Source organism: Sphingobacterium thermophilum (assembly GCF_039541675.1).
In the GTDB taxonomy this organism is placed as follows: domain Bacteria; phylum Bacteroidota; class Bacteroidia; order Sphingobacteriales; family Sphingobacteriaceae; genus Sphingobacterium; species Sphingobacterium thermophilum.
Map to the genome: position 1 here is coordinate 57,672 of NZ_BAABGR010000003.1, position 57,671 is coordinate 115,342.

The window sequence follows — 57,671 nt, forward strand, 5'->3', positions numbered from 1 at the left end:
GATAGGATTAGCCAATACAGCTCTCAATTCCGAATTTGACTTGATTACTTTGGCAACCTCCTCCATTTCGGATTTCACCTGCTCTAATATCCCTTTCTCCTGCGCCAAATCCAAAATAGATTTAGCATATCGTGAAGCAACTTTGAATACTGACATATCTGTGCGTTAAATTTGAGTAACCAATTATTAGTTAAGTTTTACATCTTTCAACAAGTCCGCTACATAAGCTTCTTGTTTTGCTTGGTCTTCAAATTCTTTTGTCAAAACTTTACGAGCGATTTCCAAGGACAAGGTAGAAACTTGATTTTTTACCTCTGCCAACGCTTTCAACTTTTGATCTTCGATTTCACGTTTAGCAGCCTCGATCAATTTTGCACCTTCAGCTTGTGCAGTTTCTTTTGCTTCAGCAACGATCTTGTCTTTAAGTACTTTTGCTTCTTTCAAGATAGCGTCACGCTCTTCACGGGCTTCTTTCAATAATTGCTCATTTTCGTTTGTCAAACGTGCCATTTCTAACTTAGCTTTCTCAGCAGAAGCTAAAGCGTCAGAAATACCTTTCTCACGTTCTTCCAAAGCATTCACGATCGGCTTCCAAGCAAATTTTCCTAAGATGAAGATAACAATCAATAAAATGATTAGTTGCCAAAAGAACAAACCGTATGAGAACTGATTAAGTAATGCTTCCATTATATCTACTTATAAAATATGTTTCTATTTTCCTTCTAAATTTTTTGTCGTTTAAAACATGACTTACAACCAACCGTTGCAAGTCATGTTTAGTTCTTCTGATCAATTGGATTATTTACCTAAGATTAGGGCACCGAATGCTAAACCTTCTACCAAGGCACCAATGATGATCATTGCAGTTTGAATTTTACCTGCAGCTTCAGGTTGACGTGCGATAGCTTCCATAGCTGATCCACCGATTTTACCTAAACCTAAACCTGCACCGATTACGATTAAACCTGCTCCAATTAAATTGTACATAGTGATTTATTTATAGAATTTAACAAAAAATTTCCAATTAATGATGATCGTGGGAATGCTCTTCTACCGCCATACCGATAAATAATGATGACAGCATGGTGAAGATGAAAGCTTGCAAAAATGCAACCAACAGCTCCAAGAAGAACAACACCAATGTCAACAACATCGAAACACCGATACTTCCAGGGATTGTCAATTCTCGCTGGAATAAATATACGATAGCGATCAATCCCATAACTACGGAGTGACCTGCCGTAATGTTAGCAAAAAGACGCAACATCAACGAGAATGGTTTAGTAAACATACCTAACACCTCGATAGGCGCCAACACAAATTTGAAAGGCACAGGAACACCCGGCATCCAGAAAATGTGCTTCCAATAATCTTTGTTTGCTTTAATATTAGTGATGATGAAGGTGAATAAAGCCAAACATAGAGTCACTGAAATATTACCTGTAACGTTAAAACCTATAGGAGTCAAGCCCAATAAGTTCAACGTGAAAATCAAGAAAAATACAGATAATAGATAAGGCATAAACTCCTTGTAACGGTGACCGATATTTGGAATAGCCATTTCATCACGCACATATAATACGAGAGGTTCCAACACACGACCTACCCCTTTAGGCAGGTTGTTCGAACCTTTTTTGTAAGTCTTCGCCAATGATGTGAATCCCCAGAACAACAATAATGTTGCTACCATCAATCCTACTACGTTTTTAGTAATAGAGAAGTCCCAAGGTTTGGCATTAGTCGGATGGTGATGTTCATCAAAAGTCAATGAACCATTAGCATCAGTTTTATAAATTTTGCCGTGATAGTTAACATAATATTGTCCATCTACCTCAGCTACACCATTTCCTTCGTGAAATTTACCTGAAGAGAATACTTTAAGACCGTTATCAATCAGAATTACAGGTAATGGGAAACCAACGTATTCTTTTCCTTTTTTGAATAGAGTAAAATAGTGATCGTCTTGTAAGTGGTGTTGAATGTGCTCGTTAACTTTTTCAGCTTCAGTCTTCGGAGCATCGCCATGTCCGTGCGCCTCTTCCGCTCTTGTAGTGAAAGGATTGACAGCAAATAATAATACTGCTAGAATTAAAAGTGCTCTTCTAAGATTCACCATTTTAGATTACTATTGATAATGAAAAATTTTGTGCAAAAATACAACTTTATTTGGCATATAATATGTTTTGTGAAAACTTTTTTTGTGAAAAGTTTAAGCTTCCATATTTCCCTCATTAAGAGCACTCAGCGCCACATAAACCTCGAAAAACAGAAAAACAAAAAAGGTTGCTAAGAAATTATATTCAATAAAGTCATTTTCAAATTTATTTAAGCCATCCTTGATATAAATATAGCTGGCTATGGCCTGTATCACCACTAGCCCTAAGAATATAAATCCTAGATTTTTGGGCATGGACCACTGCGCCAGCAAGGTCAGCACCACCACAGCCACACTGCTCACAAAGCAAAAGCTATACATCTGAGACAATGTGTAGCCTGTCTGACTCCACAATCCATCAGCATCTATACCTTTAAGAATTAACATATGTGCCAAAAAAGCAGCTATAGCCACCACGGCAAGGCGAAGTAAATACTTGATATAATTATTCATCTTTTCCAATACGGTTAGCTTGTCTTACAAATTGATAAAGTGAAACGACAATTCCTAACATGGTTAGTCCTTTGGTCCACCACCCTCCTTCCACAGCATACTTCACATCCAGCCAATCCCCCAAACGGTAAAACAAATAGATTGTAACCCCCATCTGAAAAGGCATAGAAGTAAATACAATCCATTTGTTGAGCTTGGACTTTTGCTTTCTGTTTTCCAAAGTATCAAAATTTTGTTACAAAGATATTACTATGAAGCTTATTCCGAAAAAAATCTAGGGCTTTATTTCTAAAACTTTCTGACCAATCCGGATTTCGGGATATGAGTACTCTTCCCCTAGCATAAGTTTTATCTCCGAAGCGGATTTACCTGAGTTGCGTTTTAATACATCTACTATTTTTTTTAGCTTTTCTGGCTCTATCAATTCCTCCGCATCGATATCCGTACCAACAAAATGGATTAGATGACCATAGACCGTGCCTTCTACCAATCCTCTCCTTTTGGCTATTTCAGCGATATCCATGCCATCTTGATACATGTCCAACGTGATACGTTTGGTATCCCTCTCTCCTTCCTCTTCCTTGTCGTCCATCTGCACGGATTCATCTTTTACCGTTCCTACATACAAGGGGATATCCTGAAGGACTTGATCTTTAGTAAGGGCCTCCACTATGGTAAGGCAATGTTTAAGAATCTCATACTTCCTTTTGAAATCCAGCAGTAAAGCCTTCAGTTCTTGGATATATTTTTTTGTACGCTTACGCACTTTCCACTCATCGATGTGTTTTTCGGTAGCTTCCAAAAGTTCAGTCTCCATTTTCGGAAGAAACCACTGCACGGCAGCCGTAGTACGCTCACATATTTTCGTATAGTCTAATGCCTCTTTGTCGGCCAGCAGAGCGTGTAGCTGATGCATAAATTTATGGGCGACGCGTTCCTGCTCTGCTAAAGACTGCCGTAAACAATGAAAAAAGGCTAATATTCCCTCTTTATGATCTATATTTCTATCGGGTAAGGTTTGGAAAAGCTCGTCAACCGCTTCTGTAAGAGCTGTCCAGCGGAAGCTTTGTAACAATATCTGTCCCAGATATGCTCTCTGACTTTCTTTCAATACGCCATCCATCTCTTCCTCGCGCATCAACTGCTTCATAAAGTCCACCACTTGATAATCCGTACGGATGACATGCGGCGCAATCTTAGAACGCAACACCAGTCCTTCCAATCCCGTAAGCCTACTTAAGGCTACATAAACCTGTCCGGCAGCAAAAGAAGTTCCTGCATCAATAATAGCTTTGTCAAAGGTCAACCCCTGACTTTTATGGATGGTGATGGCCCAGGCCAACCGTAATGGGTATTGTGAAAATGTACCCAACACCTCTTCTTCAATCTTATCTTCTCCTTTATTATACTTATATTTTATATTCTCCCACGTTTCGCGGCGCACCACTACATCTTCCGACCCATCGGCAAAGCCTACCGTAATCTGATGCTTATCTATATTGATTTCTTTTACCGTACCTATCTTGCCGTTAAAATATTTGCGTTCGTCGCCAGTATCGTTTTTTATGAACATGACCTGCGCTCCAACCTTCAGGGTTAGCAACTCTTCTGTAGGATAGGCTCCCTGTTGAAAATCATCCTTAATTATGGCCTTGAGGTTATACATCTTACCGGGAAGCTTAAATAGCTCCTCCTGATTAATTTGTTCGGCCAGCCTATTGTGTGAGGTCAAAGTGATGTACTGTTCTTCGGGCTTAGGGATAAAATTTTCCCTATATCGTGCATTGAGCTCGTCCAAATCTTCTGCCGTCACCCTGTTGTTGCGGATATTATTGAGGATAGAAATAAACTTTTCGTCGCGCTGTCGATAGATATGCTGCAGCTCTATCTTCACCAGCGGTGTAGAGCGCAGTACCTTAGCATCAAAGAAAAAAGGACTGGTATAGTGATGACGCAACACCTGCCACTCCTGATCTTTCACCACGGGAGGCAGCTGATATAAATCTCCTATTAAAAGGACCTGCACCCCACCGAAAGGACGCATATCCCGACGAACAGACTTCAAGATCACATCTATAGCGTCCAACGTATCGGCCCGCACCATAGAAACCTCATCGATAATCAGAAGATCGAGCTCCTGAAGAATGGCTCTTCGCTGCCGCGTCAACTTTATCGTCGAAAACAGCCGATTTTTGTTATAGATATTGTTGTCTTGCTCATCCCACTTTAGCTCATAATCCTCTATAAACACTCCGAAAGGCAGCCAAAAAAGAGCATGTAAGGTCGTACCTCCGGCATTCATGGCTGCCACTCCTGTAGGGGCTGTGATAGCCATCTTCTTATAGCAGTTTTCTTTAATATATCTAAGGAATGTCGTCTTCCCTGTACCGGCCTTACCCGTCAAGAAGATATTTTGATTCGTCTGATTGACGAAGGCTACAGCTTTCTGAAAGATTGGATGATGATCTAATTTCTTATTATCCATATTTATACAAAGGTACGGCAATATGGATGAAAGAACTATTTTATATTAATATTTAAATTCTCGAAAATATTATAGATATTAGATATATAATAGGTACAAATACGTAAAACTTAAAACGACTACAATATGGCATATCTTGATAAGAGTGAATTGTTCAACCAAATTCAAGGAAAACTTACGGACAAGGGCTTTATCATAGAAGAAATAGATCAGACACGTCCTTGGGGCGGCTTTTTTGTTATCGCCGAAAATCAGGCTCAACAATTTGCCAACGAATTTTTTGACGGCATGGACACGCAAGATTTGAAAATATCCGGAAAGCTAAGCCCGAAAATTTTAGTGGTAGCCCCTAACAAGCGCCTTTCATGGCAATATCACCACCGTCGCGCCGAAATCTGGCGTGTAGTACGCGGCGAGGTAGGCGTGGTGACCAGTCCGGACGATGAAGAACATGAATTGAGAATTTTGAAAGAAGGAGATTATATCCGTCTGGCTCAGGGAGAACGTCACCGTCTTGTAGGCCTTGACAACTACGGCGTAGTAGCAGAAATCTGGCAGCACACAGATCAAGAAAATCCTTCCGATGAAAACGATATCGTCCGCGTGCAAGACGACTTCGGAAGATCTATATAAGGCTAATAAACTCTCTGCATAGAAGAGCCGAAACAATTATTGTCCTTCGGCTCTTTTTCTTTCTTCAGTTTATCAAAGGCTTCCCTATGGAAGGCACTAAAAGAAATCACAAGTTTTTTATATTTTTGTTACGCATTAATTTTAGGCTAAACCATGACGACATATAACGAAGATAGTATCCGCTCATTAGATTGGAAAGAACACATACGCTTACGTCCGGGAATGTATATCGGAAAGCTGGGAGACGGCTCAGCGTATGATGACGGTATCTATGTATTATTAAAGGAAATTGTCGACAATTCCATCGATGAGTTCGTAATGGGAGCCGGAAAGACGATAGATATAACCGTAACGGAAAATAAAGTTTCGGTACGCGACTATGGCCGTGGTATCCCGTTGGGATCTGTGGTGGACGTAGTATCCAAAATCAATACCGGAGGTAAATACGACAGCAAAGCTTTCCAAAAGTCTGTGGGACTTAACGGTGTGGGTACTAAAGCGGTGAATGCCCTCTCTACGCAGTTTACCGTTCAATCTTACCGTGACGGCAAGACCCGCATAGCTTCCTTCAGCAAAGGAGTATTGGTGTCCGACGAACAAAAGGACACCACACAGCGTAACGGTACTGCCGTAACTTTCTGTCCTGATGAGACCATCTTCAAACACTATAAATATCGTATTGAGTTTGTAGAAAACATGATCTGGAATTATGTTTTCCTCAACTCAGGGCTGACCATCAATTTCAACGGGAAGAAGTTCGTATCCCAGCATGGACTGAAAGACCTTCTCGAAAGGAATATAGACCCGGAAAGCATGCGTTACCCAATCATTCATCTGAAAGGAGACGATATCGAAATTGCCATGACCCACGGTCAGCAATACGGGGAGGAGTATTATTCATTCGTAAATGGTCAGCATACCACACAGGGTGGTACACACCAGGCAGCTTTCCGAGAAGCTGTGGTGAAGACGATTCGCGAATTTTACAAAAAAGATTTTGACGCCTCCGATATACGAGCTTCCATCATCGGTGCTATAGCAATCAAAGTGCAGGAACCGGTATTCGAGTCGCAGACGAAAACAAAACTGGGATCGCAGAGCGTCGGCCCTGAAGGACCTACAGTACGTACCTTCGTCAACGATTTTGTGAAGAAAGCGCTGGACGACTACCTCCACAAAGAACCGACTACAGCCGAAGCTCTATTAAAACGCATCTTACAGTCCGAAAGAGAACGTAAAGATATCGCCGGCATCAAAAAGCTCGCCAATGAACGAGCTAAAAAAGCGTCACTGCACAACAGAAAGCTACGCGACTGCAAAATACATTTTGGAGATAAGCACGAAAGAGCACTGGAAACCACCCTTTTCATTACGGAGGGGGATTCTGCTTCGGGATCCATCACTAAGTCACGAGATGTGATGACCCAAGCGGTATTCAGCTTAAGAGGTAAACCCCTTAACTGTTTTGGTTTGACAAAAAAAGTGGTTTATGAGAACGAAGAGTTCAACCTACTTCAACACGCTCTGAATATCGAAGACGGACTTGAGGGACTACGTTATAACAATATTGTCATCGCTACGGATGCCGATGTGGACGGTATGCACATTCGACTACTGATGATGACTTTCTTCCTTCAATTCTTCCCCGACCTGGTAAAGGCAGGACACGTTTATATCCTGCAGACACCATTATTCCGTGTTCGCAACAAGAAAGAAACCATTTACTGCTATTCAGATGAAGAACGCGTAAATGCCATCAAAAAGTTGGGAGGAAAGCCGGAAATCACACGATTCAAAGGATTGGGTGAGATATCTCCTTCCGAATTCGGACAGTTTATCGGCGAAGATATGCGTCTTGAACCTGTAATCCTCACCAAAGAGAACAAATTACCTCAGGTGTTGGAATATTACATGGGGAAAAACACACCAGACAGACAGAAACATATTGTCGAAAATCTACGTGTGGAAATAGACCGGGAGGAAGAGCTCATTCAAGCAGCAGTATAAAATTCAAAATAGTGACGAAGCCTCCATTTTTGGAGGCTTTTTTGGTTATATTCGACATACAACAACCTAAACTACATGACACAGACACTCATCCTTATTCAGTGCCAAGATGCCGTAGGACTCGTGGCAAATGTATCTAATGTATTAGCTAAGCACAAGCTCAACATCGTCACCATGCGTGAGTTTGTGGATATTGAACACGGTAAATTCTTCCTCCGTGTAGAATGCACAGGGAACGTCGAAGAATCCAATGGTCTCTACAGCCACCTCAAAGCAGTCTTGCCTCCCAATGCGGAGATAAAGATTAACCCTTCCCACAAAAAGCGACTGGCGATTCTAGTCACCAAAGAGCATCATTGCTTGGCCGACATCTTAGTACGTCACTATTTCAACACACTCAATGGAGAAGTGTGCGCCGTCATAGGTAACTATGACAACCTCCGTGATTTCACCGAACGCTTCGATATTCCGTTTTTCCATATTTCACATGAAAACAAATCCAAAGAGGAATTTGAACAGGAAATAAGCCTGAAGCTAAGAGAAGTCGCTCCCGACTATATTGTATTGGCCAAATTCATGCGTATCCTCTCACCGAAGTTTGTTTCCGAATTTGAAAATAGGATTATCAACATACACCATTCATTTCTTCCCGCTTTCATTGGCGCCAACCCCTACAAACAGGCTCACGACAGAGGTGTGAAGATCATAGGAGCCACGGCGCATTTTGTTACGAATGACCTCGATGAAGGTCCTATCATCGTGCAGAGCACCAAAAATATAGACCACAGTTATGATGTACAGAAGATGAGAAGAGCAGGGCAGGAAATTGAAAAGGCTGTGCTCGTAAGGGCTATTCAGCTGATTACGGAAGATCGTGTCATGCTCAACGGCAACAAGACCATCATCTTCAAAGCATAAAAAAAATACCCCTAAGCGTATACTAAGGGGTATTTTGTATTCAGAATATCTTATTTTGCAAATTTTCTAAACTTACCGAACACCCCTAATGGCAGCTTAGGGCCGGCAGTAGCCTGTAGATAAAGTTCCCCTATTTCGAGGTTTTCTACCTGTGGATAAGCCATAGTAATAAGGTTTTCTACGATTACCGAAGAAAAGCCCAAAGAATAGGTGTTCAATATCAAGAAATGCTCTTTAGGATCCAGCAGCTGCACCACATCCTGCATCATCTCCATGATATGGTCTTCCAGTTTCCACTTTTCACCTTTCGGACCGTGGCCATAGGCCGGAGGATCAAGGATAATACCGTTGTATTTATTGCCGCGTTTTACCTCCCGTTTCACAAACTTCAAAGCATCTTCCACCACCCAGCGGATGTCCGATAACCCGGACAGTTCCTGATTTTCGTTGGCCCAAGTTACCACCTGCTTGATAGAATCCACGTGAGTGGTGTCAGCACCGGCAGCACGCGCTATCATAGAAGCTCCCCCTGTATAAGCGAAGAGGTTCAGCACTCGGGGCTTAGGTGTTTTGAAGGATTTAATGGATTCTGAGATATAATCCCAGTTTACGGCCTGTTCAGGAAAGATGCCCACATGTTTGAAGGATGTCAATCCTAGACGGAACTTTATGGCTACATCTTTGTTTTTATATTCTATATGCCAGCGATCTACGGTTTTGGGATTTTTCTTGATCCAATCGCCGCTGGTTGCTGAACGTCCTTTGAATTTGATATGATAACGCTTATTCCATTCGGCATCACCCAAAGCTTTCGGCCATACAGCCTGAGGCTCCGGACGAATCAAGATAAGGTTTCCGAAACGTTCTAATTTTTCAAAATCACCACAGTCGATCAATTCATAATCTTTCCAGTGTTGTGGTGTCAATAGCTGAATATTCGTTGGAGTTGACAATGTGCTTTTCTTTTATTTTTGCAAAAGTAAAGAAAAATAGCGAACTAAGCAGGTTGAGACTCTTACTTCATCACATTCCTTGCAGCCTTCATCAACGGGCTGGCAAAGACAAAATCATTCAACTCCTCTACATCCGAATGCAGCATATCCTGGTTGGAGCCTTCCCAGAATTTTTGACCCTTATATAGAAAAAGAATATACTCTCCTATTCCCATTACCGAGTTCATGTCGTGTGTTACCACCACCGTAGTACACTGATATTCTTGGGTGAGCTCTTGTATAAGCTCATCAATTAAGATGGATGTTGCAGGATCCAGTCCCGAGTTAGGCTCATCGCAGAACAGATATTTTGGGTTCATACTTATAGCACGGGCAATACCTACACGCTTCTTCATACCTCCCGACAACTCCGAAGGATAAAGCTTATTGGTATTCTTCAGGTTCACGCGTTCCAAACAGAAGTTAGCCCTGTCCCTCTTCTCTGACTTACTCATATCCGAAAACATGTCCAGTGTAAAAATGATATTCTGCTCTACGGTCATGGAGTCAAAAAGAGCAGAATTCTGGAAGAGCATGCCTATCTCCTTACGGATAGGTACCTTCTCCTCAAAATTCATGGACGTAAATTCCTTGCCATCAAAAAACACCTGCCCCTCATCGGGTTTATGAAGACCTACCATACATTTCAGCAAAGTACTTTTTCCGGATCCCGACCCTCCAATGATAAGCGACACCTTCCCCGGCTCAAATACAGCATCAATACCTTGCAATACCGCATTGTCTCCAAAAGATTTATGTATATTCCTAATTTCTATCATGCCTTCGCTACTATAACATTAATGCTGTAATCAAATAATCTGTTGCCAGAATCGTGATACATCCTATTACTACAGACTTGGTTGCCGCGGCTCCCACCTCTAGCGCCCCACCACGCACAAAGAAACCTTTATATGCAGGCACAGATGTGATGATAAAGCCATATACTACGGCCTTGACGAGGGCTACCGCCACGGTATACCCCTTAAAAGCTGTCTGAATTCCGGCAACATATTCTGTAGGAGTTACTGCATCAGTCAAAGTACCTCCGACAAGACCTCCTACCAAGGCACAGCCTATAGCAACAATGACTAAGACAGGAATCATCACCACTCCCGCTATAATCTTAGGCAAGATCAGATAGCCGGCAGCATTTATCCCCATAATCTCCAGGGCATCAATCTGCTCGGTAACACGCATAGAGCCGATTTGAGAGGCTATGGAAGACCCTACCTTACCCATAAGCACTAACGCCGAGATTGTAGGCCCCAACTCTAGAATATTGGAATCTCGGTTGATTTGCCCTATCACCGAATTAGGAATAAAGCCGGAGTCCAGCTGATAAGCAATCTGCATGGTCATTACGGCTCCTATAAAGGTGGAAATAATAAGTATCAACCCCAAAGACCCTACCCCTATATCGTTCATCTCATAAAGAATCTGCTTCCAATATACTCTCCACTTTTCGGGTCTTTTGAAAACCTTCTTAAGTAAAAGTAAGTATTCACCAAAATAATAGAAGATCATATATTCACTTACGGTTTACGCTAAAATACATATTTATCACTGAATTATATAACCGCTGAATGTCATAAATTGTTTATCGAAACTCGCAAATTCATGACATTTACCGAAAGTAATACTTACTTCGCCGAAAAATGTTATATATAATATATTTTCTTGTGTAGATTAGCGAAAGAATCAGGATATTAGATTAATTTTTAGGTATGAGAGGGACAATATCGACAGGAATTTGGTTAGTGTTTTTCGGAATTGTGGCTTTACTGCACAATTTTGATGTGGTGCATTTCAACTTTTATGCTATACTCAAATACTGGCCTTTGATCATTATCTCCGTTGGAATAAACTTAATGTTTCAATATAAAAACTTTGGAACCGCGATAATCATTGCTGCCAACGTAGCTATATGTGCATTTTTGGCAGTAATAGGTTACACTTCGGAAGAAAAGTTCAACTGGAAAGATAAGATTAACTTTGAAAGTTCGGTAAAAACCAAGGGGAACTCTCCGAACAGTGTAATCATACCGTTAAAAGATTCTGTATCTAATCCGGAATTTTCCTTTAATATTAGTGCAGCTACCATAACTATAGATAGCACTACCCATCATTTTCTAGAAGCAAAATCTACCAACAAAAGCATAGGTTTCTCTTTGGAGAAGAAAAGAAACAGTATTGAGCTTTATGGTAGCATCACGAATAAAAAGGCCAAAGATAATTTTGTCACCTTGGCTTTTCATAAAGATTTTGTGTGGGACTTATCCTTCAACATTGCTGCGTCTCGCTTCGATGCTGACTTCAGCAGCTGCCAATTCTCCAACTTGGAGTTGAACGGCGCCGCAGCAGATATTCAATTAAAGTTGGGAAATCCCGTTAAGCGAGAAACCACTATAGAAGTCAATACAGCGGCCTCGGCCTGCAAAATTTCCATACCGAAAGATGCTGCCTGTGCTGTCGAGATGGCTACCATCCTTTCCTCTAACAAACTGGATGGATTCACCAAAGTGGATGACCAGTGGCAGACAGCAAACTTCAACTCCGCTTCCCAAAAATATATTATTGAAATCAATGGGGCTGCCAACTCACTGACCATAGAGAGATATTAAAATAGGTTAGTAATAAACCTATAAATACCTACCTTTGTACTTGTAATGGAAGCACAACAACGTTTGACATTGCCTGGAGGCTATTGTAACTCCAAGCTTATATATTCCCGTTTCAAAACAAGGGAAATCTATATTGGCGATGTACCTATGGGCGCAAATAACCCTATACGTATCCAAAGTATGACAACTATCGATACGATGGACACGCTAGGTACGGTAGAACAAACCATACGCATGGTAGAAGCTGGCTGTGAATATGTGCGTATCACGGCCCCAAGCATCAAAGAAGCTGAAAATCTCGCCAACATTAAAAAGGAATTACGTGCCAGAGGATGCAACGTACCGCTGGTAGCAGATATACACTTTACCCCTAATGCCGCGGAAGTGGCTGCTCGTATCGTAGAAAAGGTACGTATCAATCCCGGCAATTATGCTGACAAAAAACGTTTCGATCAAATAGATTATACAGACGAAGCATATCAGGCTGAACTAGATCGTATCTATAAAAAGTTTGCCCCTTTGGTGGCTATCTGTAAAGAGTACGGAACAGCAATGCGTATAGGTACCAACCACGGTTCCTTATCTGACCGCATCATGAGTAGATATGGAGACACACCGGAAGGCATGGTAGAATCCGCCATGGAATTTATACGCATATGTGAGGACCTAAAATTTCATAACCTCTGCGTGTCGATGAAATCATCCAATCCGCAGGTAATGGTTCAGGCTTACCGCCTCCTGGTAGAAAGAATGGTAGCAGAAAACATGAACTACCCATTACACCTCGGGGTGACAGAAGCAGGAGACGGTGAAGATGGACGCATAAAATCTGCCGTAGGTATTGGAACGCTGTTGGAAGATGGTATTGGAGACACAATACGTGTCTCGCTGACCGAAGAACCGGAAAAGGAAGCACCGGTAGCCATAGCCTTGGTAAATCGCTACAGTACACGTAAGACACAGGCGGCCCAGAAGAACAGAGAAATCCTAGCTTTCAGCGCCGAGCAGAAAACGACCCCTTACCATACAAGAGAAGTCAACGCCTTCATCGGCGGATCCATGGTTCCACGTGTAATCATAGATATTTCATCCCGCAACCTAAAAGATCCTTTTATCCTTTCGGATGTAGGATACAAATATGATGCGCTGAATGACAAATACCACATGGGAGACCAATCGGTGGATTTCGTATATCTTGCCGATGAATTGCCTTCATTCACCATGCCGGGTAACCTTAAACAACTTTATAACTACAAAACCTGGCTCCAACTCTCCAACAAAACGAATATACACCCTATCTACTCTTTGGCTGAATACAATACTGCAGAGATTAAAGATCCGGCATTAAATATAGTACGTCTTCGCAACGATGAGCTAAACAGCGAAGAGTTCAGCAACCTTAGCATTGACCATACACTGGTATTTGTCGTGGAAACCGACCATGTTCATGGCATGGCTGATCAGCGCCAGTTTTTTGCCAATCTGCAGGAAATAGGATTAGATATTCCTGTTATCATCAAACGTTCTTATGCCAGAGAAGAATTTTCAGGACCCGTAGGTGATGCGATGAATCCTGAAGAACCAATCTCAAAGATACAGCTATACGCCGCCACTGACTTTGGCGCCTTGCTTATAGATGGTTTAGGCTCCGGCATATGGATAGACTCTCCTGCTACGCCGACGGACAAGCTTGCCTCTATTTCATTCGGTATTTTGCAGGCTACCCGCTCCCGCATTTCCAAGACAGAATATATTTCCTGTCCGAGCTGCGGACGTACCCTGTTCGACCTACAAGAAACTACCCAGATGATTCGTTCGCGAACCAGTCACCTCAAAGGGCTTAAGATTGGCATCATGGGATGTATAGTGAACGGCCCCGGCGAGATGGCCGATGCAGACTACGGCTATGTAGGTGCCGGACCAGGTAAAGTTACCTTATACAGAGGTCAGCAAGTGGTTAAACGTAATGTAAATTCTGCCGACGCCTTAGATGAACTCATCAACATCATCAAAGCGGACGGCAGATGGATAGACGAAAATTAATTCTACCTATACTAATAAGCCCTTAGAAAATTTCTAAGGGCTTATTAGTATCACTTTCTCCATTGAGGATATTCAATCTTAAATAATTTACGTTGAATATGCAGACGTAGATAAATATAGAAACAAACGGATATCAAAACGCCTATACTTCCCATGATATAAAGCGCATTTTTAAGCCCTACAGCTTCAGCCATAGCACCCGTTAACAAACTTCCTATTGGGAAGATTCCTTGAAAAGCCATCACATAATAAGACATTATACGCGCCCTAAAAGCCGGTAAGGAATGGGTCTGTATATAGGTATTGATACTGGAGTTTTGCATCATCATGGCGAAGGATACCGCTACAGTAGATAAAATGGCAGAAGGTAAGAAATGTGAATAAGCAAGTAACAACAGCGACACGCCCATGATCAATGCCGAAAACATTACTCGATAGCGAAGATTCTCTCCAGACTTGAGACTCGCCATCCGTATAGCTCCAATCATAGCCCCTAATCCAGCCGCCGACTCAAACCACGAAAAGGTTGCTTCATCTCCATGGAATAGATCACGTGCAACAGCCGGCAATAGAGAAGTATAAGGAATGACAAATAGGCTCGAAAATGTCATGATAATAATCAAAGAAGCAAGATGAGGAGATCGCTTCAGATAATCAAAACCATCCTTCAACCCTTGCATATGAGAGCTGCCCTTGGATAAGATTATTGGCTTCTCCTTCACTTTCATCAACGACAAAGTTGTCAAAACCGGAATAAAACTCAGGAAATTAACAAAGAAACACATCAGTTCACCATAGGCACTCAAAAGAAAACCTCCTATGGCGGGCCCTACCATACGTGCCGCATTAAAGACGGAGGAATTCAACGCAATGGCATTGGGCAAATCCTTTCTATTATCAACCAAGGAAGACAAGAGAGCCTGTCTGCCCAACACATCGAAAGCATTAATCACCCCTTGTGTAAAGCCTAGCACGCACAACCACGTTACTGACTCCCAACCGACAAATACTACTAATGTCAACAGCCCCGCCTGTAACATCAGAAGCACCTGCGTCCATACCACCAGCCTGTATTTAGAGCGCCTGTCTACAAAAGATCCTATAAAAGGCGACAGCACCAACGAAGGCAGAAGAGAAATGAAAGAGACAAAGCCTAACCAAAATACAGAGTTCGTAAGTTCATATACCAGCCAGCTTATGGCTATGCGCTGCATCCATGTACCTAGAAGGGATAATGACTGTCCTATCGTATGCAGCCTAAAATTAGGATAATGCAACGACCTGAAAATTTCCATGCAAGCAATATATCTCTAAATATTGAATAATTAACTACATTTGTAACAGCTAAATTTATAGATAGTTTTAAATTTATTACATTTCAACAGATTAGAGCATGAAGTTTTTTATCGACACAGCCAACCTAGATCAAATCAAAGAGGCACAAGACTTAGGCGTATTGGACGGGGTAACAACCAACCCTAGCTTAATGGCAAAAGAAGGCATAACAGGAGAAGAAAATATTCTAAATCACTACAAAGCTATTTGCGACATCGTAGATGGCGACGTAAGTGCTGAGGTAATCTCTACCGATTACGAAAACATGATTAAAGAAGGTGAAAAATTAGCATCTTTAGACCCTAAGATTGTGGTTAAGGTACCTATGATTAAAGATGGTGTTAAAGCTATCAAATACTTTAGCCAAAAAGGTATCAAAACTAACTGTACGTTGGTATTCTCTGCAGGTCAGGCCTTATTAGCAGCCAAGGCGGGAGCTACCTACGTTTCACCTTTCGTTGGCCGTTTGGACGACATCTCTGTAGATGGCTTAGGCCTTATCGAAGAGATCCGTCTTATCTATGACAACTACGGATTCCAAACACAAATCCTTGCCGCTTCCATCCGTCACAGCGCACATATCTTAAGCTGTGCGAAGATCGGCGCCGATGTGATGACAGGTCCTTTGTCGGCTATCACCGCTCTTCTAAAACATCCTTTAACTGATAGCGGCTTGGCTCAGTTCTTAGCAGACCACGCCAAAGCAGCAGGCAAATAAAACGAAATTACACGCATATTGTGAAACCCTCCAACACTCCATTGGAGGGTTTTCTTTTACCCTTAAAATTTAGTATTTTTACATCATGAAAACTGCAGCACACGAAGTAAATAGGACAGCTACTCAAGCTGATTTTACCCAACTTTTGAAGTCGAACGGACTAAAAGTTACCAAACCGCGCCTTCGTGTTCTGGAAGTAATATCTGACAAAAAGACAGCCATCAAACAACCCGAATTGGAGAAGGTGTTCGGCTCCGAAATAGACCGCGTGACCTTATACCGCATCCTGGCATCTTTCGAAGACAAGGGAATACTCCACAAAATTTTTGACCTGCACGGCACTGCCACCTATGCCATATGCTCATCCAAATGTACCGAACATCACCACCACGATCAGCATGTTCATTTCATTTGTTCAGTATGCAACAGTGTGTACTGCCTTGACGAAATTTCCATTCCAAAGATTAACGTTCCACAAAATTTTTCCCTTCATTCTATAGGCATTAATGCAGTAGGTATCTGCAGCAACTGCCAGGAAGAAATCACCGAAAATAAATAGCTTTCCACTTTTCTTACAACCTGAAGACTGAAAATCTTGCACATTCTTCAATATCGTGCAAAAAAGGTCTTTAATATGAATTTCATGCCTAAAAATCACGCCTTTATTTTAGCTAAATAGAATTATAAATCTTTATTTTATAATTATTTAAATCAGCTAAAATAAAACTTAAATTGACACATATAATTATCCAAAACACTTGACAAAAAACAACAACAAACTAAAACACTGACAATCAAGCTATTACAAAATAATATTTTAGCATAAAAACTAAATAAATAACTATTTATCAATACATTATTAAAACTAAAATAAACACTAAATTCATAAACAAAACTTTACCTTCATCCAAAAGCTTAACAAAGGCTTAATATGAATATCTGGTATCAATTTTGTATCTTTAGAACCAACTAGAATAGAATACCTATCTGCCCAAATGAAAGTAGCCCCTCTCCTACTCTTGGTTTAAGATAGAAGAAATGAACAACAGAAAACTTCAATGAAGAACAAAAAAGAAAACCCATATAAAGAAGTCTTAACAAAACTGATTATTGACGTCTTTGAGAAAAACGGTAATCAGCTAATGAACTACAAACAGGTAGCGGCAAAGCTTAACATCACGGATGCAGAGTCAAAAGCCGCTATTGCAGACATCCTCAATGACGCCTCCAAAGAAGGCTTCTTCCAACAACCCGAAAGAGGGAAATTTAAATTACGACAGCTTAACGTTTACATAACAGGAACTGTCGATATGACAGCTGACGGATCAGCCTACATCGTGCCTGACGACGAGCTTGAAAACGACATCTTCGTAGCTCCAAGAAAGCTGCGACAAGCTCTCCATGGAGACTATGTTAAAGTGCACGTTTACGAACGTAAAAAAGGAAAGAAAAGAGAAGGTGAAGTGGTGGAAATTTTGCAGCGTGCAAAAACCGATTTCACCGGAACGATAGAGATCTCGAAGAACTACGCCTTTTTCCTTCCGGATGACAGGAAAATGCTTAATGATATCTTCGTGCCTTTGGCCAACCTCAACGGCGCCAAGGATGGAGAGAAGGTAGTTGTCTCCATCATCGAATGGCCAAAAAATGCCAAGAACCCGATAGGTACGGTAAAGGCTGTACTAGGAAAAAAAGGAGAGAACGACACCGAAATGAATGCCATCCTTACGGATTTCGGTTTTCCACTAAAATTTCCGGATGAGGTAGAAAAGGCAGTCCAAGCTATACCGGACGAAATTCCGACAGAAGAGATAGCAAAACGTCGTGACTTCAGAGACGTCCTCACCTTTACAATAGACCCTTTCGACGCCAAAGATTTTGACGACGCCATCTCCTTCCGTGTGCTGGACAATGGCAATTACGAAATCGGAGTACACATCGCGGACGTGACCTATTACGTCACGCCGGACTCTATCTTAGATAAGGAAGCTTTCAGCAGAGGAACCTCCGTCTATTTGGTTGACCGTGTTATCCCGATGTTGCCAGAGCGCTTGTCCAACGATTTATGTTCATTAAAACCCAATGTGGATAGGCTTACCTTTTCTGCCGTATTCGAGATGGACGATAAGGCCAACGTGTTGAATGAATGGTTCGGCCGCACCATCATCCATTCGGACCGCCGCTTCACTTATGAGGAAGCTCAAGAAATCATCGAAACAAAAGAAGGGAATCACGCCGAAGCTATACTCAAATTAAATGAACTGGCTCACATCTTGCGTGAACGCAAATTTAAAAATGGCGCAATAAGCTTCGAAAGTGAAGAGGTGAAATTTCACTTGGATGAAAACGGAAAACCTTTAGGTGTCTACACCAAGATCCGAAAGGATGCACACAAACTGATAGAAGACTTCATGTTGCTAGCCAACCGCAAGGTGGCAGAATTTATCGGCAAACGCGGAAAAGGAAAGAACAAGCCCGGCTTTGTGTATCGCTTTCACGATGTACCTAATACCGAAACACTGACCAGCTTCTCCACCTTTGCTGCCCGCTTCGGCCATAAGCTCAATCTACGCACTGAAAAGGAAGCAGCAAAATCCCTAAATGTACTGATGACACGTATTGAGGGCACAAAAGAACAAAACCTTTTGACCTCCTTGGCGATTCGGTCCATGGCTAAAGCTATATATACAACCAAGCGTCATTCGCACTACGGACTAGCTTTCGACTACTACACCCATTTTACATCACCTATACGTCGTTATCCAGACGTAATGGTACATAGACTTCTTCAGTTCTACTTAGAAGGAGGCAAAAACATTAATATAGAACACTACGAAAAGATGGCCGAACATTCGTCACAAATGGAAAAGAAAGCAGCCGAAGCCGAAAGAGCGTCCATCAAATACAAACAAGCCGAATTCTTACAAAATCAGATTGGCGTTGAATACATCGGTATTGTTTCTGGTGTCACAGAATGGGGAATGTACGTGGAGATCGAAGAAAATAAATGTGAAGGTATGGTAAGATTGAGGGATATTACAGATGATTTCTACATCCTCGACGAGAAAAATTACGCTATCATAGGACAGCGTAAGAAAAAAGTATATCAGCTGGGAGACGAAGTACGTATCAAAGTGAAAAAAGTAGACTTAGAAAAAAGACAGATAGATTTTACGCTTATCAGCTAATAAAGAAATCCTAAGCCGAGGCTTAGGATTTCTTTATTTAGGTCATACACCTATTTTCTCCATTTAAAAACTGTTCCGTTAAATCCAGAAACGGAATCCGGTAAAGTTTCCAAGCTTATATGCGAATGGAAAGCCGGTTCATACCCCGTTATTTCTACCGCCTCTATTCCTTTTCTTTTAGGGAGGGTGATGAGTGCGTATGCTTTCGTCGCCGGAGCCGTATGCCTCAGCAATGGTCTAGGCCCTCCACCAAGACATCCGGCATGCAGCAGCACCAGCTCTTCCTTTGTCGCCGGATAGTAGGCATGCTGATGTCCGGAAATATACATATCCACACCGTGTTTACGGAGAAATTCAAGCGTAGCATCCGCCTCGTTAAGTACCTCCCCTTTCTTATTTTTTGAAGCAACGATAGCATAGAGCGGAAGATGGCCAAGCACGATGCGCGCACGAGCTTGCTTAGCTATAGGCTGTTCCAACTGCACTGCCATCCACTGCTTCACGGACTCAGGAATCACTGCCGAAGAGGCATCCCAGCTTATGAAAAACACATTATCTTTCATATAGGAGTAATAGTATGGATAGTAAGTGTCATCCACAAAAACAAGATTTGTCTTTTGCTTATTCTTAATCCAGAACGAGGAAGCTGCCGCCCTATCAAGCTTATAGCTAGGAGAAGCATCGTGATTGCCCACAGTAAAACCAAAGGGTATGCCCAACTGAGCAATAGGTTCCAACACATACTGACCGAAAGCCAGCCACATTGAATCCAGACGCGAAGCCGTCAACAAAGCTTTCTGCCCTGCGACCATATCTCCCCCACATAAAATAAGATCCGGCTTAATATCCTTAATACGCGCCACCACATCATGGACCTCCTTACTGTAGGTGACCGAACCATAACTATCGTTCAGATCTGAAATCAAAAGAATTTTCAGTTTACGATTTTTACTTTCTTTGCGTAGGGACTGTGCCACAGCGAAGGTACAGCCCAGACAAAGGATTAGACTTACAAGTATTCTGTGTAGACTCATACTTCAAAAGTAACCATTAACGTCCATATCTTATCTTTCATACAGAATTTTTCAACACTATTTTCCAAAAAAGACAAGTACACCTTAACTTTGCACATCATTTTAACGAGAAAAAAGAACAGACATCCCTACAGCAGCTAATGCTTGAAAAGTGCGGTTTATGTCTAAAACTTTTTTCTACACAACACTTTACATTTACATTTTTTCTATATATCTTTGCGGACTTAAAAAAGGATTTTAAACAAAAATTTAAAACGAAAGGTAAATGCCTACTATTCAACAATTAGTTAGAAAAGGTAGAGTAGCTCTGGTTGATAAGAGTAAGTCACCAGCGTTGGACTCATGTCCACAGCGAAGAGGTGTGTGTACACGTGTATACACTACTACCCCTAAGAAACCAAACTCAGCAATGCGTAAAGTAGCTCGTGTACGTTTAACAAACGGTAAAGAAGTGAACGCGTACATTCCAGGTGAAGGTCACAACTTACAAGAACACTCGATTGTATTGATCCGTGGTGGTCGTGTGAAAGACTTACCAGGTGTGCGTTACCACATCATCCGTGGTGCACTAGATACTTCAGGTGTAGCAGGTCGTAACCAACGTCGTTCGAAATATGGAACTAAACGTCCTAAACCAGGACAGGCGGCTCCAGCAAAAGGTAAATAATAATTAAACGGAGGAAAAGAAAATGAGAAAAGCAAAACCAAAAAAGAGAATCATTTTGCCTGATCCAAAGTTTAACGACGTTCAGGTAACGAGATTTGTAAACAATATGATGTATGACGGTAAAAAATCCATCGCATACTCTATTTTTTACAACGCTATAGATTTAGTAGAACAAAAAACTCAAGAAAACGGTTTAGAGGTTTGGAAAAAAGCTCTAAACAACGTTATGCCTTCAGTAGAAGTTAAATCTCGCCGTGTAGGTGGTGCTAACTTCCAAGTTCCTATGGAAGTACGTCCTGAACGTAAAATTTCCTTGGGAATGAAATGGTTAATCACTTACGCTCGTAAACGTGGTGAGAAAAACATGTACGAGAAATTAGCGGGCGAAATCATTTCAGCTTCTAAAGGTGAAGGTGCAGCTGTTAAGAAGAAAGAAGATACGCACAAAATGGCGGAAGCTAACAAAGCGTTCTCACACTTCAGATTCTAATAGTGAAAACAGACATTCAAATATAGGCACACCGACCCTGGATAATAAAGCAAATTTATTATCAAGGTCGGTGTACTTATTTCCAAAAACAGTTTAAAATAAAAGCCCCCTAAGGGAAACTTTAATCATATGGGAAAAGATTTAAAATTAGTTAGAAATATTGGTATCGCTGCCCACATCGATGCTGGTAAAACGACAACTACAGAACGTATTCTTTACTACGCCGGTGTAAACCACAAGTTGGGTGAAACCCACGAAGGTTCTGCTACAACAGACTGGATGGCACAAGAGCAAGAGCGTGGTATCACTATTACTTCTGCGGCTGTAACAGTATTCTGGAACTACCGCGGTAAAAAATACCAAGTGAACATCATCGATACACCAGGACACGTGGACTTTACCGTAGAGGTAAACCGCTCTTTACGTGTATTGGATGGATTGGTATTCTTGTTCTCTGCTGTAGACGGTGTAGAACCTCAATCAGAAACAAACTGGCGTCTTGCAGACAACTACAAAGTACCTCGTATCGGTTTCGTAAACAAAATGGACCGTTCTGGTGCGGACTTCTTGAAAGTTGTTAAGCAAGTAAAAGACATGTTAGGCTCTGAGGCTGTAGCTTTACAGTTGCCTATCGGAGCTGAAGATGACTTCAAAGGTGTAGTTGACTTGATCAACAACCGTGGTATGGTTTGGAATGAGCACGACAAAGGTATGACTTATACAGAAGTGCCTATTCCTGATGACATGAAAGAAGAAGTTGCTATCTACCGCGAAAAATTATTGGAAGCTGTAGCTTCTTACGATGAGTCTTTGATGGAAAAATTCTTCGAAGATCCTGATTCTTTGACAGAACGTGAAATCTTAGACGCATTACGTAAAGCGGTATTAGACAACGCTATCGTACCAATGGTTTGTGGTTCTTCGTTCAAAAACAAAGGGGTACAAACTATGCTTGACTTGGTAATGGAATTATTACCTTCTCCAGCAGACCAAGATGCAGTAAAAGGTACGGACCCTAGAACAGAACAAGAAATCAACCGTAAACCTTCTGAGTCTGAGCCTTTCGCCGCCTTAGCATTCAAAATCGCTACTGACCCATTCGTAGGTCGTTTATGTTTCATCCGTGTGTATTCTGGTGTGCTTGAATCAGGTTCTTACGTATTGAACACTCGTTCGGGCAACAAAGAACGTATCTCACGTATCTTCCAAATGCACGCCAACAAACAAAACCCTATCGAAAGAATCGGTGCTGGTGACATCGGTGCGGTAGTTGGTTTCAAAGATATCAAAACTGGTGATACTCTTTGTGATGAGAAAAACCCTATCGTTCTTGAGTCTATGGTATTCCCTGAGCCGGTTATCGGTTTGGCAATCGAGCCTAAAACTCAAGCTGACGTAGATAAATTGAGTATCGCATTAGGTAAATTAGCAGAAGAAGACCCTACATTCCAAGTATTCTCTGACGAAGAGACTGGTCAAACAGTGATCAAAGGTATGGGAGAGCTTCACCTTGAAATCTTGATCGACCGTCTGAAACGTGAATTCAAAGTAGAGGTTAACCAAGGTGCTCCTCAAGTAGCCTACAAAGAGTCTATCACAGGCTCTACCGAACACCGTGAAGTGTACAAAAAACAAACTGGTGGTCGTGGTAAGTTCGCGGATATCAAAGTGGTTATCTCACCAGTGGACGAAGATTGGGATGTTACAAAGAGCCCTCTTCAATTCGTTAACGAAATCGTGGGTGGTGCTATTCCTAAAGAATACATCCCTTCTGTACAAAAAGGTTTCGAAGCTGCTATGGCAAACGGTGTATTAGCAGGATACCCATTGTCAGGCATGAAAGTTCGTTTGATCGATGGTTCATTCCACCCTGTGGACTCTGACTCATTATCATTCGAATTGGCAGCAAAATTAGCTTACCGTAACGCCTTACCAAAATGTAGCCCAGTGTTGATGGAGCCTATCATGAAAGTGGAAGTGTTGACTCCAGAAGAAAACATGGGTGATGTTATGGGTGACTTGAACCGTCGTCGTGGTCAAATGCAAGGCCTTGACTCTCGTAACGGTTCTCAAGTGATCAAAGCTCACGTACCACTATCAGAAATGTTTGGTTACGTAACTCAATTACGTACTATCACTTCAGGTCGTGCAACTTCTACAATGGAGTTTGATCACTATGCTGAAGCTCCTCGTAACATCCAAGACGAAGTGGTAGCTAAGTCTAAAGGTAAAATCAAAGATATCGAAGACTAATAATCTAGATATTTAAAGGATAACCGACCTCCTATTGCAAATAGCTCTAATAGGAGGTCATTTAAAACAATAAAGTAAAATGAGCCAAAGAATTAGAATCAAATTGAAATCTTACGATTACAATTTAGTTGACAAATCAGCTGAGAAAATCGTAAAAACAGTAAAACCTACAGGTGCAGTAGTATCAGGTCCTATTCCTCTTCCTACTGAAAAGAAAATCTACACTGTATTGCGTTCACCACACGTTAACAAAAAAGCACGTGAGCAATTCCAATTATGTTCTTACAAAAGATTATTGGATATCTACTCATCAAATGCTAAAACTGTTGACGCGTTGATGAAACTTGAATTACCTTCAGGTGTTGAAGTTGAAATTAAAGTGTAATTGAATTAGATTTCAATATCCAAAGAAAAACCTTCTCTTGTGGAGAAGGTTTTTCCATTTCTACACAACCGAACTTAGTCGCAACCTTCAGGCCCACAAGAAGGAGCTTCTTCTGACTGTTCTATTTCAAAAGTACTATTGTTTGCCTTCCACTCTGTTACAGCTTTTTCCAATGTTTTCTCGAAAACCTCTATGGGCTGGGCACCGGAAACTCCAAACCTACGGTTGTACACAAAAAAAGGAACTCCTTGAATTCCAAGTTGCCGCGCCTCGTGGATATCCATCTTCACCTCATCATCCAGACGTCCCTCTTGCAGCGTCTTCTCAAAATCGTCTGCCGACAATCCTACCTTATCCGCAATGTCTTTTAAAACTTCCAAATCGTCTATATTTTTCCCTTCGGTAAAATAACTTCGAAACAGAAACTCTTCGACATCATTCTGCTTACCGAAAGCTTTTGCATAGTGGGTCAGCACATGAGCCCGGAAAGAATTTGCAACTATCGACTTATCGAAATTATAGACAAGACCTTCCTGTGCAGCCATCTGTGTGACCTGTGCATTTAGCGCTTTAGCTTGCGCTAAGTCTATACCTTTATGTTGAGCCAGATATTCGTCAATATTCAAAGAAGGATCCGTTTGTAGGTAAGGATTCAGCTGAAAGCTCTTCCATTCTATTTCCACCATATCCTTGTAAGGAGAATGCTCCAAAGATTTTTCAAATCTTCTTTTACCGATATAACAGAAGGGACACATCACGTCACTCCATATCTCAATCTTCATTTTATGCATAACAAATTCTATATATCCTAAAAATACGAAGAGCAGAAGAATAATCCGTCAGTCTAATGTATAAAAAAAGCCCTCTCCAGCGTGAGAAGGCTCTTCCTCAAAATTTCTTGCTATTTAAAACTGGAATCCTATACCTACCGAAAACAACTTGTTCTTGGTGGTAGCTCCCGAATCTTTGTCAATGTTGGTCAACCCCCACCCATAACCTGCATTGAGCGACAGACCATTTCCCAGCCTATAACCACCTAAAATGTTTACTCCGGCATCGAAAGCCTTGAGATCCGCTTCATCAAAGCTTCCACTCTCACTTAAATTGCCATAGGACACTTTCGCTGAAACCCCATACGCTACGTATGGACCGGCACCTAAGAAAAGGTTGCCCATCCCTGCAGGGATATAATAAACAAAATTTAGCGGCACCTCAATATACATAAGGTTCATCTTCACATTTTCCGACCCAATCTGATACTTTCCTCCTTTATTTTGCAAAGAGATGCCGGGCTGAAAGGTAAAACCATTACTGAGACCTACATCAGCATAACCGGTAAGATAAAATCCCGTATTAGCATCAGAAGTGATGGTCAACCCCTCACCGGAGGTGACAACTTTAGGAAATGTAACACCCGCTTTGATACCATACGATGTCTGCCCATTCGCTACCGTGGCAAATCCACATACCACAGCCATAGCTAACAAAAATCTTTTCATAATTTATGGTTTATTATCTTACCTAAAATAACATTTTTTTTGAATAAAAACATTTTATAAAGAAATGAAAGCGCAATAAACTCTGTTGGTAAAAAAATAAGATTAGCGATATGTCGACAGATGGAAGGCTATAGACTGCTCAATCAGATTCAATAGTCTCCTAAGTCTAAATATTGAAAAGCCTTCCCCAGCATGAGAAGTTTTCTTAAAATAGATATCCTATTCCGATGCTAAGAGACCTATTCTACAATCTCTCTGTGGCATTAAATCCACATTCATCAGCAAGCCGTTAGCCAGTTTATACCCTCAAAGCAAGTTAATACCTGCTACAAAAGACTCTTACATCGAATGGTCAAAACTTTCATTCTCTGTCACAATTCTACTGTCATCAAATTTCGTGTGACATAGCTCTCTATTTTCTCTTTTTCTACCCTTATTCTGCAGAGAAAGTCTCAACTTCACAGCAATTCCCCCTAAATCCAAATGGATATATCCCGTCACCCAAACGTGTTAATCTCTCCAATGATTTTTTACTAATCTATGGCGCAAAAATGACGTTCTTACTGACCTTTATTGGTACCTTCGTATATGGAAAATTTAAAAGGAAAGTTCGCTCTTATCACGGGCGGAGGAAGAGGATTAGGTAAGGCAACGGCCCTAGCTTTTGCTAAAGAAGGAATCAACGTAGCTATCACAGGAAGAAATCAAGCTTCCTTACAAGAGACCGTCAAAGAAATCGAAGCGTTGGGTGTGAAAGCGGCGTACAAAGCCTTTGATATTAAAAACTTCAATGAGGTATCAAAAGCTGTAGAAGAACTGAACAAAGAGTTTGGCTCATTCGATATCTTGGTAAATAATGCCGGAATTGGCGTATTCGCCTCTGTGATGGATATGGATGTAGATACTTGGACAGATATCATCAACACCAACCTATTGGGCACCTATTTTGTGACAAAAGCCGTATTACCACAGCTTATTGCAAAAAATGAGGGAGACATCATCAACGTTTCATCTACCGCCGGCTTGAACGGTGCTGCCACCACCTCAGCCTACAGTGCTTCAAAATTCGGCGTCATAGGCTTCTCGGATTCTTTGATGCGGGAAGTACGTAAGCACAACATCCGTGTCTGTACTTTGATGCCTTCTACCATCGCTACCGACATGTCTGTAGAACTCAAACTGACCGACGGCAATCCCGAAAAAGTATTGCAGCCGGAAGACTTCGCCGAACTAATTGTCGCTAACCTTAAGCTGCCTCGCAGAGCTATGCTTAAATCGGCTTCCCTTTGGTCAACAAACCCATAGCAAAAAAGACGGTTATCCGTCTTTTTTGTTTTCTACCTCTCTGATCTCCACAATTTCGGGATATAGTTCACTACGTAAGATCTTATACGAATGATCGGAGGAGTCTTCCTCTCCCAACAGAAAGCCCCACGGCTTTAGATCGTAAATCCTGTCAAAGACAATCTTCATAATCGCCAATATCGGTATGGCCAAAAACATTCCCGACACTCCCCAAATCAACTCCCCCATAATGATTGCCAACATCGCAAAAAGAGAATTTACCTTCACCTTGGATCCCACGACTTTAGGAACCACAAAGTTGCTATCTATAAAATGAACGACAATCAGTGCTATAACCACGAAAAGCACATGGGTCAGAGAAGAGGTTGCAAAGGTAATGAGAGAAATCATCAACATGGCAGCAAAAATCCCTATATAAGGCAATACGTTGATGACACCGGTAATCAACGACAGCATAAGACTATATTTCACACCTATGATACTCAAAGCGATAAAGGTCATGGCCGCCACAATAAGCATCTGCAAAATCAAGCCTATAAGATACTTTTTCACCACATACTGTATCTCATGGGCTATTTCAAGGATAATAGCCTGATGTTGAGGCTTATTCAGCAAGAGAAAGAAACGCAGGATATGTCTTCTATACAAAAGAAGGAAGAAGGTATATAAAAAGGTAAACACCATCAGAATAAAGACCGAAGAAAGCGATAGCAAGGCTATCCCTACAATAGCCGTACCCTGATTGATGGATTTATTGAGTGTTTGCGACAAATATTCGGATTGCTTGTTATATCCTATGTTGAATGTCTGACGTATCCATTCTTGCAAAGATTCTATCCCTCCGATAATCTGCTTCTCGAAGGCTGGCCAGTCATCTTTCAACAAGGTTAACTGTGACCCTATAAGGGTAAACAGTCCCCCTACAAATGCAGAAAAAAGAATCAATGAAACCAATGCGGCCAAAGTACGATGGAACCTGAGCTTCTTTTCAAACCAGTTGCACACAGGTACCAACAACAGAGCAAACAACCCACCCAATATCAAAGGCACAATAATCGTCTGACCAATACGCATAAGATATCCTATAGCGATAATACTGATCATTATTGCCGCAAGTTTTAAGTAAAAAGGCAGAGAAAAAAGTCTACGCATAGATGTATAGGCATTTAAAAGAAATCATGCTTCCTTAATACCTATAAATCTACATAAAGTTTGAAAAACAGAAAGTATTTTTATTTTAAAGAAAGAATAGTTTTTTTCAATGGCCTATAACAGAGAATAGCCAGCAGGATGACCATTCCGAAAACAAATAGACCCCTGAAAATTTCAGTATCCGCAAGAAGAAGAGCTTGCTGTGCTACTTTATTCTTTAATGTCGTTGAAGAAAGACGCAACGCATCATTATATAAATATTGCGAATAATATTTCCCAAATATGGCGAACCACTGTTCTTGAAACACAGGACGCGTCACATCCATATTATGGGCCAGCAGAAACTGATATTTCGTAGAAAGATAAAATACAAGATTCTGCATCAGGGCAAAACCGAAGGTGCTGGTCCAGAAACGTGTAGCGGTACCTGCTTGGGAGGCACTACTCGAAATGCTAGGATGCACCGCCCCAATCATGAAAAAAAACAGAGGAGTCATCAAAATTCCTTGTCCTACCCCTTCTATAAATAAGGCAGGACCAATGGCACGAACCGTAGTATCCGGATAAAAAAGATAACTAAACCATAGCATCACTCCTGCCAGTATGGCAAAGGCTGTAATAAATATTTTCTTATACCCCACTCCTCTTGTAAAAAGAAAATAGGAAATCACAATCCCCAACAGACTACCTGCAACATTGAAATATTGAACCTTAAGCACATACTCCCAAGGCCATTTCCAAACTGTGCCCATCACTTGATATATATTGCTCATGCCTGATCGCAACACATAAAAGCAGAAGAATAGTATTACTCCCCCCAACACGCGCTCGGATTTAAATACCTCAAAATGATATAATGGTCTCTTGCTCGTACGCTGATAAAATAAGAATAAGGCACAAAAAAGCATACAACTCACCAAAGCCAGTATTATTCTTTCGGACTCCAACCAGTTATATTTCTTCCCATACACCAAAAAATAGGCACCCGAAATAAGACCTATAGCCAGTAAAACAACACCGGCAAGATTTAGTTGGTATAAAGGTTTCTTAGGAAAAATGCGGTGAGGACGGAGCAGAAGCAGATAAATACAAAGAGCTAGCAGATGAAAACCTATAACCGTGTAGATAATGAAATTATGACTGTAGTGGTCGATAGCGTATTTTACCAACGAAGTGGAATATTTATCACCCGTAAGCATGAACGAATACAACACACTGTAGGCTACAAACTTGGCATTGGGGCTTTTTAAGGTCTTCATCAAGACAGGAATCATAATACATCCCTCGAACAAGGATAAAGGTCCCTGAACAATCCTTAATGCTAATAGCAGTTGCGTCTGTCTTGTGCACGTCATGGCAAAAAGGACAAGGATATTGAGTGAAGTCATCACCAACAGGTAAAGCCGCACATTCATTGCCCCGAAAAGACGACTATGCAGAAAGAGAGCACAGACAATAAGCGCATACCCCAAAGAAAACATAAACTGCAAATCCTCCACTTCCATCTCTAAAAAGGAAGCAGTGAAGGTGCTGTTCAAGTTAAACATGGACAACAGCATCAAATGGGGAAACATTGCCAATGCCAAGAGAGCTACTGCCACCTTATCAGGAACCCAAGACTTGATCAAGCTACTTGTTGTGCTCATTCTTTATATTTTCTGTGCTGCTACGGTTACATTCATCCCTGCTTTCAACTTATCCTGCTCCGGCGAAGCGAGCAATACGATTTTCACTGGAAAACGCTGTTCTATCTTCACAAAGTTGCCCGTAGCATTATCCGGTTTAATCAAAGAAAACTCAGAGCCGGCAGCAGGCGAAAAAGAATGGATCTTTCCTTTGAAAATTATATTCGGAAAGGCGTCGGCGCGGATCTCTATTTCCTTACTCGTGTCGATCTCCCCTATTTGGGTTTCTTTGAAATTTGCTACGATCCATTTCTCTTGCGAGACAACCTGCACTAAAGCCTGTCCTTCTTTCACCAGCTGTCCCACCTGTATGTTGCGTGTTCCTACCCATCCGTCATAAGGGGCTATGACATATGTAAAGCTCAACGCAAGCTTAGCATTGTTGACCAGCGCTCGATGTTGAGCCACCTGACTTTTTACGGGAGCAATCTTGGTCTGTTCGGCGAATGCATTCATCGTTGCTGTCGACAGCTGATTTTGCAAAGCCTTAAGATGTGCCTGTGCCTGTCTATATTTCGCTTCTACATTTTCAAACTGTTGTTGGGTGGCTGCCTCCTGTTCCACTAAATTTTTGAAACGCATATACTCCTGCTCGGCACGCCATACTTCAATTTTAGCTGCCTCCACATTAGCTTGGATGGTTTGCAAGTCACTAGCCTTAACCTTCACCGAACTCTCATATATATCCACCGACTCTGAGGTGCTGGCGAGGCTTGCCTCCGCCATATCCACCTGATTTTTAAACTCCCTATTATCAATGACTACCAACGTATCCCCCTTATGTACATATTGGTTTTCTTCGAAGCGGACCTCCTGAATATATCCCGACACCTTGCTAGCCACGGGTGTAATATACTGCCGAACCTGAGCATTGTTTGTACTTACATGCGTACGCGCAAAGAGGTAAAACCACCCCAAGACGAGTACCCCTGCTCCCACTAATGTCCAAGCTATAAGAGTCAAGATGCTGTTTGTTCGTTTTTCTAATTTTGTCAACTGTGCTGCCATATTTATATTCTTCCTAATACGTATTGTAATTGATAGTATTTCAATTGCCTATTGATTTTCAATGAAATAAGATTGGATTGTGCTTCCAGATAGGCATTATCGGCATCAATAAGCTCCGTAATCAAACTTAACTGATTGCTATATTTAAGACGCACGATACGATAGTTTTCTTTAGCCTGGTCTATTGCCTGCTGCGCGATACCAATCTTTCGGATAGCTTCCTCCAGCTTCTTCTGGGCGGCAAAGACCTCATGCCTAAGCTGTTCTTCCTTCTCTTCTACAGTCAGTTGTGCCATCTTGAGCTGCTCATTGGCCATATTTACCTTGGTCTTGTTCTTATAAAGATTAGATAATGGCATCTTAAGGCTTATCCCTACCGCGCCAAAGCGGTAAAGGTGTTCTACCGGAGGAAAAAACATAAAATTCGGATAATTATAGCCATATTCTCCGCCAGCAAAAACTTTTGGAAGGACGTTGGCGTGCACTAACTTCTTATCCAGCTCCTTCTGCTCAGCCTCTTTCTCTGCTATGTGTAGGGATTCGCTATTATTTCTAGCCTGAGCTACAAGATCCTCAAGTACAGAAACTATCGGGATGTCGGAAAACAGTCCTTCCGTATCGATATGCATCTCCACTTCTTCTGGCAAAGCCAATAGAATCTTAACCTCATGCTCCAGAATAGTCAAATCCTTCTCTAAATCATAATACAACATCTGATGGTTAGAAAGTTGCAGTTTCGTGCGCAACACATCGTTGTTGGTCACCACGCCATTCTGTCGCAGCTTCTCCGATTGGGCTATGACCAAGGAGTCCTCTCGCATCTTTTCTAGGATAAGCTTCTTCTGTTGCTGAAGGTGTAAGCCATGAAGATAAGCTGCAATAAGCTGCATCTTCACATCACGTTCAGCCTTACGATAATGTAAATCTTGGATTTCAATATCCAGATGCGCCTTCTTCTCTTCGTATTTGAGCTTTCCTCCCGTATACAATGGTATTTCGGCGTCAATCGTAAAGTTATACTTAAATCTCGGGGTCTCATACATTGTGGAAGGATGCCCCAACCCCTGCTCGTATTGATGAAGGTTGTCCAACACCTGTACATTACTGTTGAAAGCCACTTCCGGCAGTTTATCCTGACGTATATCTTCCGCCCTTATAGTGGTAACTTTATTTTCTATAGACTTAATCTGAAGTTTTTTGTTGTGCTGTAAAGCTAGGGTTATGGCGTCTTGAAGTGTTAGCCGTTGGAAAGTCTGCGCCATCAGGGGGAATGCTAAACTTCCCCAAAGTATCATTCCTATAAATAGTGGATACCTAATTTTTAATCTCATAAATGAACTGATGCTATACTAAAAACTTATAACGGCACAAAGTTAGAACACCTCAAAAAGCATAACTTTATAAAATAAGAAAAACATTTGCTCATTTACGCCAACAGATGGTACCTTTGTTTATAGGAACTGAAACATGAGAGCAGATATCAAGGAAATACTAAAGGAGCTAGATAGCGATGGCATTGACTTTTATGTCAACCATATGCAGTTGGCTACCGTGGAAACGGCCATGCACAGCCACCATAAGGGACAGTTGCTCTATGCCGAAGGGGGCATTGTACATATCTTCATTCAAGAGAAACATTGGTATCTTCCAGCGCGTTGTTTTATGTGGATTCCCGCGGAAGTGCCACACTCCATTCTTACCTATAGTAAGAAGGTGGAGCTTTACAACATCTATTTCAGGATTATGAAGGAAGATAGTCCTTTTTTTAGTCGACCGAACATTTATTTCGCCAACGACCTGCTTCGTGAGATGATTTTATATACTAAATCGTGGTTCGGGCGCATTGAGAAATCTGATCCTGCAAAGTACTATTTCCTCCGCGCTATAAAGGAAAATCTTCCGCAGATCGAATCTACGCGCTTGCCCATTCTTATGCAACATCCTTTTCCTAAAGATCCCAAACTGTTGGAGATTGCACGTTTCCTCAACAGCAACCTGGAATCCAACTTCACCATCGAAGAGGTGGCACAACGGTTTGGCCTCAGCACACGCACCTTGTCTCGAAAATTTAAAGAAAATCTGGGAATGAACTATGTGCGCTTTGTACGTTCTTTGCGTATCACCAAAGCTTTCGAACTCATCTCAGAAAGACAGCACAACATGTATGAGATTACCTTGATGGTAGGCTACAGCTCCCTATCTGCCTTTAGCAATATTTTCTTTAAGGTGGCAGGAATACGTCCTACCGAATATGCGAAACTGTTGGATAAGAAAAACAGCTAAAATACTGGTATTCATAAACAAAAAAAGCTTCAAGGAAACTTGAAGCTTTGTAGCGGGGAGCAGGATCGAACTGCCGACCTCAGGGTTATGAATCCTGCGCTCTAACCATCTGAGCTACCCCGCCCTTTCGGTGATGCAAATATAGCAACATCCTTTCACATTGCAAGTATTTTTTTCATTTTTCTTTCACAAAAAATGGCCCTAAAAGCCCAATACAAGCACAAAATATTAGAAATGAAGCACCTACAAGGATAATTTTCAAGATTAAAAACTTTTTTTTATTTTACAGTAATATTTGCTCCAAAATATGTATTTTACAGCTATCATTCTTAGTTATAAACTTAAAATAAACGGAAAGAGATATGGCAGAAAAAGCTAAACTTCACCTCGAATATATCATCAACTCATCACCTCGTATCTTATATCCATATCTCATCGAGCCTAACGAGTTAGCACAGTGGTTTGCCGACGACGTCAACTACCATGACGGCATCTACGAGTTTATTTGGGACAATGAGTCTCATCGCGCGAAGGTTGCCGCATCAAAAGAAAACAAAAGCGTTAAGTTCAAATGGCTGGACGATGAGCCTCACTATTTTGAAATGGAAATCCTTCAAGACGAGCTTACCAACGATGTAGCCTTAGCCATCACCGACTTTGTCAAAGAGGAAGACTTGGAAGAAAGAAAGAAAATTTGGGACAACTCAATTAGCTATTTGCAAAGTGTTATTGGTGCATAAAAATCCGTATCTTTGTAAATAAATTCTTATTCGGACAGTTGAGAGAAGAATAAGGGGCTGTTTACATGAAAAAGATACATATCTTAATACTGCAAGCATTCATTAGGCCTTTCATCGTTACTTTCTGTATCGTCATGTTTGTCCTATTGATGCTTTTTTTGTTTAAATATATTGATGACCTTATCGGTAAGGGATTAGATTGGACTGTCATCATGGAGCTTATCGGTTATCAATGTGCCGTACAGCTATCCATGGCTTTGCCGCTATCTATGTTGCTGTCATCCATCATGACATTCGGCAACTTGGGTGAAAGCTACGAATTGGTAGCCATCAAAGCGGCAGGGGTGTCGTTGCGCAAGGCCATGACGCCACTTTTTGTCTTGGTGGGAATTTTCGCTGGCTCTTCGTTCCTATTTTCAGACTATACGCTACCGGTGGTTAACCTCAAGATGGGTTCCCTCCTATATGATGTGACCAAGAAGAAGGCTGATTTCTTGATCAAGCCGGGAGTATTTAACAACTCCATCGACGGATATGCCATCCGTGCAAAAAGTAAGTCCAAAGATGGGACGGAGCTGTACGACCTTACCATTTACAACAAAACGTCAGGAAACCCGGGAAGCAATGTATTGGTGGCCGATACCGGATACATGTACAACTCGAGGGACCAACGTTATCTTATCCTCAAACTCATCAACGGGGTACAATACCAAGATTCCCGCAAGCAGAATGCTACGAACTACGATCCCCGTCAGCAGTTCATCCGCTTCTACTTCAAAGAGACGGAAACAAAATTCGATGTTTCGGATTTCGGCATGAAGCGCACCGACGAAAACCTGTTTAAGCAACATCATCAAATGATGAACTTGCGTCAACTTGCTGCCAAATCCGATACCACAGAAAGGGAAATAGATAGTCTATCTAGGGTATATGCTATGGAGCTGAAGCAGAACCTTACATTCACATCCTCCTACTACAATACCGGAGTGGTCGAGAAAGCCCAACTTGAAGGTAAAGGCGATAAAATCATAGACTATATCCCACAAAATATGCGCCTATCGGTCATTACGACCGCCATGAACAATATCAACAACTTTAAGGATGCTCACCTTTTCCGTGGTCCTCAGTATAAAGATCTAGTAGATAAAAACATCAAATACTATGTCGAATGGCACCGTAAGTTCACGCTGGCCGTCTCCTGCCTTTTGCTCTTTGCCATAGGAGCTCCCCTGGGAGCCATCGTGCGCAAAGGAGGATTGGGAGCTCCCGTAGTCATGTCCATTATATTCTTCCTGATTTATCATATCATCTCTACGGTTGCGGAAAAGTCGGCAAGAGATGGCGTGATAACTCCTTTTTGGGGCATGTGGATGGCTATCATCATCCTGACGCCGCTGGCAGCCTTCCTTACCTATAAGTCTACGACAGACTCCGCTATCTTCGATGCTGCCCAGTACAAAATCAAGGTCCAAGCAATCATGGAGTGGCTGCGCAGCAAGTTTAACATCAAGAAGAAACAACCTCAATAAAGGATTATTTTGACGTTGCTATTATACATTTTTCATAAAATCTGAGTTACTTAGCATAAAATTTTTATATCAATGGATATTAAATTAAACACCATAGAAGAAGCTATAGAAGATATCAAAGCAGGCAAGGTGGTCATTGTCGTAGATGATGAAGATCGCGAGAATGAGGGCGATTTTGTGACGGCAGCACGCAATGCTACACCGGAAATTATCAATTTCATGGCTACACACGGTAGAGGATTGGTTTGTGCTCCTCTTACCAAAGAGCGCTGCGAAGAGCTGAAGCTTCATCCTATGGTAGGTCAAAACACAGCCGTATATGAAACGAATTTCACCGTTTCGGTAGATCTACAAGGTTATGGATGTACTACGGGTATTTCGGCTTCTGACCGCTCGAAAACCATTCAAGCTTTAATAAACCCTAACACCAAACCGGAAGAACTTGGACGTCCAGGACATATCTTCCCTCTAATCGCTATGGATGGCGGCGTATTACGTCGTACAGGACACACCGAAGCAGCCGTAGACCTAGCACGTCTGGCAGGGTTCGAACCGGCAGGAGTATTGGTAGAAATCCTAAAAGATGATGGAGAAATGGCTCGCTTACCCGAACTGATGGAAGTAGCCAAACGTTTCGACCTCAAAATCATCACCATCAAAGATTTAATCGAATACAGACTAAAATACGATACACTGATCAAGGAGGAAGTTACCGTACATCTACCTACAGAATTCGGCGACTTCAACATGAAAGCCTTCACTCAAAAAAATACAGGAGAACAGCACTTGGCTATCTATAAAGGTGAATGGAAAGAAAATGAACCCGTATTGGTGCGTGTGCATAGCTCTTGCGTGACGGGAGATATCTTCGGTTCCTGCCGCTGCGATTGTGGTCCTCAGCTACACAAAGCTATGGAGATGATTGAAAAAGAAGGCAAAGGTGTCATCGTGTATATGAACCAAGAAGGACGTGGCATAGGCCTTATCAACAAGCTGCACGCCTATAAGCTCCAAGAAAATGGTGTTGATACCGTAGATGCCAACCTACAGCTTGGATTCAAAGCCGATCTCCGAGACTATGGTGTAGGAGCTCAGATTCTTCGCCATATGGGGGTAACAAAAATGCGTCTCATGTCCAACAACCCTACAAAACGTGCCGGATTAGTAGGTTATGGACTGGAAATCGTAGAGAATGTGCCTATAGAAATCACGCCCAATCCATATAATGAAGAATATCTAAAGACAAAAAGGGATAGAATGGGACACGCCATCCTGAAAAACTTATAACAAAGTAAAAGAGGAGAAATCCTCTTTTCTTGTTTATTGTAAACAATCCCTGTAATCAAACTGTTTTGTCATTATGGAAAACCCACTTTTTATCCAAAAAGCCTATATAAACGGAACATTCGTGGAGGGCACAAATTCTTTCGAGGTTATTAACCCTTCTACCAATCAATCTATAGGTTCCTTACCGGATCTTACGATAGAGGATTGCCGACAGGCTATTGAAGACGCCCATGAAGCATGGAAAAGCTGGCGCAATACGCCTGTCGGGGAACGCTGCGCCCTGGTCCGAAAAATATTCGAGCTGACAAAAGAATATAAAGATGCGCTTGCCGAAATCATGACGCTGGAGTCAGGCAAGCCACTAGCCGAATCCAAAGGAGAAATAGACTACGGCAATGCCTTTGTAGAGTGGTTTGCCGAAGAAGGTAAACGTGCTTACGGAGAAAACATACCTTCACTCAACGGCCTCACACGTCTATCGACGATAAAGCAAAGCGTAGGTGTGGTTGGTGCCATCACGCCATGGAATTTCCCTCTGGCAATGATCTCGCGAAAGATGGCTCCTGCCCTCGTAGCAGGATGTACTATGGTACTGAAACCAGCCTCACAGACACCTTTCACAGCCATAGCCTTAGCCAAAATAGCTGAAATGGCAGGAATACCTAAAGGCGTATTTTCTGTCATCACCTCCAAAGACAGCAAAGGAATAGGCCATGAGCTGGCAACAAATCCTTTGGTGCGCAAAATAACCTTTACAGGATCTACAGAAGTGGGACGAACTCTGATGGAACAGGCTGCAAGCACGATAAAACGTGTCTCCTTTGAGCTGGGAGGCAACGCCCCTTTCCTAGTGTTTGATGATGCAGACCTAGACGCAGCAGTAAAAGGAGCTGTAGCCGGAAAATTCCGTAATGCCGGACAAACCTGTGTGTCAATAAACCGGTTCTATGTGCAGGATTCGATATATGATGCTTTCGCCGAAAAACTTAAACAGGCTGTAAACCAACTTAAAATAGGCGACGGCTTTGAGGAGGGAGTTCAGGTAGGACCTCTCATCAATAAGGCGGCAATAGAAAAAGTTACAGACCATGTACAAGACGCCGTATCCAAGGGTGCCAGAATTCTTATCGGCGGAAAAGTTATCACAGATAATTTCTTCGCTCCTACCGTGCTGGTAGACATGCCACTGACGGCAAAAATAAGCACGGAAGAAACCTTTGGACCTATTTGTGCTCTTTTCCGGTTTTCTACCGAAGAGGAAGGCATCGCCTTGGCCAATGATACCCCATTCGGCCTAGCAGCGTACTTCTATAGCGAAAATATACACCGCTGCCAACGCGTAGCCGAAGCCTTAGAAGCCGGCATGGTTGGTATCAATACAGGTCTTATATCCAACGCTTCCGCCCCTTTTGGTGGCATCAAGGCCTCAGGGATAGGGCGCGAAGGCTCCAAATACGGATTAGACGAATACCTGGAAATCAAATATTTATGCTACGGACAAAAAGGTTAATTATAAACTAGTCCAGAAAAAACTATTTTTCTGGACTAAATTACTTGCACCCTTAAAAAATTGTTCCGACAAAAAATATAACTGCATTGTTTCGAACAAAAACGTCTGTGGCAGGAAATTGGTTAAATGTTAAAAACTCTCTTATCATTGATATTCCTCTATATCAGGTACAGTGCCTAGGAAGAAGAAGGTAGGCTTTTCAAAGTTTATCTATTAAACTGGTGCTTTATATAAAAGTCATTACAAAACGAAGATGATTTCCCCCTTGTCTGTCTGTTTCTGTTTTATAAATACCATTCATTCCTGTGTGCTCTCTTTTCAGTTTTTCACCTAGAAAGTTTTGTATCGCTGCTCATACTCATAAAAAAGTCTTTATCATTTTGTAAAACTGGACACTCAAATGTTTTGGATGATGTAAATGTCCTGAATTGGAAAGTACAAGGAAAAAGCTGTAGCCAAGGTCTAAATAAAGAAAATACTCTTTCCCTTTCCAACCATTGTTATTTCTAATAAAAAAGCAGAAGCAACGCGGTTGTCACTTCTGCTTTCATAATCAGATCAACTGAAAAATATCTTAAAGCTATAACCTTATTCTACGGCTTCCCCTTTCGACTTTCTGTATTTCTTATAAAGCTTAATAAGTATCATCAACAAGATGGAGAGTCCCAAAAGACTTAATACACCAAAGATCCAGTTTAACGCCGATTTGAGGATGACCAAGAAGACTATAGCGAAGAGGATGATGGTAGAGACCTCATTCCACATCCTCAACTGACCGGAAGTCCACTTACATGTTCCTGCACGCAACTGATGCATGATATTTTGGGATTTGAAATGATATCCTATAAGGCCTGCGACAAAGAGAAGTTTGACTTGCATCCATCCCATTGTCAGCAACCCTGGATTAACATGTAGCATCACCAATGCCGCTAACACAGTAATATACATCGCTGGAGTAGTGATGACCCACCAAAGCCTGCGCTCCATCACAATAAACTGCTCATGAAGAATAGCATATTCTTTTTCACCTTTGCTCTTCGCCTCGGTATGATAAATAAAAAGGCGAGGCATATAGAACAAACCCGCCATCCAGCACACTACGAAAATAATGTGTATTGCTTTTGCGTACAGATATAACATGCTACAAAAATAGGTTTAATAAAATAAGGAGCAAAAAACTTTGCTCCCTACCTCTTAATATCTAAATTCTTTTACGGTTTCTATCGCAAATTTGACATTGTCAAACGGAATATCAGGCATGATACCGTGCCCAAGGTTAAAAATAAACCCTTTTTCTCCGCGCATGCGCTCAAATAGCTGATGTATCTTGTCCTTGATAACCTTTTTGTCGGCATAAAGCACAAAAGGGTCTAGGTTACCTTGTACAGCTATACCTTCCGGAAGAGCTTGTTTAATATTCTTAAGGTCGGCATTCCAATCCACCGAGATCACGTCCGGATGTGCTTCCGCCATCATCGGCGCAAACACTGACGATCCTTTACAGAACGATATTACTGGTACCGTGCGTCTAATCTTTGATAGAATATACTTATTGTAATGGTGCGAAAAGTCTCTATAGTCATTCCACGATAAGGCTAATGCCCAACTGTCAAACAACTGTAGGGCATTCACCCCAGCATCAATCTGCATATTCAGATAATCCACCGTAACGTCAGCAATCTTCTGCAATATTTTATGTGCTAACTCCGGCTCATTGTTCAACAGCAGCTTGGTACGTTTGAAATCTTTTGACGAACCACCCTCAACCAAATAACTCAAGATTGTGAAAGGCGCACCCGCAAATCCGATGAGAGGAATAGAGCCATCGAGACGTTGTTGAATAACCTTAATAGCTTCCGCAACATATTGAAGCTTATCCACACAATCTACTGACAACTTATCGGCATCAGCATGGCTGCGCACAGGATTCGAAAAGCGAGGTCCTACCCCCTGCTCGAAGGATAGATCACCTCCCATTGCTTCGGCAGTAACCAAAATGTCCGAAAACAGAATGGCAGCATCAACACCCAAAAGATCTACTGGCAACATGGTCACATCTGCCGCAATTTCCGGCGTCTTACACATCTCCAAGAATGTGTATTTATTTTTAATCTCCCAATATTCCGGCATAAAACGGCCTGCTTGTCGCATCATCCATACCGGCGGTCTTTCCGTCTGCTGCGATCGAGCAGCTCTGATAAATAAATCGTTTCGTAAAGTCGTACTCACTATGCTATCTTATTTATGATTGTCTATCTCTTTCTGTATTTTCTGAATGATACTTTTCTGTCTTTCGGTAAGCTTTAGCTTTTCCGTCACGGACAGATAAGTAGCAGCTCGTTCATAATCCTTTTTGCGAAGGTTGATATTGGCCAAATTGATCAATACCATAGCTTTTTCATGGTCTTTACGCCATGGCAGGCGTGAGGCCAGCTGAAAATGGTATTCCGCCTCTTCGATATTATTTTCCTTAAGCGCCAAATTACCCTTCATGAATTCATAAAAGTTCCTTCTCCCTTTGCGTAGGGTGTCCGGATTTTTGATTTGATCCAGCAGCTTCTTAACCTTGTCATAGTCCTGCTTGTGGAAGGCCTGTGTAGCAAGAAAAACTGTTCCCTCCCTGTATTCACTCCATATCAAGTAGCCAATAGCTCCCAATATATATACGCAGGCATAGAAATGCTGATACACTACGCAGTAGGCCAAAGCTATAACGGCAATGGCGATAAGTATAAATCGTATTCTGGTATTCATCTATCTATGTTACCCTTCGCTGCTTTCGTTGTTATTGTTGTTGTCCGTAAACTTATATCCTACCCCACGGATGGAATGGAAGTATATAGGATGTTTTTGATCCGGCTCAAAATACTTACGGAAAGTAAGGATAAAGTTGTCAATAGTGCGGGTGGAAGGATATACATCGTAGTTCCATACTGTTTCAAGAATCTGTTCACGTGAAACGGCCTCATTGCGGCGCTCGATCAACAGCTTTAGCAACATCGTTTCCTTTTTGGTCAACGAAGTCACCGTACCGTCGGCATGATGCAGCTCGTAGGAGTTGAAGTATATGGTCTTATCGCCTATAGTATAGGAGTTAAGTTCCTTAAGCTCTTCAGGCTTCATCCCACGACGGATAAGGTTGCCTACACGAAGAATTAGCTCCTCAAGGTTAAAAGGCTTCACCAAATAGTCGTCAGCACCTTTCTTCAAGCCTGTGATACGGTCTTCACTGCTATTTTTTGCCGTAAGGAACATGATAGGCACTTCCGTATTCTGTAGTCTTATGGTTTCTGCCACTTGGAATCCATCAATTTCAGGAATCATGACATCCAAAATGATAAGATTGAAACGCTCTTCCTTGAAGATTTTCAATGCTTTCTTTCCATCGGTAGCTGTTGTGACACGGTAACCTTCCAATTCGAGGTTAAGCTTGATAGCCTCCAACAAGTGTTCTTCGTCTTCGACTAATAGTATTCTTTGTTTAGCCTGCATAGTTTTCAAAAATTACTTCAAAAATGCTACCTGAAGGCTTGTTGTCTTTCACCTTAATGGTAGCGTTATGTTTTTGTAATACTGATTTCACAATATATAACCCCAATCCAGTGCCTTTGGTTTTACGGGTAGATTCATTACCTACACGGTAAAATTTATTAAAAATCAACTTCTTCTCTTCATCCGGAATGCCCTGTCCATGATCCGCCACCGAAAAAATCAGATTGTTATCTTTCTTATACAGCTTCACCTCTACAGTAGCACATGGCGGTGAATATTTAATGGCATTTTCCACCAGATTATTCACCACATTGGTAATGGCAAACTTGTCGGCATGCAAAATGATGTTAGGTTCTATCTCACCGCGCAACATCTCCGTCTTACAGGCATTCTTCTGCAGTCTATCCAGCACCTCCTGTACTAGTGCCGAAAAGTCGAAGTCTTCCTTCGGCAGATTAAAGCTACGATTTTCCAGTTTAGTAGCCAACAGCACATTCTCTACAAGATAGTCCAAGCGCTCTATATCTTTCAGCGAGTTGGAAAGGAAAGCTTTCTGTTGCTCTCTGTCTAGTTCCCTCTTCAGGATAGTCTGTAGATAAAGCTTCACTGAAGCTAGAGGAGACTTCAACTCATGCGTCACCGACAGCAAAAAGTTGTGCTGCTGCTGTGAATAATATCTTTCTTTCTCCAGCTGTCTTTTGAGGCGTAAAATACCCAAGATAAAGATGAGGATAAAAATCATGCCTTCACCGATAATCATGCCTTTACGATCCGGAACATATTTGATAAACATATATCCCCACGCAAAAAGCTGACAGATGGCATAAAATACTAATACATAAAACCAAAAAAGTGCTCTTCTCATCTTATCTTGTTTTAACAAAAATACTTAAATACCTCCTCATAATAAAATACGGCAAAATTTATGACAATAAGAAGAAAATACTCTTGAGGGAGAAACGAAATACAATTTCTTATCTTTGCATATGTTTCAACATAAAAAAGATATTTTCTTCGACTTAGACCATACGATTTGGGATTTTGACCGCAACGCTAGAGAAACTTTACACGAACTGTATTATGTTTTTGAGTTTGATAAGCTCTTCAATAGACCCAATTCGGACGATTTTATAGAAACCTATACAATAAACAACCATCGACTATGGGACCTTTACCATCACGGTAAGATTGACAAGCCCACCTTACGTAAATTACGTTTTGCGGACACCTTCCAACAATTGGGAGTAGATCCTGAATTGTTTCCAAAACAGTTTGAAGAAGAATATCTACGCATCTGCCCTACCAAGACCAACCTCTTCCCCAATGCCATAGAAACACTAGAATACCTGCAACACAGGTACAGTCTTCATTTGATTTCCAACGGGTTCAAGGAGGCCTGCGAAACAAAACTGCGCAGCAGCAACCTAGCCCAATACTTCAAAACCGTCGTTATTTCAGAAGTCTTCGGTGTTAACAAACCGGATGCACGAATTTTTGAATATGCTGTAACCCAAGGTGAGACTCAGAAAGATTATTCGGTCATGGTCGGTGATAACCTCGATGCTGACGTGCGAGGTGCTATCAATGCCGGCATGGATGCCATATATTTTAACGCCGTGGGAGCCGAAAAACCCCATGACGTACCTCACATGATCGTTGACCTTAAAGAGTTACAACATATTTTTTAAGAATTTTTACTTTAGGCTCAACAAAGCGAATAGGTTTCCTATTTGCTTTGTTGTTGTGATAATATCTTTTGCAAAAGCTTAGTATAAGCTTCTGCCAACTTCATCATACCTATATCATTCGGGTGGGCATAATCCACTGTCGATTCAATATCGAAACCTATATCTTTCGCCTTTATCAAATAAAGATTTTTAGTTCCTCTACTGATAAGGTCGTTATAAGTATTTATTGCCACTTCTGATGAAGCGCCATACTCGGCCATTGTGTGCTTGTTGAGAAATCCATCCGTGAAGGCTGAGCTATGTTGCAACAATACTATAGGTGTAGAGGGATGTTGTCTTCTCAGAAAAGTTACGGCATTACGGATTAAAGAGTCCAGCTGTTTTGCACTTCGAGAAGGCGTCAGCGCTAGGTTAGGTATGCAGTCCAGCACATACACCGCAGCATCTTCACCATTCATTAGATTCAAGATGGGCTGCTCAAGTCTACCATTCCCCGAGAAGGCCAAATTGATAACCTTTCTCTTCAGGTTCCTTCCTACTATGTTGGTCCAAGCTAACCCCGGTCTTGTAGCACAGGCTCCTTGAGCAATGGAAGTTCCATATACGACGATAGGTTTTGTCTTATCCTCCTTAAAGGTGAGTGAATATTTCGGATTGACTCCTATTTCCAAAAATTCCACCGTATTATATAGCGGAAGATAAAGCCTGTACACCTTGTTTTTCGAAGAACCTATATTGTTATAATTATAAACTATAGTGTCATTTTTATCACCAAACTTGTATTGTCCGAAGGCCCATTCCCAACTCGAACGGTCTTTGTGGAAAGCATACAGATCCACCCCACTTACGCCTATTGTAGGCATGTGAGGCATATTCAAGGCTCCCTTAACCTTATAACGCACCTGAATAGTGTCCGCCTCTGTCATAAAATCTACAAAGAGTCCTGCAGCATTGGTCCCCAAACTCCATACGGGAGGACGCACCTCACTTTTCACAGCTGACGGAAGCCGGTGGTAGCCATCCTCCTGCTTCAATACCGACAGCCTCCCTTGGATAGCCTGCTCTTTTAAAGGATCATAAAACCTTCTCTCCTGTGCCTGCGTAGCATTAACACTCATCAAACAAAAAAGAGAGCTTAATAAGCCCTCTACAAAAAACTTCTTCGTAATCTTCATGTTATAATACTTTCACTGTAATATTTCTGAACCAAACATCATCGCCGTGGTCTTGGAAACCGATCAAACCGGATTTGCTATCTCCCCCTACATTGTTCAACAAGGCAAAAGCCAAAGGCCATTTCTCCTGACTAAATTTGCTGGTCTGTAGCAACTGGGTCCACGCTTGATCACGGATAGTAAATTCAACAACTTTAACCCCATTCTGAAAATGCTGCACCTTATTGCCTTTCACGACAATCTTAGAAGTATTCCACTCGCCTACAGGTTTTGCATTTTGCGGCTTGGCGGGGATCATGTCGTATAAAGAAGCGGATTTTCGGTTGCCATCCACCCCCATCTTAGCATCAGGATGGTTGTCATTATCCAAAATCTGGTATTCAGGAGATGAAATGTAGATTGGCTGGTTCTTGATTTCTTTGGCTAGATAGAAAACACCCGAATTGCCAGCATGTGACACCTTCCACTCGAATTCCAGCTCAAACTCTTTGAAATCATAAGCAAATACGATATCACCACCTTCAGGTTTCTCTACATTCGGGTTGCGCGAAAATCTAAGTGCTCCGTCCTCAATACTCCATTTATTAGGAACATGATCTTTATTGTACCCTCTCCATCCTTTCAAAGAGCTGCCATCAAAAATAACATAAGCTCCTTTTTTGTTTTTCTTAAATTCCTTGATATCTACCCGAGGTAGATTGGAATATTCAATGGTATTTAAAATTTCTGCTGTTTTTTGCTCTTGTGCATTAGCATTCATAGTAATTGCTGTGGCTAGAACGGCCATAGGAAGAATTCTTCTTATCATAATATTTAAGTTTATAGTATACTGTCTTTCGAATAAAGATATTAATTATCTACATTCGACACAAGTAACAATCTACTCGACAGTAACGGTCAATCCTTCCGACTTCAAAATTTTGCGATACACTTCCAGTTCTGTAAAAGAACCTTCCAGGATAGCGCATTTTCCTTCAGTATGCACTTTCCAGGCAATACGTTCAGCTTCCGTCTCCGTATATTGAAGATGATGCATCAAACAATAAATAACATGCTCAAAGGTATTGACGTCGTCGTTCCACAAGATCAAACGATGGTTCTCTTTTACCGATGCCAGTAGTTCTTCTAAGGTATATGTTTCTTGTGCCGTCTCAACACTCATATTACAAAAATATAGTATTTTTCAAAAAAAATGTAATTTTAGAGACTAATAGGATAACTAATTATAAAATTCATATGATGTTTCAATCAAAAATTGCAGGTATTGGCTTCTACGTTCCAAAGAATATATATACAAACCATGACCTGACGCGCTTCATGGACACCAGTGACGAATGGATACAGGAGCGTACAGGCATCAAAGAACGCCGCTATGCGGACCGCATCGGCGAGACGACAACCACTATGGCCGTGGAAGCCTCCAAAATAGCGCTACAACGTGCCGGCATCACCGCGCAGGACGTGGACTTCATCGTCTTTGCTACTCTATCCCCGGATTATTATTTTCCGGGAAGTGCTGTATTGTTACAGAGAGAGATGGGCATGGGCGAAGTAGGAGCTCTCGACATACGCAACCAATGCTCGGGATTCATATACGCTCTTTCTATCGCTGACCAATATATCAAAACAGGAATGTATAAAAATGTCCTTGTAGTAGGATCTGAAAAGCACTCTTTCGCGTTGGACTTCTCTACCAGAGGACGTGCCGTATCGGTTATTTTTGGTGACGGCGCCGGAGCGGTAGTCATGCAACCTACACAAGAAGCACATAAAGGCGTTTTGAGCACCCACCTACATTCCGATGGATCCGAAGCTGAAAAGCTGGCCATGTACTACCCGGGTTCTTCAAGCGGCATATGGCTGGACACCATGCCAGAATGGCCGGAACAGGAATTAGGAGGGCTTCTTATGACTCCTAAAATGTTGGAAGACGGTACTGCATTTCCTTATATGGACGGACAGGCAGTATTTAAAAAGGCGGTAGCCAAATTTCCGGAAGTTATCCATGAAGCTTTACAAAAAAATAACCTCTCCCCTGCCGATATAGACTTACTCATACCACATCAGGCAAACCTGCGCATATCGCAGTACGTTCAAAAACTATTGGGACTGCCAGACGAAAAGGTATTTAACAATATTCAGAAGTATGGGAATACCACGGCTGCTTCCATCCCTATTGCATTGTGTGAAGCATGGGAAGCAGGGTTAATCAAAGAAGGTGACCTCATCTGTCTTGCAGCCTTTGGTGCCGGCTTTACGTGGGGTTCGGCATTGATAAGGTGGTAGGATATAACAAAAAAAAGCGATTGACGTCTGATCAATCGCTTTTTTGTTATTTATCTCTGCTGAATGTAATTTATCTTCTGCAAATTAGGCAGCAAAGCTGCAATGACACCTATCACCGGCAGATATGAACAGATATGATAAATATGCTCTATGGATGTCCAGTCGGCGAGCCACCCCAACAGGGCTGAACCTATTCCTGCCACGCCAAAGGCAAATCCGTAAAACAATCCCGAAACCATACCCAACTTCTTAGGTAACAGCTCCTGTGCATAAACGATAATTGCAGGAAAAGCTGAAGACAATATAAGTCCTATGATGACAATAAAGATGCCTGTCATTGTCAACCCAACATATGGCAGGGCCAACGTGAAAGGGGCTGCTCCCAACACAGAAAACCATATAACATATTTCCTGCCGAAACGATCTCCAAAAATCCCTCCAATCATAGTTCCCACAGCTACTGCCGTAAGGAAATAAAATAAATACACCTGCGCCCGCACAGCGGAAATACCAAATTTCTCCATAGCATAAAACTGCAGATAGTTGGTGATGCTTGCCACATAAAAATATTTGGAAAGTATAAGCAGAAGTAAAATCACGATAGACAGGATAACCTTACTTTTAGGAAGATCGGGATAAGCTATGCTCTTCTTTTCTGTTTTAGACTGTCTCAGCAGATGCTCCTTATACCAGCCACCTATATAATACGCAACCAACTGTCCCAGCAGAGGAACGGCCACCAACCACATGATAGCCCATTGGCCACGCGGCAGTACCACATAAGCCACTACGATTGGTGCTAACGCCATACCTCCATTGCCTCCAATCTGAAATATAGACTGCGCTAGGCTTCGCTTTCCTGAAGAGGCCATATAAGCGATTCGCGACGATTCTGGATGAAAAATCGAAGAGGCAATACCCACCAAAAAGACAGTTATAAGTATCCACAGATAGCTATGAGCATTGGCAAAGACAAACATTCCCACAATCAAAAGTGCCATGGCCAGCATCTGGGAGTAGGGCTGCGAACGTTTGTCTGTATAAGTACCTACCATCGGTTGAAAAATAGATGCCGACAGCTGATAAACAAAAGTGATAAGTCCTATCTGACCGTAGTCCAGATGGTGTTCTTGTTTCAGCAAAGGATATACCGCAGGGATGACACCTTGAATAAGATCGTTCAACAGATGGGCAAAACTTACGGCAAATAAAATTGGATAAATAGGCTTCTCAGTTGATAGTTTCAGCATCTAATAATAATTTAATCTACATTACCCGTACCAGCAGACCTTTTAAATATTCTCCTTCAGGGAAAGAAGCCCTTACTGGGTGGTCCTCAGGCTGAGTAAACTGTCTTATAAATTGAATTTCTTTTCCTGCATCCAATGCTGCCCAAGCAATAACCTGTTTAAAGGTTTCAATATCCATAGCTCCTGAACAAGAGAATGTGGCCAGCAATCCGCCCGATTCCAACAATAACAAACCGCGGCGGTTCAGCTCTTTGTAGGCTCGTGACGCCCTCTCCAAGGTAGAACGTGAAGGTGCATATTTAGGAGGATCCAAAATGATGATATCAAACTTCTCCTCCTGTTCAGCAAGATGACGTAAATATTTGTTTACATCCAACTGTACAGCACTATGTTTTGAAGAATCAAAACCGTTGTGCAGCACATTGTTTTTCAAGGTCTCTACCGCTAAGGCAGAGCTATCCACAGACACAATTTCCTGAGCTCCTGCACGGAAGGCATTTAACGTGAAACCTCCCGAATAGCAGAAACAGTCCAAAACTCTCTTTCCTTTGGCATATTGTGCAACTAAAAAGCGGTTTTCACGTTGGTCACAGTAAAAACCGGACTTCTGTCCGTCAATGATATTAACCTTATAATGAATTCCGTTTTCTATAACATCCACAAATGTCGGAGGCATTACCCCCCAACGTAATCCATTGGTATTGGGCAGTCCCTCATACTCGCGAGACTTCAGATCACTACGTTCGTATATTCCTTTTGGTGAAAGCTGCTGCACAAGCTCATCGACGATGATATGCTTTACGCGCTCCACACCGGCAGCATGTACCTGAATAGAAATAAAATCAGCATACTTGTCGGCAATAAGCCCCGGTAAAAAATCGGCCTCCGCAAAGATGAGACGTACGGTATCATTTTCTTCATGAAGGAGATGGGTTCTGTTCTTGATAGCCTTCTGTACACGTGTCCGCCACCACTGTTCATCAATGGGGTTGGCTGGGTTCCATTCCAAAAGACGTATTGCTACACGAGAAGTATCATTGTATATACCATAGGCAATAAATTCACCCTCTATATTGTGTACCGCAACAACATCACCATTCTCAATATCACCTTCCAACGATTTTATAGCACCCGAAAATACCCAGGGATGCAACTGCCAGGCAGCCTTGTCTTTGCCTTTATTAAGGATTATTTTATTCATCCCTGCAAAAATACAGAATACAAAAGGATTAGCTGCTCCTATTATTCAAAAAATAAAGGGGGATTACTCCCCCTTTGCTAATCTTTGAAGATGAAGACCGAGACCTTCCCGTTTTCATCGATTGTACCCCGATACATTCCGGAAGTATTAAATTCCATCGCAAATTTTCCGTTTCGGTCCAAAGCTATCATACCTCCTTCCCCTCCAAGCTGACCGATTTCAGCAATAACCTGCTTAGTGGCTTCCTCTACCGAAAGGCCTTTTAACTCCATAAGAGTAGACACTCGGTGGGCCGCTACGGCACGTATATAATATTCTCCCCAGCCAGTACAAGAGATGCCGGCAGTACTATTATTGCAATAGGTGCCCGCTCCAATAATCGGTGAGTCCCCCACACGTCCGTAACGTTTGTTTGTCATTCCTCCGGTGGATGTTGCTGCCGCTAGGTTTCCTTGCTTATCCAATGCTACAGCCCCTACAGTACCAAATTTGTTATCCGCATCCGTCACCCCCGAAATAAGATATGAACGAGGATCCACATGATATGCTGCAGGTTTTCCTTCTTCCTTATTTTTCGTGCGCTGGAGCTGCTGCCATCTCTCCTCTGTAAAGAAGTAGGAGGACGGAACAGTGTCGCAGCCTTGGGCCATAGCAAACAGCTCTGCTCCACGTCCCACCATCATCACATGTTCCGACTTTTCCATCACTGCACGTGCTGCATCAATGGGGTTTTTAAGATTTTTCACGCCTGCCACTGCCCCTGCCTGAAGAGTGGCCCCATCCATGATGGAAGCATCAAGTTCATTTTTCCCTTCATTGGTGAAGACTGCCCCTTTCCCTGCATTGAATAACGGTGAATCTTCCATAACATTGACTGCGGCCTGCACAGCATCCAAAGCACTTTCCCCTGCACGGATTTTCTCATATCCCTTCTTCAATGCCAAAGTCAACGCCTCCTTGTAGCGTTGTTCCTTCTCTGGCGTCATACTTTTCTTGTTGATGGTACCAGCGCCACCATGAATAACCAATACCACTTTGGGCTCCTGAGCTGCCGTCTGTGCATACACTACACCACTACAAAAGGCTGCAATCAAACAGTATTTCAATATTCTTTTCAAAGCTTTGAATTTTAGGTCTATATATACGAATCTAAATAAAAAAGGACTTTCCCACAAGAGGAAAATCCTTAACTACTCATATGAAGAAACAATTATTTATTTTTCAGCAGATAGTCTTTAAACATCTCATAGTCTACCTGCAGAGGTTCCGCCAGCTTAGGTTTGCCGGCTAGCTCTTTGGCACCTTCCGGATAAACTACATGCTCGAAAATATCGGCGTCTATACCATCCGGAAATTTGCAGGGATGTGCTGTCGACAAAAATACCGAAGCATATTGTCCCGGATATTCTTCCTTATAAGCTTGGGAAGCCAGATAGGCGATAGCGGTATGTGGGCACGCCACATATCTATATTTTTCGAATAGCTCCCGCATACCGGCTTTAGTTTGCTCATCGTTATACGTATAGGAAGAAATCATATTGCGTAGCTTATCCAGATCGTTGTCGAACAAATCTTGGATACGCACCCAGTTACTTGGATTTCCGACATCCATAGCGTTGGCTAATGTCTGAACCGACGGTTTTGGATCATAAGCTCCCGAAGCGAGGAAACGCGGCACAGTATCGTTTACATTCGTTCCTGCTACAAAATGTTTTACAGGCAACCCCATCTTGTATGCCAACAGTCCTGCTCCAATATTACCGAAGTTGCCACTAGGCACGGTAAACACCACTTCGTCGACACCTTGCGCCTTCAGCTGTGCATAAGCCCAGAAATAATAAAACGTCTGCGGTATCAAGCGAGCAATATTGATGGAGTTTGCAGAAGTAAGTCTTAACTCTCTGTTAAGCTCCGTATCGTTGAATGCCTGCTTCACTAGAGCTTGACAATCGTCAAACGTGCCCTCAACCTCTAATGCACGTATGTTCTGGCCGTTGGTAGTGAGCTGCTCTTCCTGCACTTTAGACACCTTACCTTTAGGATAGAGGATGGTCACGCGCGTCCCCTCCACCCCTAAGAATCCTAAAGCCACAGCTCCTCCTGTATCTCCCGAAGTGGCAACCAAGACATCCAGCAATTTGTCGCCCTGTTTAGAAAAATAACCCATCACTCGGCTCATGAAACGCGCACCAAAATCTTTAAAAGCATAGGAAGGACCATGAAACAGTTCGAGCACCGCAGTTTCTGGGTCCAAAAATTTAACAGGAGCATCAAAGTTGATTGCATCTTCCACGATCTTCTTCAGGTCCACGGCTGGAATATCATCGCCTATCAAGGCTGAAGCAACCGTAAAAGCTATCTCTTGCAAAGAATATTGATGAATATTTTTTATAAAAAGTGGATCTAGGGAAGGAATCACCTCCGGCATATAGAGGCCCCGATCTTGCGGCAAAGAGTTGAATACCGCCTCTTTAAATGAAACTCTTAAATCTTTATTGTTCGTGCTATATAATTTCATAATGGTTAGTCGTTAAAGGGTAATACCTTAGGTCCTTCCACATTTACTGCAGAAACGTATCTATAACTATCTATTCCATTCGTAGAAAGATGTTCCTGAATTTTCCGTGTAACGGATTCCGCTACCTCCCTTCCTTTGGTTACCGCCACCACAGAAGGTCCTGACCCCGAAATACCGAAGCTCAGCGCCCCTGAAGAAAGAGCTATTTCCTTCATGGCATAAAATTCAGGGATGAGGATTGCTCGGGAAGGTTCGATGATGATGTCATGCATACTTCTTCCTAAGAGTTCATAGTCTTCCGTGAAAAGCCCTGCAACAACCCCAGCAATATTGCCCCACTGTGTTACAGCATCCTTCAGTAATACCTTTTCTTTGATGAGCTGTCGTGCATCTCGTGTAGGCACATCCACCTGAGGGAACACAATCCCTGCATAAAGTTCCTTTGGTGCAGGCAGCTTCACAATATCCAGCTCTTCTCCTCCACGCACAAGAGTCACCCCTCCCATCAATGCGGGAGCAACATTGTCGGCATGCCCATGCCCACAAGCTAGTCGCTCTCCCTCCACGCAGTAAGGCATAAGCTCCTCCTTGGTTAGCGGGTTTCCCAGCAGGGTATTTATGGCAAACAACCCTGCAACGGTACTCGCCGAGCTGGATCCCAAACCAGACCCTATAGGCATATGTTTGATTAGTTCTATCTCTACCCCTATATCTTGCAGTATTCCTAAGTCGTCGAGCAGCATCTTCACACAGGCACTCACGGTATTTCTGTCTGCATCCATCGGCAGCCGCCCGTCGTCGCCCTGTATCGAGCGTATACGGACGCCAGGCTCTGCTACTCTATACATCTTTACTTCATCTCCGGGCTCATCTACAGCGAACCCCAGAATGTCGAAGCCACAAATCATGTTGGCTACGGTAGCAGGAGCAAACACACGAACTTTATCTAATATCTTGCTAAAGTCTATGTTCTTCTCCTTCAACTTATTTTGATCAATGGGCATACTATCTATTTTTACTTAAAAATACTATTTAGCACCTACATTTACCAAGTCTGCAAACACACCCGCTGCAGTCACCTCTGCCCCAGCTCCAGGACCTTTGACTACCAAAGGACGTTCTTTGTATCGTTCTGTAGTAAAGGAGATAATGTTATCACTACCCGACAACGAGTAGAAAGGATGAGTCTCGTCCACCATCTGCATGCTAATAGACACCTTGCCCTCTTCTAATTTACCTATATAACGGATAACCTTATTTTGGGCTGCTGCCTTTTCCTTCAACTCATTGAAGAAGCTATCAGCTTTCAACAACTCTGCATAGAATTCATCGACCGATGCAGCTGCAGCACATGATTCCGGAAGAATCTGCTCTAGCTCCACATCTTCGGCCTCCACGACATAACCTGCGTCACGTGCCAGTATAAGCATCTTACGCATGAAATCCACTCCTCCCAAGTCATCGCGCGGATCCGGCTCCGTATAACCTAATTCCTGTGCCTTTTTCACCACATCGTAGAAGGAAGCTTCCCCTACAAAGTTGTTGAAGATATAGGATATCGTTCCGGAAAGGATGGCCTCTATCTTCAGGATTCTGTCTCCACTAAGCATAAGATCTTTAAGCACCCGCACGATAGGTAGCCCTGCTCCCACGTTGGTTTCGTAGAAGAAGTCTACACCATGTCTGCGTGCGGTATCGTGCAACAGTTTGTAGGTAGCATAATCCCCCGAATTGGCGATCTTATTACATGTCACTATAGAAATGTTGGACTTGAAAATCTCTTCGTAGTATTTTGCAGGCAACTTGCTAGCCGTATTATCTATAAACACACAGTTTGGCAGGTTCATGCTTTTCATGGTTTCCACAAAGGCAGCCAAATCGGACACCTGACCGTTGGCCTCCAAGTCTTCTTTCCAGGTTTCGAGATTTATGCCGTTTTTATCGAACAGCATCTTACGCGAGTTGGCAACACCTACCACTTTTATTTCAAGGTCGTTCTTATCCAACAGAAAGTCGTGTTGCTTAGCTAGCTGCTTGAACAGCGTCGAGCCTATATTTCCTGTTCCTAGGTTGAACACATGTAATGTCTTCTTCAGCTCAGCGAAGAAGGCGTCATGTACGGCGTTCAGAGCTTTTGCGAGATCTTCTTTGGCGATGATCACCGAGATGTTGAATTCCGAAGACCCTTGAGCTATGGCACGTACGTTGATACCGTTACGTCCTAAGGCCGCAAAAAGACGTCCCGACATACCTGGAGTGCGCTTCATGTTTTCCCCAACGATAGCCAATACGGAAAGATCTTTTTCTACTTCCGGCATCACCAGCTTGTTGGCCTGCAACTCCAATTCAAACTCGGTAGCAATAAGCTTCAACGCTTTCTCTGCATCACTAGGATTTACAGCGAAGGTAATGCTATGCTCCGAAGAAGATTGAGTGATAAGGATGACATTAATCTGCTCTCTCGCCAGCAGCGTAAACAAACGCCCCGAAAAGCCGGACTTACCAATCATCCCCGACCCCGAAAGATTGATTATCGAAACATCCGAGATGGAAGATATACCTTTGATTGGATATTGACTGCAATCTGATTCAAATTGGATGATAGTCCCTGGAAATTCTGGCTCAAAAGTATTGCGGATGGCTATAGGAATGCGCTTCATAAAGGCAGGAATCATCGTCGGTGGATAGATTACCTTCGCCCCGAAGTACGACAACTCCATCGCTTCGGTGTACGATAGCACCGGCAGCGAAAAAGCTTTCTTCACGATGCGTGGATCCGCTGTCAACATACCGTTTACATCAGTCCAAATTTCGATGACTGAGGCTCCCAAGATCGAACCGAAAATAGCAGCTGTATAGTCCGAACCGCCTCGTCCTAAAGTTGTAACACGCCCTTCCTCATTAGAACCGATAAAACCGGTAACAAACATAAGCTTGTCAGCGTGTGTATGTTTTAGGCTGTTGATAAGTTGCGTTGTAAGCTCTTCGTTAAGATGGGCATTTCCAAAATTGGAATCCGTCTTCATATAATGTGATGCATCCACATATATGGACTCCGGAATATACTGTTCCATGATTTTGGAAACCATATAATTGGAGAAGCGCTCTCCATATGATATAATTAAGTCCTTACTTTGAAGGCTAAGCTCTTGCAGGGCATATACCCCTTGAAGTATTTCCTCAAGCTCATTCAACATAAGCTTAAGTTTGGTGTACACCGGATTTTGGTATTTGATGGCGATTAGCTGTTTGACCACTTCAAAATGCTTTTCTTCCAGCAGCTTGATATCCTCCGCAAAAGACTTACGTTGTGCTGCATTTTCTGCCATCTGCGTAAGCAGGTTGGTCACTCCAGACATTGCCGACAATACCACCAGAGGCTTCTCTCCTCTGTCGTAAGAAGATTTTACGATTTCCAGTACAGACTTGATACTATCTACTGTACCTACCGACGTTCCGCCAAATTTTAGAACTTTCATTGGTTTAAGTTATTTACTATTTAGTTTATTTATTTCCGTATTCCCAAAACAAAGAAGCCTTCCTCTTTCGGAGGAAGGCTTCTGTATATCTACACTCAATTATACAAACAAGTTACTTCCTCCGAGAAATTATCCCCGTAGTAATAATAATTGTTGTAATAATTGAGTTCACGTATTTCATATTTTTCAAATCTGCAGCTAAGATAGAACTATTTTAATATTAAAATCAAATTTTTTTTAAAAAAATTTCAAACAAAAATAAACAAAGTATTTATCCTTTTATAAAACGCATTTATGGACATATAGCTACGTATTTACACCTTCAACTATGTTAAAAATTCGTTAAAACACCGTAAAAAAATTTGGATTGTAGGGATGTATCTACTATCTTCGTGACATCTACTCCTTGGAAAAGAGTAGTGTAAAGGAAAGTTGTAAATAAAAAAGCGATTTAATGAACACAAAAAAACTAATAGCAGCAGTGCTATTTATAGGCTTTTGTCTAGTGTCGCAAGCACAAACAACAAACAACAAGAAGAACAACAACGAGCAGGACAACCTAGCTAAAGAATATTTCTCCCAGATCATGGGAGTTGCTATTAAAGCAACGACAAACACTAAACTCTATCAATTCGTATACGATTGGCTTGGCACACCTTACCGTTTGGGTGGAGATTCCAAAAAAGGAATTGATTGTTCGAAGTTCTCCTTAGCTGTATACGAAAACGTCTTCAATACCACTATCGGTTACAACAGCAGAAACCAATACGCTAATGTAACACCTGTCAACCGCAAAGACCTTCAGCCAGGCGATTTGGTATTCTTCAAAATCAGAAGTAAAAGCATCACACATGTGGGTGTCTATCTTGGAGATGACAAGTTTGCACATGCCTCATCCAGCAAAGGCGTAATGGTAAGCAGCCTAAAGGAACCTTACTGGAACCGCTACTATTATAACGGTGGAAGACCAAAGCCAGAAGTAAGTGAAACTATGACGGCAGATGCCTCTTCCTACAAAGAAGAAAACAATAAATAAAGTAACGATAAAATCTTTAAAAGTTAATAAAGTCCGAATGGCATTCATATCATTCGGACTTTTTATTTATTTTTGCTTTAACAGATTATATTATGCCAAGTAAAAAGACTCTAATATTAAATAAAGAACAGATCCTTCAAAAATCTAAGCGTATCGCTTATCAAATCCTTGAAGACAATTTTGAAGAGCCCAGCATTGTCCTTGTAGGTATAGCTGACCGAGGGTATATCTTCGCGCAGCGCCTTCAAAAGATATTAAAAGACATCGCTCCGGACAAAGAAATAGAATTGATAAAGGTGACTATCCAGAAAAACAAAAGAAGTCTGGAAGCTACTACAGACATTCCGGTAGAGTCTGCTGCAAATAAAGCTATCGTCATCATCGACGATGTACTGAACAGCGGACGTACCTTAGCCTACGGATTGGGCGCTTTTATCAATGTGCCGTTGAAAAAGATGCGTACAGCCGTATTGGTAGATCGCAGCCACCATCAGTTCCCTATATTCAGTGATTTCTACGGATTGAAGCTTTCTACCATCCTCAAAGAACATGTGGAGGTCCGTCTCGAAGAGTTCGACAAGCAAGAAGATAGCGTTTGGCTATCTTAAGATATAGTTTATTTCTACTAATCATATAAAATAAGAAAGGATTAAGTTTTACTTAATCCTTTCTTATTTTTAATCTCATTCCCGGCTTTATAAGATTACCTTTTAGGCCATTGTCCTTTTTTATTTTTTCTACTGTGATGCCATCATATTTGCGGGCTATCTTATCCAGGGAGTCTCCTTTCTTTACTGTATAATAGGCTGTCCTACTTTTAGGTGCTGATGTTTTATTTCTGGATGAGGTATTTTTTGCTAAGGTTGTACTAACAGGCTTGAAGACCACAAGCTGCCTTCCGGCGATGATACTTTTGTTTGAAAGATTGTTCCAAGCTTTCAGGTCCTGTACGGTAACACCAAATTTACGTGCTATAGAAGTCAGTGTCTCCCCTTTTTTGACGCGGTATGTCTTTCTTGCTTCCGCTACCATGACTTCCTCTTCTTCGCGATACTCTAGTGTCAAGGAGGAAGGAGCATTCAATGCCAGATAAAGAAGGCTGTCATTTACATTTGGTGTGACAGGCAAGAATAGACGTTTTGGTTTCTCTACAGATCCAGGCACTACAGAC

The 57,671-nt window shown here is 42.0% G+C and carries 55 protein-coding genes and 1 tRNA gene (2 of these 56 cut by a window edge); 22 read left to right on the top strand and 34 right to left on the bottom strand.

From position 1 onward, the window contains the following. The 7 genes from ABD873_RS00985 to ABD873_RS01015 form a co-directional block, all read right to left on the bottom strand. Positions 1-156: the 5' end (the start) of a F0F1 ATP synthase subunit delta gene (locus ABD873_RS00985; RefSeq protein WP_345063418.1), read on the bottom strand. 390 nt of this gene lie to the left of the window's left edge; 156 of the gene's 546 nt are visible here — the first part of the coding sequence; the start codon lies at positions 154-156; its stop codon lies off the left edge, out of view. Positions 157-186: 30 nt separating this feature from the next. Continuing rightward, entirely contained in the window at positions 187-687 is a 501-nt protein-coding gene (locus tag ABD873_RS00990) for a F0F1 ATP synthase subunit B (RefSeq protein WP_039053474.1), read from the bottom strand. Between the two features lie 111 nt (positions 688-798). Next, on the bottom strand, positions 799-987 hold the full coding sequence (gene atpE, locus ABD873_RS00995) for an ATP synthase F0 subunit C (protein WP_039053475.1): 189 nt from the start codon (positions 985-987) through the stop codon (positions 799-801). A 37-nt stretch (positions 988-1,024) separates the two neighbouring features. Next, positions 1,025-2,116 carry a F0F1 ATP synthase subunit A gene (gene atpB, locus ABD873_RS01000; RefSeq protein ID WP_345063423.1) on the bottom strand — a complete coding sequence of 364 codons (1,092 nt, stop codon included), beginning with the start codon at positions 2,114-2,116 and terminating at the stop codon, positions 1,025-1,027. Between the two features lie 93 nt (positions 2,117-2,209). Further along, positions 2,210-2,608 (bottom strand): hypothetical protein, encoded by a 399-nt coding sequence (locus ABD873_RS01005; RefSeq protein WP_345063426.1) that lies wholly within the window; start codon positions 2,606-2,608, stop codon positions 2,210-2,212. Continuing rightward, positions 2,601-2,828 carry an AtpZ/AtpI family protein gene (locus ABD873_RS01010; RefSeq protein WP_345063429.1) on the bottom strand — a complete coding sequence of 76 codons (228 nt, stop codon included), beginning with the start codon at positions 2,826-2,828 and terminating at the stop codon, positions 2,601-2,603. Before ABD873_RS01010 ends, ABD873_RS01005 begins: the two co-directional genes overlap by 8 nt. A gap of 54 nt (positions 2,829-2,882) precedes the next feature. Beyond that, positions 2,883-5,093 (bottom strand): helix-turn-helix domain-containing protein, encoded by a 2,211-nt coding sequence (locus ABD873_RS01015; protein ID WP_345063432.1) that lies wholly within the window; start codon positions 5,091-5,093, stop codon positions 2,883-2,885. 126 nt (positions 5,094-5,219) lie between these two features. Between ABD873_RS01015 and ABD873_RS01020 the strand changes: the two genes are divergently transcribed. The 3 genes from ABD873_RS01020 (at position 5,220) to purU (ending at position 8,651) form a co-directional block, all read left to right on the top strand. Then, positions 5,220-5,726 (top strand): cupin domain-containing protein, encoded by a 507-nt coding sequence (locus ABD873_RS01020; RefSeq protein WP_039053479.1) that lies wholly within the window; start codon positions 5,220-5,222, stop codon positions 5,724-5,726. 153 nt (positions 5,727-5,879) lie between these two features. Further along, positions 5,880-7,733: a DNA topoisomerase IV subunit B gene (locus ABD873_RS01025; protein ID WP_345063436.1), complete on the top strand. Its 1,854-nt coding sequence runs from the start codon at positions 5,880-5,882 to the stop codon at positions 7,731-7,733. Between the two features lie 75 nt (positions 7,734-7,808). Next, positions 7,809-8,651: a formyltetrahydrofolate deformylase gene (gene purU, locus ABD873_RS01030; RefSeq protein ID WP_039053481.1), complete on the top strand. Its 843-nt coding sequence runs from the start codon at positions 7,809-7,811 to the stop codon at positions 8,649-8,651. A 50-nt stretch (positions 8,652-8,701) separates the two neighbouring features. Here the strand turns inward: purU and ABD873_RS01035 are convergent, their stop codons facing one another. The 3 genes from ABD873_RS01035 to ABD873_RS01045 form a co-directional block, all read right to left on the bottom strand. Beyond that, positions 8,702-9,604, bottom strand: a complete 903-nt coding sequence (locus ABD873_RS01035; RefSeq protein ID WP_345063441.1) for a class I SAM-dependent methyltransferase — start codon at positions 9,602-9,604, stop codon at positions 8,702-8,704. Positions 9,605-9,666: 62 nt separating this feature from the next. Then, positions 9,667-10,422, bottom strand: a complete 756-nt coding sequence (locus ABD873_RS01040; RefSeq protein WP_345063444.1) for an ABC transporter ATP-binding protein — start codon at positions 10,420-10,422, stop codon at positions 9,667-9,669. A gap of 10 nt (positions 10,423-10,432) precedes the next feature. Next, on the bottom strand, positions 10,433-11,167 hold the full coding sequence (locus tag ABD873_RS01045; RefSeq protein WP_345063446.1) for an MlaE family ABC transporter permease: 735 nt from the start codon (positions 11,165-11,167) through the stop codon (positions 10,433-10,435). A 200-nt stretch (positions 11,168-11,367) separates the two neighbouring features. Here ABD873_RS01045 and ABD873_RS01050 point away from each other — a divergent pair, with 200 nt between their 5' ends. Both ABD873_RS01050 and ispG read left to right on the top strand, forming a co-directional pair. Beyond that, positions 11,368-12,264, top strand: a complete 897-nt coding sequence (locus ABD873_RS01050) for a LiaI-LiaF-like domain-containing protein (RefSeq protein WP_345063448.1) — start codon at positions 11,368-11,370, stop codon at positions 12,262-12,264. A gap of 45 nt (positions 12,265-12,309) precedes the next feature. Beyond that, the gene (gene ispG, locus ABD873_RS01055) at positions 12,310-14,307 is read left to right on the top strand and encodes a (E)-4-hydroxy-3-methylbut-2-enyl-diphosphate synthase (protein ID WP_345063450.1); all 1,998 of its coding nucleotides are present in this window, start codon (positions 12,310-12,312) and stop codon (positions 14,305-14,307) included. 50 nt (positions 14,308-14,357) lie between these two features. On the opposite strand, the gene ABD873_RS01060 is transcribed toward ispG, so the two are convergent. Beyond that, complete coding sequence (locus ABD873_RS01060) at positions 14,358-15,602, bottom strand: MFS transporter (RefSeq protein ID WP_345063453.1); 1,245 nt, start codon at positions 15,600-15,602, stop codon at positions 14,358-14,360. A gap of 98 nt (positions 15,603-15,700) precedes the next feature. Between ABD873_RS01060 and fsa the strand changes: the two genes are divergently transcribed. The 3 genes from fsa (at position 15,701) to rnr (ending at position 19,548) form a co-directional block, all read left to right on the top strand. Next, entirely contained in the window at positions 15,701-16,360 is a 660-nt protein-coding gene (gene fsa / locus ABD873_RS01065) for a fructose-6-phosphate aldolase (protein WP_039053484.1), read from the top strand. Between the two features lie 85 nt (positions 16,361-16,445). Continuing rightward, the gene (locus ABD873_RS01070; protein ID WP_039053485.1) at positions 16,446-16,919 is read left to right on the top strand and encodes a Fur family transcriptional regulator; all 474 of its coding nucleotides are present in this window, start codon (positions 16,446-16,448) and stop codon (positions 16,917-16,919) included. A 499-nt stretch (positions 16,920-17,418) separates the two neighbouring features. After that, the gene (gene rnr / locus ABD873_RS01075; RefSeq protein ID WP_345063458.1) at positions 17,419-19,548 is read left to right on the top strand and encodes a ribonuclease R; all 2,130 of its coding nucleotides are present in this window, start codon (positions 17,419-17,421) and stop codon (positions 19,546-19,548) included. Positions 19,549-19,598: 50 nt separating this feature from the next. Here rnr and ABD873_RS01080 read toward each other — a convergent pair whose 3' ends face one another. Continuing rightward, positions 19,599-20,582 carry a metallophosphoesterase family protein gene (locus tag ABD873_RS01080; RefSeq protein WP_345063461.1) on the bottom strand — a complete coding sequence of 328 codons (984 nt, stop codon included), beginning with the start codon at positions 20,580-20,582 and terminating at the stop codon, positions 19,599-19,601. 265 nt (positions 20,583-20,847) lie between these two features. On the opposite strand from ABD873_RS01080, the gene rpsL reads away from it, so the two are divergent. The 4 genes from rpsL (at position 20,848) to rpsJ (ending at position 24,377) form a co-directional block, all read left to right on the top strand. Next, positions 20,848-21,249: a 30S ribosomal protein S12 gene (gene rpsL / locus ABD873_RS01085; protein ID WP_345063464.1), complete on the top strand. Its 402-nt coding sequence runs from the start codon at positions 20,848-20,850 to the stop codon at positions 21,247-21,249. A 22-nt stretch (positions 21,250-21,271) separates the two neighbouring features. Continuing rightward, complete coding sequence (gene rpsG, locus ABD873_RS01090) at positions 21,272-21,739, top strand: 30S ribosomal protein S7 (protein ID WP_039053487.1); 468 nt, start codon at positions 21,272-21,274, stop codon at positions 21,737-21,739. 129 nt (positions 21,740-21,868) lie between these two features. Continuing rightward, positions 21,869-23,992 carry an elongation factor G gene (gene fusA / locus ABD873_RS01095; protein WP_345063468.1) on the top strand — a complete coding sequence of 708 codons (2,124 nt, stop codon included), beginning with the start codon at positions 21,869-21,871 and terminating at the stop codon, positions 23,990-23,992. A 79-nt stretch (positions 23,993-24,071) separates the two neighbouring features. Further along, positions 24,072-24,377, top strand: coding sequence for a 30S ribosomal protein S10 (rpsJ, locus tag ABD873_RS01100; protein WP_039053489.1), 306 nt, complete (start codon positions 24,072-24,074; stop codon positions 24,375-24,377). Positions 24,378-24,451: 74 nt separating this feature from the next. Here the strand turns inward: rpsJ and ABD873_RS01105 are convergent, their stop codons facing one another. Both ABD873_RS01105 and ABD873_RS01110 read right to left on the bottom strand, forming a co-directional pair. Then, entirely contained in the window at positions 24,452-25,159 is a 708-nt protein-coding gene (locus ABD873_RS01105) for a DsbA family oxidoreductase (RefSeq protein ID WP_039053499.1), read from the bottom strand. 123 nt (positions 25,160-25,282) lie between these two features. Continuing rightward, positions 25,283-25,876, bottom strand: a complete 594-nt coding sequence (locus ABD873_RS01110; RefSeq protein ID WP_345063474.1) for a porin family protein — start codon at positions 25,874-25,876, stop codon at positions 25,283-25,285. A gap of 588 nt (positions 25,877-26,464) precedes the next feature. Between ABD873_RS01110 and ABD873_RS01115 the strand changes: the two genes are divergently transcribed. Then, the gene (locus ABD873_RS01115) at positions 26,465-27,181 is read left to right on the top strand and encodes a 3-ketoacyl-ACP reductase (RefSeq protein WP_039053490.1); all 717 of its coding nucleotides are present in this window, start codon (positions 26,465-26,467) and stop codon (positions 27,179-27,181) included. A gap of 12 nt (positions 27,182-27,193) precedes the next feature. Here the strand turns inward: ABD873_RS01115 and ABD873_RS01120 are convergent, their stop codons facing one another. The 4 genes from ABD873_RS01120 to ABD873_RS01135 form a co-directional block, all read right to left on the bottom strand. After that, positions 27,194-28,333 (bottom strand): AI-2E family transporter, encoded by a 1,140-nt coding sequence (locus ABD873_RS01120; protein ID WP_345063479.1) that lies wholly within the window; start codon positions 28,331-28,333, stop codon positions 27,194-27,196. Positions 28,334-28,413: 80 nt separating this feature from the next. After that, positions 28,414-29,979, bottom strand: coding sequence for an MFS transporter (locus tag ABD873_RS01125; protein ID WP_345063482.1), 1,566 nt, complete (start codon positions 29,977-29,979; stop codon positions 28,414-28,416). A 3-nt stretch (positions 29,980-29,982) separates the two neighbouring features. Next, positions 29,983-31,026: an HlyD family secretion protein gene (locus ABD873_RS01130; protein WP_345063485.1), complete on the bottom strand. Its 1,044-nt coding sequence runs from the start codon at positions 31,024-31,026 to the stop codon at positions 29,983-29,985. Between the two features lie 2 nt (positions 31,027-31,028). After that, a complete protein-coding gene (locus ABD873_RS01135; protein WP_345063488.1) occupies positions 31,029-32,357 on the bottom strand; it encodes a TolC family protein in 1,329 nt (442 codons plus the stop codon). Positions 32,358-32,493: 136 nt separating this feature from the next. On the opposite strand from ABD873_RS01135, the gene ABD873_RS01140 reads away from it, so the two are divergent. After that, positions 32,494-33,309 (top strand): AraC family transcriptional regulator, encoded by an 816-nt coding sequence (locus tag ABD873_RS01140; RefSeq protein WP_345063491.1) that lies wholly within the window; start codon positions 32,494-32,496, stop codon positions 33,307-33,309. 50 nt (positions 33,310-33,359) lie between these two features. Here ABD873_RS01140 and ABD873_RS01145 read toward each other — a convergent pair. Next, positions 33,360-33,433, bottom strand: a tRNA-Met gene (locus ABD873_RS01145). A 238-nt stretch (positions 33,434-33,671) separates the two neighbouring features. Here ABD873_RS01145 and ABD873_RS01150 point away from each other — a divergent pair. The 4 genes from ABD873_RS01150 (at position 33,672) to ABD873_RS01165 (ending at position 38,375) form a co-directional block, all read left to right on the top strand. After that, positions 33,672-34,049: an START-like domain-containing protein gene (locus ABD873_RS01150; protein ID WP_345063494.1), complete on the top strand. Its 378-nt coding sequence runs from the start codon at positions 33,672-33,674 to the stop codon at positions 34,047-34,049. A 65-nt stretch (positions 34,050-34,114) separates the two neighbouring features. After that, positions 34,115-35,578: an LptF/LptG family permease gene (locus ABD873_RS01155; RefSeq protein WP_345063497.1), complete on the top strand. Its 1,464-nt coding sequence runs from the start codon at positions 34,115-34,117 to the stop codon at positions 35,576-35,578. A 72-nt stretch (positions 35,579-35,650) separates the two neighbouring features. Then, positions 35,651-36,865, top strand: a complete 1,215-nt coding sequence (locus ABD873_RS01160; protein WP_345063500.1) for a bifunctional 3,4-dihydroxy-2-butanone-4-phosphate synthase/GTP cyclohydrolase II — start codon at positions 35,651-35,653, stop codon at positions 36,863-36,865. Between the two features lie 73 nt (positions 36,866-36,938). Further along, positions 36,939-38,375, top strand: a complete 1,437-nt coding sequence (locus ABD873_RS01165) for an NAD-dependent succinate-semialdehyde dehydrogenase (RefSeq protein WP_345063503.1) — start codon at positions 36,939-36,941, stop codon at positions 38,373-38,375. Positions 38,376-38,963: 588 nt separating this feature from the next. Here the strand turns inward: ABD873_RS01165 and ABD873_RS01170 are convergent. The 5 genes from ABD873_RS01170 to ABD873_RS01190 are packed head-to-tail and all read right to left on the bottom strand — an operon-like array spanning position 38,964 to position 42,732. Continuing rightward, on the bottom strand, positions 38,964-39,515 hold the full coding sequence (locus tag ABD873_RS01170) for a CopD family protein (RefSeq protein WP_039054480.1): 552 nt from the start codon (positions 39,513-39,515) through the stop codon (positions 38,964-38,966). 54 nt (positions 39,516-39,569) lie between these two features. Continuing rightward, positions 39,570-40,604, bottom strand: a complete 1,035-nt coding sequence (hemE, locus tag ABD873_RS01175) for a uroporphyrinogen decarboxylase (protein WP_039054479.1) — start codon at positions 40,602-40,604, stop codon at positions 39,570-39,572. Positions 40,605-40,613: 9 nt separating this feature from the next. Beyond that, complete coding sequence (locus ABD873_RS01180; RefSeq protein ID WP_345063513.1) at positions 40,614-41,129, bottom strand: tetratricopeptide repeat protein; 516 nt, start codon at positions 41,127-41,129, stop codon at positions 40,614-40,616. A gap of 9 nt (positions 41,130-41,138) precedes the next feature. Beyond that, positions 41,139-41,867 (bottom strand): response regulator transcription factor, encoded by a 729-nt coding sequence (locus ABD873_RS01185; RefSeq protein WP_345063517.1) that lies wholly within the window; start codon positions 41,865-41,867, stop codon positions 41,139-41,141. Then, positions 41,857-42,732, bottom strand: a complete 876-nt coding sequence (locus ABD873_RS01190; protein WP_345063520.1) for a sensor histidine kinase — start codon at positions 42,730-42,732, stop codon at positions 41,857-41,859. Before ABD873_RS01190 ends, ABD873_RS01185 begins: the two co-directional genes overlap by 11 nt. Positions 42,733-42,853: 121 nt before the next feature. Here ABD873_RS01190 and ABD873_RS01195 point away from each other — a divergent pair, with 121 nt between their 5' ends. Further along, positions 42,854-43,555 (top strand): YjjG family noncanonical pyrimidine nucleotidase, encoded by a 702-nt coding sequence (locus ABD873_RS01195; RefSeq protein ID WP_039053931.1) that lies wholly within the window; start codon positions 42,854-42,856, stop codon positions 43,553-43,555. A gap of 38 nt (positions 43,556-43,593) precedes the next feature. Here ABD873_RS01195 and ABD873_RS01200 read toward each other — a convergent pair whose 3' ends face one another. From ABD873_RS01200 to ABD873_RS01210, 3 genes are all read right to left on the bottom strand, one after another. Next, positions 43,594-44,730, bottom strand: coding sequence for an SGNH/GDSL hydrolase family protein (locus ABD873_RS01200; RefSeq protein WP_039053930.1), 1,137 nt, complete (start codon positions 44,728-44,730; stop codon positions 43,594-43,596). 1 nt (position 44,731) lies between these two features. Then, positions 44,732-45,538 carry a 3-keto-disaccharide hydrolase gene (locus ABD873_RS01205; RefSeq protein ID WP_345063526.1) on the bottom strand — a complete coding sequence of 269 codons (807 nt, stop codon included), beginning with the start codon at positions 45,536-45,538 and terminating at the stop codon, positions 44,732-44,734. Between the two features lie 72 nt (positions 45,539-45,610). Further along, complete coding sequence (locus ABD873_RS01210) at positions 45,611-45,892, bottom strand: ATP-dependent Clp protease adaptor ClpS (RefSeq protein ID WP_345063529.1); 282 nt, start codon at positions 45,890-45,892, stop codon at positions 45,611-45,613. A 77-nt stretch (positions 45,893-45,969) separates the two neighbouring features. Here ABD873_RS01210 and ABD873_RS01215 point away from each other — a divergent pair, with 77 nt between their 5' ends. Then, a complete protein-coding gene (locus ABD873_RS01215; RefSeq protein ID WP_425568656.1) occupies positions 45,970-47,016 on the top strand; it encodes a 3-oxoacyl-ACP synthase III family protein in 1,047 nt (348 codons plus the stop codon). A 50-nt stretch (positions 47,017-47,066) separates the two neighbouring features. Here the strand turns inward: ABD873_RS01215 and ABD873_RS01220 are convergent, their stop codons facing one another. From ABD873_RS01220 to thrA, 6 genes are all read right to left on the bottom strand, one after another. Then, entirely contained in the window at positions 47,067-48,266 is a 1,200-nt protein-coding gene (locus ABD873_RS01220) for an MFS transporter (RefSeq protein ID WP_345063536.1), read from the bottom strand. Between the two features lie 16 nt (positions 48,267-48,282). Further along, positions 48,283-49,467, bottom strand: coding sequence for a class I SAM-dependent rRNA methyltransferase (locus ABD873_RS01225; RefSeq protein ID WP_345063538.1), 1,185 nt, complete (start codon positions 49,465-49,467; stop codon positions 48,283-48,285). Between the two features lie 77 nt (positions 49,468-49,544). Beyond that, positions 49,545-50,585 (bottom strand): isoaspartyl peptidase/L-asparaginase family protein, encoded by a 1,041-nt coding sequence (locus ABD873_RS01230; protein WP_345063541.1) that lies wholly within the window; start codon positions 50,583-50,585, stop codon positions 49,545-49,547. Positions 50,586-50,677: 92 nt separating this feature from the next. After that, positions 50,678-51,985, bottom strand: a complete 1,308-nt coding sequence (gene thrC, locus ABD873_RS01235; protein WP_345063544.1) for a threonine synthase — start codon at positions 51,983-51,985, stop codon at positions 50,678-50,680. Between the two features lie 5 nt (positions 51,986-51,990). After that, a complete protein-coding gene (locus tag ABD873_RS01240) occupies positions 51,991-52,989 on the bottom strand; it encodes a homoserine kinase (RefSeq protein ID WP_345063546.1) in 999 nt (332 codons plus the stop codon). A gap of 24 nt (positions 52,990-53,013) precedes the next feature. After that, a complete protein-coding gene (thrA, locus tag ABD873_RS01245) occupies positions 53,014-55,464 on the bottom strand; it encodes a bifunctional aspartate kinase/homoserine dehydrogenase I (protein WP_345063549.1) in 2,451 nt (816 codons plus the stop codon). Between the two features lie 454 nt (positions 55,465-55,918). Between thrA and ABD873_RS01250 the strand changes: the two genes are divergently transcribed. Both ABD873_RS01250 and ABD873_RS01255 read left to right on the top strand, forming a co-directional pair. Then, positions 55,919-56,500: a C40 family peptidase gene (locus ABD873_RS01250; protein ID WP_345063552.1), complete on the top strand. Its 582-nt coding sequence runs from the start codon at positions 55,919-55,921 to the stop codon at positions 56,498-56,500. A 92-nt stretch (positions 56,501-56,592) separates the two neighbouring features. Next, positions 56,593-57,108, top strand: coding sequence for a phosphoribosyltransferase family protein (locus tag ABD873_RS01255; RefSeq protein WP_345063555.1), 516 nt, complete (start codon positions 56,593-56,595; stop codon positions 57,106-57,108). Between the two features lie 52 nt (positions 57,109-57,160). Here ABD873_RS01255 and ABD873_RS01260 read toward each other — a convergent pair whose 3' ends face one another. After that, positions 57,161-57,671 carry the 3' portion of a LysM peptidoglycan-binding domain-containing protein gene (locus ABD873_RS01260; protein WP_345063558.1) on the bottom strand. The gene runs 866 nt beyond the window's last position, so the window shows 511 of its 1,377 coding nt (coding positions 867-1,377); its start codon lies beyond the right edge, outside the window; the stop codon is at positions 57,161-57,163.

Bases quoted from the DNA above. Each gene is read 5' to 3' on its own strand.
- ABD873_RS00990 (WP_039053474.1), bottom strand. From the start codon at position 687: ATGGAAGCATTACTTAATCAGTTCTCATACGGTTTGTTCTTTTGGCAA.
- atpE (WP_039053475.1), bottom strand. From the start codon at position 987: ATGTACAATTTAATTGGAGCAGGTTTAATCGTAATCGGTGCAGGTTTA.
- atpB (WP_345063423.1), bottom strand. From the start codon at position 2,116: ATGGTGAATCTTAGAAGAGCACTTTTAATTCTAGCAGTATTATTATTT.
- ABD873_RS01005 (WP_345063426.1), bottom strand. From the start codon at position 2,608: ATGAATAATTATATCAAGTATTTACTTCGCCTTGCCGTGGTGGCTATA.
- ABD873_RS01015 (WP_345063432.1), bottom strand. From the start codon at position 5,093: ATGGATAATAAGAAATTAGATCATCATCCAATCTTTCAGAAAGCTGTA.
- ABD873_RS01020 (WP_039053479.1), top strand. From the start codon at position 5,220: ATGGCATATCTTGATAAGAGTGAATTGTTCAACCAAATTCAAGGAAAA.
- ABD873_RS01025 (WP_345063436.1), top strand. From the start codon at position 5,880: ATGACGACATATAACGAAGATAGTATCCGCTCATTAGATTGGAAAGAA.
- purU (WP_039053481.1), top strand. From the start codon at position 7,809: ATGACACAGACACTCATCCTTATTCAGTGCCAAGATGCCGTAGGACTC.
- ABD873_RS01040 (WP_345063444.1), bottom strand. From the start codon at position 10,422: ATGATAGAAATTAGGAATATACATAAATCTTTTGGAGACAATGCGGTA.
- ABD873_RS01045 (WP_345063446.1), bottom strand. From the start codon at position 11,167: ATGATCTTCTATTATTTTGGTGAATACTTACTTTTACTTAAGAAGGTT.
- ABD873_RS01050 (WP_345063448.1), top strand. From the start codon at position 11,368: ATGAGAGGGACAATATCGACAGGAATTTGGTTAGTGTTTTTCGGAATT.
- ispG (WP_345063450.1), top strand. From the start codon at position 12,310: ATGGAAGCACAACAACGTTTGACATTGCCTGGAGGCTATTGTAACTCC.
- ABD873_RS01060 (WP_345063453.1), bottom strand. From the start codon at position 15,602: ATGGAAATTTTCAGGTCGTTGCATTATCCTAATTTTAGGCTGCATACG.
- fsa (WP_039053484.1), top strand. From the start codon at position 15,701: ATGAAGTTTTTTATCGACACAGCCAACCTAGATCAAATCAAAGAGGCA.
- ABD873_RS01070 (WP_039053485.1), top strand. From the start codon at position 16,446: ATGAAAACTGCAGCACACGAAGTAAATAGGACAGCTACTCAAGCTGAT.
- rnr (WP_345063458.1), top strand. From the start codon at position 17,419: ATGAAGAACAAAAAAGAAAACCCATATAAAGAAGTCTTAACAAAACTG.
- ABD873_RS01080 (WP_345063461.1), bottom strand. From the start codon at position 20,582: ATGAGTCTACACAGAATACTTGTAAGTCTAATCCTTTGTCTGGGCTGT.
- rpsL (WP_345063464.1), top strand. From the start codon at position 20,848: ATGCCTACTATTCAACAATTAGTTAGAAAAGGTAGAGTAGCTCTGGTT.
- rpsG (WP_039053487.1), top strand. From the start codon at position 21,272: ATGAGAAAAGCAAAACCAAAAAAGAGAATCATTTTGCCTGATCCAAAG.
- fusA (WP_345063468.1), top strand. From the start codon at position 21,869: ATGGGAAAAGATTTAAAATTAGTTAGAAATATTGGTATCGCTGCCCAC.
- rpsJ (WP_039053489.1), top strand. From the start codon at position 24,072: ATGAGCCAAAGAATTAGAATCAAATTGAAATCTTACGATTACAATTTA.
- ABD873_RS01105 (WP_039053499.1), bottom strand. From the start codon at position 25,159: ATGAAGATTGAGATATGGAGTGACGTGATGTGTCCCTTCTGTTATATC.
- ABD873_RS01110 (WP_345063474.1), bottom strand. From the start codon at position 25,876: ATGAAAAGATTTTTGTTAGCTATGGCTGTGGTATGTGGATTTGCCACG.
- ABD873_RS01115 (WP_039053490.1), top strand. From the start codon at position 26,465: ATGGAAAATTTAAAAGGAAAGTTCGCTCTTATCACGGGCGGAGGAAGA.
- ABD873_RS01120 (WP_345063479.1), bottom strand. From the start codon at position 28,333: ATGCGTAGACTTTTTTCTCTGCCTTTTTACTTAAAACTTGCGGCAATA.
- ABD873_RS01125 (WP_345063482.1), bottom strand. From the start codon at position 29,979: ATGAGCACAACAAGTAGCTTGATCAAGTCTTGGGTTCCTGATAAGGTG.
- ABD873_RS01130 (WP_345063485.1), bottom strand. From the start codon at position 31,026: ATGGCAGCACAGTTGACAAAATTAGAAAAACGAACAAACAGCATCTTG.
- ABD873_RS01135 (WP_345063488.1), bottom strand. From the start codon at position 32,357: ATGAGATTAAAAATTAGGTATCCACTATTTATAGGAATGATACTTTGG.
- ABD873_RS01140 (WP_345063491.1), top strand. From the start codon at position 32,494: ATGAGAGCAGATATCAAGGAAATACTAAAGGAGCTAGATAGCGATGGC.
- ABD873_RS01150 (WP_345063494.1), top strand. From the start codon at position 33,672: ATGGCAGAAAAAGCTAAACTTCACCTCGAATATATCATCAACTCATCA.
- ABD873_RS01155 (WP_345063497.1), top strand. From the start codon at position 34,115: ATGAAAAAGATACATATCTTAATACTGCAAGCATTCATTAGGCCTTTC.
- ABD873_RS01160 (WP_345063500.1), top strand. From the start codon at position 35,651: ATGGATATTAAATTAAACACCATAGAAGAAGCTATAGAAGATATCAAA.
- ABD873_RS01165 (WP_345063503.1), top strand. From the start codon at position 36,939: ATGGAAAACCCACTTTTTATCCAAAAAGCCTATATAAACGGAACATTC.
- ABD873_RS01170 (WP_039054480.1), bottom strand. From the start codon at position 39,515: ATGTTATATCTGTACGCAAAAGCAATACACATTATTTTCGTAGTGTGC.
- ABD873_RS01180 (WP_345063513.1), bottom strand. From the start codon at position 41,129: ATGAATACCAGAATACGATTTATACTTATCGCCATTGCCGTTATAGCT.
- ABD873_RS01185 (WP_345063517.1), bottom strand. From the start codon at position 41,867: ATGCAGGCTAAACAAAGAATACTATTAGTCGAAGACGAAGAACACTTG.
- ABD873_RS01190 (WP_345063520.1), bottom strand. From the start codon at position 42,732: ATGAGAAGAGCACTTTTTTGGTTTTATGTATTAGTATTTTATGCCATC.
- ABD873_RS01195 (WP_039053931.1), top strand. From the start codon at position 42,854: ATGTTTCAACATAAAAAAGATATTTTCTTCGACTTAGACCATACGATT.
- ABD873_RS01200 (WP_039053930.1), bottom strand. From the start codon at position 44,730: ATGAAGATTACGAAGAAGTTTTTTGTAGAGGGCTTATTAAGCTCTCTT.
- ABD873_RS01205 (WP_345063526.1), bottom strand. From the start codon at position 45,538: ATGATAAGAAGAATTCTTCCTATGGCCGTTCTAGCCACAGCAATTACT.
- ABD873_RS01210 (WP_345063529.1), bottom strand. From the start codon at position 45,892: ATGAGTGTTGAGACGGCACAAGAAACATATACCTTAGAAGAACTACTG.
- ABD873_RS01215 (WP_425568656.1), top strand. From the start codon at position 45,970: ATGTTTCAATCAAAAATTGCAGGTATTGGCTTCTACGTTCCAAAGAAT.
- ABD873_RS01220 (WP_345063536.1), bottom strand. From the start codon at position 48,266: ATGCTGAAACTATCAACTGAGAAGCCTATTTATCCAATTTTATTTGCC.
- ABD873_RS01225 (WP_345063538.1), bottom strand. From the start codon at position 49,467: ATGAATAAAATAATCCTTAATAAAGGCAAAGACAAGGCTGCCTGGCAG.
- thrC (WP_345063544.1), bottom strand. From the start codon at position 51,985: ATGAAATTATATAGCACGAACAATAAAGATTTAAGAGTTTCATTTAAA.
- ABD873_RS01240 (WP_345063546.1), bottom strand. From the start codon at position 52,989: ATGCCCATTGATCAAAATAAGTTGAAGGAGAAGAACATAGACTTTAGC.
- thrA (WP_345063549.1), bottom strand. From the start codon at position 55,464: ATGAAAGTTCTAAAATTTGGCGGAACGTCGGTAGGTACAGTAGATAGT.
- ABD873_RS01250 (WP_345063552.1), top strand. From the start codon at position 55,919: ATGAACACAAAAAAACTAATAGCAGCAGTGCTATTTATAGGCTTTTGT.
- ABD873_RS01255 (WP_345063555.1), top strand. From the start codon at position 56,593: ATGCCAAGTAAAAAGACTCTAATATTAAATAAAGAACAGATCCTTCAA.